This is a genomic window from Neorhizobium sp. DAR64862/K0K3, assembly GCF_050500185.1.
Taxonomy (GTDB): Bacteria; Pseudomonadota; Alphaproteobacteria; order Rhizobiales; family Rhizobiaceae; genus Neorhizobium; species Neorhizobium soli.
Map to the genome: position 1 here is coordinate 3,094,969 of NZ_CP191449.1, position 56,235 is coordinate 3,151,203.

Sequence of the window (56,235 nt, forward strand, 5' to 3'; positions counted from 1 at the left end):
CGTGATAGAGATCGTGGACCACCTGGTCGGCATCGTTGACCGGGATACCCTCTTGCGCAAACATTTCTGCGGTGGTGGATTTCCCCATGCCGATGGAGCCGGTGAGGCCGATAACGATCATCCGTGAATATCCATATCTGCGATGACAAGATCCCGCAGCGTCTGATCGACGACAGGGCGGAGGCCGAACCATTTCTCGAAACCCGGCACGGCCTGATGCAGAAGCATGCCGAGACCATCCACGGTCACGAAGCCCTGCTCCTCCGCCTGTTTCAGAATGTCCGTTTGCAGCGGGATATAAACGATATCGGTAACGACTGCGTTCGTGAGCATGGTCGAGAAGTCGAACTGCGGTATCGGCGCGCCGTCCATGCCGAGCGATGTTGTATTCACAAAGAGACCTGCGCCGGACATGACCTCGCCCAGTGCTTCCATCGCATGCGCGTGCACGTTTTGTCCGAACCGGTCGGCAAGTTCCTGCGCACGCGCCACGGTCCGGTTGACGACGTGAATTTCTCCGACGCCCTGATCCCTGACGGCTTGAATGATAGCTCGGCTGGCACCGCCGGCACCGAGAATGACGGCGCGATCGACATTTCCCCAACCGGGCGACTGTTCGTCGAGGTTGGCGGTAAAACCGTAGACATCGGAGTTCGAGGCGTGAAGAACACCTTCCTCCATCCACAGCGTGTTGGCGGCACCGAGTTCTTCGGCGATCGCATCTGGACGATCAGCGAGCGCAAAAGCCATTTCCTTGTGGGGAATGGTGACATTGCCGCCGCGATAGCCTGATGATCCGTCTTTAAGCTTGCTGACGAAAGCTGGAAAATCCTCAGGTGCCACCGCTTCACGTGTGTAGCGGCCAGAAATACCGAACTTAGCCAGCCAATGACCGTGGATGATCGGCGAACGCGAGTGCTTGATCGGCCACCCCGTTACGAAAGCGTTAACCAAAAGTGTTTCACGTGAATCAGCCATCGATCGCTCCGATAGCGCGTAAAGTGTCGAGAAGCGGCAGCATGGGGAGGCCGAGAACGGTGAAGTAATCTCCATCGATCCGCGAGAATAGCTGAATGCCCTCACCTTCCAACTGGTAGGCGCCGACGCTTCCGAACACCGTTTCGCCCACCCTATCCAGATAGCGATCCACGAATATCTCGCTGAGCGGTCTGACGGTAAGATCGGCGTGTGCAACATGCTCCCAAAGGGTTTCGCCATCGCGCACAAGAGCGACGGCGCTGTTCAGCCTATGCGTCCTGTCCGACAGAGAGAGCAGGCTTTCGCGCGCCTCTTCCCGTGATTTCGGCTTGTGATAAACGCGATGATCGAGCGACATGGTCTGATCCGACCCGATGACGATGGCGGAAGGATAGTGTCTGCTGACATCGAGCGCCTTGGCCTTTGCCAAGGTCAGCGCGACGATATCTGGGCTGGCGCCCACCAGTCCCGCCTCGATCTGACGTTCATCGATATCGGCGGCCCGGCTTTCGAAACTCAGCCCCGCATTTTCCATCAACATGCGTCTGAACTTGCTGGATGAGGCCAGTATGAGTGGCCTGGAGTGAGACATTGTCACGGCAGATCTCCGGATGGAATTAGTGCCGGATTACCGTAGCTTCGGGCGGAGCGCAACGATGGCCGCCGCCGTCTCCTCGATCGACCGACGGGTGACGTCGATGACCGGCCAGCCGTGGCGCGAGCAGAGCGCTCGTGCATATTTCAGTTCCTCGTTAATCGTTGCCCGATCCGTATAATGACCGCGATCGAAATTTTGCGTGGTTCCGAGTTCGCGGTGTTCGCGCACCTGTGAAATGCGGTCCGTCGTCGCGACCAGCCCGACGATCAGGGGCCGGGTTGCAGACAGAAGTGCGTGCGGAAGGTCGACGCCCGGCACGATCGGGATATTGGCCGTCTTGATTCCGCGGTTGGCGAGATAGATGCTGGTCGGCGTCTTCGAGGTGCGGCTGATCCCGACCAGTACGACATCGGCCTCGTCGTACCCTTCGGGCATCTGGCCATCGTCATGATCCATGGTGAAGTTCAGCGCTTCGATGCGGGCGAAATATTCCGCGTTGAGCGCATGCTGCGCGCCGACGCGGTATTTAGACGGTGCTCCGAGATAGGTCTGGAATGTCGCCATAACCGGTTCCAGCACGTTGACGCACGGTGTTCCTATCTGACGGCAGCGGTCGTCCAGCAGTTTCGCAAGCTCGCGATCAACGATCGTATAGAGGACGATCCCCGGTTCACGATCGATCGCCTCCAGCACGGCGAGAACCTGCTTGCGGTTTCGCACCAGCGGATAGACGTGCTCGACGGCGAGCGAGGTCTGGAACTGGGCTGCCGCCGCGCGTCCTGTCGAGATCAGGGTCTCGCCGGTGGAGTCAGATATGAGGTGGAGATGGAAGAAGTTTTTTCTGTTCTCCACGTTGTTCTTCGTCCTCTGTTGATAACCGGGGAGAGACTGACCGCCTTTCGAGGGCCGAGCCAGACCCCTGGGATAACCTCCGAGTTGTCCACAATCGCGTATTTCGAGGAAGCCGTTTCAGGCCCCCTGTTCAAAGCGGGGATAACCGGATGAACCTATCGCTGGATTCACAAGATATCCACAAGAGAGCTTCACCAAGCGCCAGGCACAAGCAATTGATATCCCTGATCGAAATATGGTTATCCAGAAGCTCTGCCAAGAATGCCCGGAAGTTTTCCTTTTCAACGGTACGGAGCGGCAGATCGTCGCGTCTTCTGTGCAGGAGTTTTAATCCTTGCTACTCACCGACTCTAAGAAATAGAAGATCTTAAGAATCTTATTTTCTTTATTTGGAGAACCCATTGGCCGGTCCGACCAGGAAGATCGTTGAGGTGCTGAACGGCAGGACGATCACCCCACCGCCGATATGGCTTATGAGGCAGGCAGGTCGATATCTGCCCGAGTACCGCGAAGTCCGTGCGGCAGCCGGTTCGTTTCTCGATCTCTGTTATACGCCGGATCTGGCTGTCGAAGTGACGCTTCAGCCTATCCGGCGCTACCAGTTCGACGCAGCCATCCTGTTTTCCGATATCCTCGTCATTCCCGATGCCTTGAAGCGCAATGTTCGCTTCGTGCAGGGAGAGGGTCCAAGGATGGATCCGATCGACGAAGCAGGGATTGCAGCGCTCGATGGCAGTACGATGCTTTCCCACCTTGCACCGGTGCTGGAGACGGTTCGGAGGCTTCGGCTGGAGCTACCCCCTGAAACTGCCCTGATCGGCTTCTGCGGGGCTCCCTGGACCGTTGCGACCTATATGATCGCCGGTCAGGGAACACCGGACCAAGCGCCGGCACGTCTGTTCGCCTACCGCTACCCCGAGGCCTTTGAAAAACTGCTGGCTCTGCTGGCGGAGATGTCTGCCGAATATCTGATCGGTCAGATCGATGCGGGCGCAGATGTCGTGCAGATCTTCGATTCCTGGGCCGGCGTGCTCGGGGAGAAGGAATTCGAGGAATTCTCGATCAAGCCCGTGCGGCGGATCATCGATATCATCAAGGCAGCGCGACCTGACGCGAAGGTGATTGCTTTCGCCAAGGGTGCAGGCATGAACCTCAAACACTACCGGGCCCGGACGGGCGCAGATGCAATCGGGCTCGATTGGTCGGTGCCGATGTCGTTTGCGCAGGAGCTGCAGAAGGACGGGCCCGTCCAGGGCAATCTCGATCCAATGCGCGTGGTGGCGGGCGGAAAGTCCCTCGACGACGGGATCGATGCTATCCTCCAGGGGCTTGGACAGGGACCGCTGATCTTCAATCTCGGCCACGGCATCACACCGCAGGCGGATCCGCAGACCGTTGCGCATCTTGTAAAACGGGTCAGAGGATCGGGCGTATGACGCCGGACGACCGCACCGGTGCCGGAAATGGCCGGCGTGTCGCGTTCCGGGCGGCGACGGCGCTTTCGGTTTTCGTCGTCGTGCTGTTTTTTATCTACTGGCTGCGGCCGGATGATTTCCTGCTCTACATCAAGGCCTTTCACGTCATCGCCGTGATTTCCTGGATGGCCGGGCTCCTCTACCTTCCCAGGCTTTTCATCTATCACACCGATGCCGAACCCGGCTCCGCCCAGTCGGAAACCTTCAAAGTGATGGAGGGGCGGCTCTTGAAAATCATCATGAACCCGGCGATGATGATCAGCTGGGCGCTTGGGCTTTATCTCGCCTGGGCGGTCTACGGTTTCCAGGGCGGATGGCTTCATGCCAAGATCCTGTTTGTCCTGCTGCTCACCATGGCGCATATGCGGTTCAGTGCTGCAGTTCGGGCTTTTGCCATAGATGGGCCGCGAAAAACCGCTAGTTACTGGCGGCTGATGAACGAGATCCCGACGGTTTTGATGATTGCCATCGTAATAATGGTCATCGTTAAGCCATTTTGATGGTGTCTTGAGCTTTTTCTTAACTCCGCCTGCCCCTCCCCCTTGCAGGCGTGCTCGTGAACAGCTATTTTCCCAGCCATCTCATCTCGTGGCATGTGTGTAATCGTCTGTCCTACCCCGGTGTCTTCCGCGGTAGCGAATTTCACCGACACGCCTGTTTCCCCAAAAAATTCTGAATATGGTCCCCTCTTCATGGCTGAAATGAAGCTTCAAGAACTCAAGAGCAAATCGCCGACCGATTTGCTGACATTCGCCGAATCGCTGGAGGTGGAAAACGCCAGCACCATGCGCAAGCAGGAATTGATGTTTGCGATTCTCAAGATCCTGGCCAGCCAGGATGTCGAGATCATCGGCGAAGGTGTCGTTGAAGTTCTGCAGGATGGCTTCGGATTTCTCCGTTCGGCCAATGCCAATTACCTGCCTGGCCCCGATGATATCTACATCTCTCCCTCGCAGATTCGCCGCTTTTCGCTGAAGACCGGCGACACCGTCGAGGGACCGATCCGCGGGCCGAAGGAAGGCGAGCGCTATTTCGCGCTGCTAAAGGTCAACACGATCAACTTCGACGACCCGGAAAAAATCCGCCACAAGGTGCATTTCGACAATCTGACGCCGCTCTACCCGAATGAGCGCTTCAAGATGGAACTCGACGTTCCGACGTCGAAGGACAATTCGGCGCGCGTGATCGATCTCGTCGCACCGCTCGGCAAGGGCCAGCGCGGCCTGATCGTCGCGCCGCCGCGCACGGGTAAGACCGTTCTCTTGCAGAACATCGCGCATTCGATCACGGCTAACCACCCCGAGTGCTATCTCATCGTTCTCCTGATCGACGAGCGGCCGGAAGAAGTGACGGACATGCAGCGCTCGGTGAAGGGCGAAGTTGTTTCCTCGACCTTCGACGAACCCGCCATCCGCCACGTTCAGGTGGCTGAAATGGTCATCGAGAAGGCGAAACGTCTGGTCGAACACGGGCGCGATGTCGTCATTCTGCTCGACTCCATCACCCGTCTTGGCCGCGCCTACAACACGGTCGTTCCGTCATCCGGCAAGGTTCTGACCGGTGGTGTGGATGCCAACGCCCTGCAGCGCCCGAAGCGCTTCTTCGGTGCCGCCCGTAATATTGAAGAAGGCGGATCGCTGACCATCATCGCTACGGCGCTGATCGATACGGGCAGCCGTATGGACGAAGTCATCTTCGAAGAGTTCAAGGGTACCGGCAACTCGGAAATCGTGCTCGACCGCAAGGTTGCAGACAAGCGCATCTTCCCGGCCATGGATATTCTGAAATCCGGCACGCGCAAGGAAGACCTCCTCGTCCAGCGCCAGGACCTGCAGAAGATCTTTGTTCTCCGTCGCATTCTCGCGCCGATGGGAACGACCGATGCAATCGAGTTCCTGATCGACAAGCTGAAGCAGACCAAGAGCAACAGCGACTTCTTCGACTCGATGAACACCTGATCCTTAGCCGGATTCACTGTTACCGAGAGGCGCCCGTCGTAAAGACGGGCGCTTTCGAGTTTCTGGGACACAGTCCGAAAGCCGCACCATGAACCCTGATACGATCTTTGCCCTTTCGAGTGGAGCACCGCCCGCAGGTCTCGCCGTTATCAGGCTAAGCGGCAACCAAGCCTTCACCGCGGCTGAGACGCTTGCTGGTCGTTTAGCGACAGACCGTAAAGCATCGCTCAGAACGATTCGCGGCCGAAACGGCGCGATCATCGATCAGGGACTGGTGGTCGGCTTCCCGGGGCCAAACTCGTTTACGGGAGAAGACTGCGTCGAACTGCATGTGCATGGCAGCCGCGCCGTTGTTGCAGCTCTCGTCCTAGAGCTCGAGCAAATCGACGGACTGAGGTTGGCAGAGGCGGGCGAGTTTTCAAGGCGAGCGTTTGAGAACGGCAAGCTGGATCTGGTCGAGATTGAAGGTCTTGCGGATCTCATCTCTGCCGAAACGGAAATGCAGCGCCGTCTTGCGGTCGAGCAAAGCTTTGGCGGACAGTCAGCGCTCTATATCGACTGGGCTGAGCGGCTGACGCGGTCGCGTGCTCTGATCGAGGCCGAGCTGGATTTCGCTGACGAGGACGACGTGCCCGGTTCCGTATCGGAGCGGGTCTGGAGCGAGGTGGGCCAGATTTATCTGGAACTTCTCCAGCATCTGGAAACCGCAAAGTCTGGCGAGATCATCCGGGATGGCTACAAGATCGTCATCGCCGGGCCTCCGAATGCGGGCAAAAGCAGCCTTTTGAACGCGCTTGCGAACCGGGATGTGGCGATTGTGACGGAACGTGCAGGAACGACCCGGGATATCCTGCATGTCGATCTCGACATGTCGGGTTATCTCGTCCGTTTCTTCGATACGGCTGGCCTGCGGGAAAGCGACGACATTGTTGAAGTCGAAGGGATCCGTCGGGCCCGTGTTGCGATCGAGCAAGCCGACATGATCCTCTCTCTCAACGAGATCGATTCGCCGGCGTTACAAAACCATGAGTTTAGTCACGCTAACGTTCTGACTGTCGGAACGAAGCTGGATGCGCACGCACCTTCGGACGAATTCGACCTTTGCATCTCCACAAGGACCGGCGACGGGCTCGAGCTCCTCAGGGAGACCATCCTCCGAAAGATCACAGCGCTGTGGACCGGTACGCTGGTTCCGAACAGAGCTCGCCAGGTCGACGCACTGAAAGATGCTTCCAATTTTATCGCAGAGGCGTTAAACGGCACGGAACTTGACTTGAGAGCCGAGAGCCTCCGAGCAGCCGCATCCGCCTTGGGGCGCATTACGGGCCGGGTCGATGTCGAGCAGTTGCTGGATGTTATCTTCTCGCAGTTCTGTATCGGAAAATGATTCACGTGAAACACTCGGCCGACGTGGGACAATGAATATGGACCAAAATTTCGATGTCATCGTCATTGGTGGTGGTCACGCGGGTTGCGAGGCCGCGAGCGCTGCAGCGCGGATGGGCGCGAGGACGGCCCTGATCACACACAAACGCGAAACGATTGGTGTCATGTCCTGCAATCCCGCGATTGGCGGGCTGGGCAAAGGTCACCTCGTGCGCGAGGTCGATGCGCTTGACGGTCTGATGGGCCGCGTCGCAGACGTTTCCGGAATCCAGTTCCGTTTGCTCAACCGGAAAAAGGGTCCCGCCGTTCGTGGTCCCCGTACGCAAGCCGACCGACGCCTTTACCGTGAAGCGATGCAGCAGGAAATCTTCAATCACCTGAACCTGACTGTCATCGAGGGTGATGCATTCGACCTCATCAAAGAAACTGGTCGAGTGTCATCTGTCATCCTGAAGGATGGCCGTCGATTCGGATGCGGAACGGCTGTACTCACGACCGGTACGTTCCTGCGCGGGCTTATTCATATCGGGCAGGAAAAGATACCGGCCGGTCGGGTGGGTGAGGAGCCATCGCTCGGGCTGTCAGCGACGCTTCTCGGCCTTGGCGTCGCCCTGGGGCGCCTGAAAACCGGCACACCGGCACGGCTTGATGGGCGGACCATCGCCTGGGACAAGCTCGACAAGCAGGAAGCCGATGAGCAGCCAGTTCCATTCTCGTTCATGACCGATAAAATCGTAACGCCACAGATCAGCTGTGGAGTGACCCGCACGAACGAGGCGACCCATCGGATCATCTCCGACAACATCCACCGGTCCGCAATGTATTCCGGCCAGATCGAGGGCGTGGGCCCGCGTTATTGTCCGTCGATCGAAGACAAGATCGTGCGGTTCGGTGAGCGCGACGGGCACCAGATCTTCCTGGAGCCCGAAGGGCTTGATGATCCAACTGTTTACCCAAACGGAATATCCACGTCCCTGCCCGCATCAGTCCAGGAAGCTTTCATCCGCACTATCCTGGGCCTTGAGCAGGTCGAGATTATTCAGCCCGGCTATGCGATCGAGTATGACTATGTTGATCCGCGGGAATTGACACCCACGCTGGAAGTCAAGAAATTGCCGGGGCTGTTCCTGGCTGGCCAGATCAACGGCACCACGGGTTACGAGGAAGCTGCCGCGCAAGGAATGGTCGCCGGCCTTTCAGCAGCGATCACGGCTTCGGGAGGCCAGCCGGAGCCGTTCAGTCGTGCCGAATCCTATATCGGTGTCATGGTCGATGACCTCACGTCGAAGGGCGTGACGGAACCTTATCGGATGTTTACATCACGTGCAGAATACCGCCTTTCGCTACGAGCCGACAATGCCGATATCAGGCTCACTCAGAAGGGCATCGAACTGGGCTGCGTGGGCGCTGATCGTGCAGCGAAGTTCGCGGCCTACTCCAAAGCAGTCGACGACACCCGTGCGATGCTGAAATCCCTCTCGCTGACGCCTAGCCAGGGTGCAGCTCACGGATTGTCCCTCAATCAGGACGGCCAGCGGCGTACGGCGTACGAGCTGCTCGCCTACCCCAACCAATCGATGGCTGGGCTGGCCGGTGTCTGGGGAGAACTCCGTGGGGTCAATCCAAAGGTAGCGGAAGCTCTCGAGATCGAATCCACCTACTCTGTCTACATGAATAGACAGGCTGCAGATATTGGCTCAATGATCCGCGATGAGTCAAAAACCATCCCCGTGTCCTTCGATTATTCTACAGTGCCCGGTCTCTCAAACGAGCTACGAATAAAGCTCGCGAAGCATCAGCCCAGCAATATGGCGCAGGCCGCGAAAGTTGACGGTATGACGCCGGCAGCGTTGGCACTTATTCTTGCGCTTGTAAAAAAAGAAGCCGCGGTCTCGGATCGCGTAAAACGAGTCTCGGCATGATGTTGAACGGCAGAAGTGTTTCACGTGAAACGCAGGAGAGGCTTGAGCACTTTGCCACGCTCTTCTCCAAGTGGGCGAAAACAATCAACCTTGTCGCTCCCTCGACCCTGAACGAGATTTGGCAGCGCCATATCGCCGATAGCGCGCAAATCTTTCAACTATCCCCGGAGCCATCAAAATGGATCGATCTTGGCTCGGGCGGTGGCTTTCCGGGCGTCGTGACCGCGATATTGCTCGCCGAGCTTGAAGATGGTTGGGTTCACTTGGTCGAAAGCAACCATAAAAAGGCTGCTTTCCTCCGCGTCGCCCTGAACGAAACCGGAGCTCGGGGTTCGGTTCATCCGCTCCGGATTGAGCAGGCGACACATGACTTGCCTGGATGCCAGCGCGTTTCCGCTCGCGCTCTGGCTGATCTCAACCAACTTCTATCCTATTCCTCCGATTGGATGGTCGAAACGGAAGCCAGAGGCTTCTTCCACAAAGGCCGGGATTATCGCCGTGAAGTCAGCGAAGCCCGTAGTCGCTGGGATTTCGATCTGCTAGAACACCAAAGCGTTGTCGAGCAGGACTCGGTTATTCTTGAGATCAGCAACCTCCGACGCAAGGACCCGTAAAGTCAGGTGCGATATGTTCGAAAAGAACCGTATTATTACCATCGCTAATCAAAAAGGCGGCGTCGGTAAGACGACGACAGCGATCAACCTGGCAACGGCGCTCGCCGCAATCGGCGAAAACGTCCTCATCATCGACCTTGATCCTCAGGGAAACGCCAGCACTGGCCTCGGTATTAACCGCAAGGATCGCGTTCATTCGTCTTATGACGTGCTGATGGGTGAAAGCGATATTGGTGAAACTGCCGTTCCGACTGCTGTTCCGAACCTGTCCATCGTTCCCTCCACCATGGATCTTCTCGGTTTCGAGATGGAGATTTCGCAGGCCACGGACCGCGCTTTCCGGTTAAAGCGGGCGCTGGATACTGATGTCGCGCGTGCATATTCTTATATCCTCGTCGACTGCCCACCCTCTTTCAATCTCCTGACGATGAATGCGATGGCGGCAGCGCATTCGGTGCTCGTACCTCTGCAGTGCGAGTTCTTTGCGCTCGAGGGTTTGAGCCAGCTCTTGGAAACGGTTGACCAAGTCCGCCGGACGGTCAATCCGCTGCTCGATATCCAGGGCATCGTTCTGACGATGTTCGATGCGCGCAACAATCTGGCCCAACAGGTCGTCAGCGACGTCAGGACATATCTCGGCGATAAGGTGTACCACACACTGATCCCGCGCAACGTTCGGGTATCCGAAGCGCCTTCATATGGTAAGCCGGCTATTCTTTATGATCTGAAATGCGCCGGGAGCCAGGCCTACCTTCAGCTCGCCTCCGAGGTGATCCAGCGGGAACGTCGGCGCAAGGCGGCTTGAAACCCTTCTTTGATTACACGAAATAACAGGTGACAGGATGAACGAAGATCCCTCGAAAAGGCGGCTGGGCCGCGGGCTTGCTGCGCTTATCGGTGAGATGGATCAGCCTGTGCAGGTCAATGCACCTGCGAAAAACGTCAATCCAGACCGTATGGTGCCGATCGAGCATGTTTCGCGCAGTCCGAAAAACCCCAGGCGCCATTTCGATGAGGCGGAGCTGCAGGATCTCGCCAGCTCGATCAGGCAGCATGGCATTGTCCAGCCGGTCGTTGTTCGGACAGTCGACGGTCGCCTTGAGATCATTGCCGGTGAGCGCCGGTGGCGTGCAGCGCAACTGGCGGGACTGACTGAGATCCCGGTCATCGTCCGCGACGTAGACGATCGGACCGCACTTGAAATCGCAATCGTTGAAAACGTTCAGCGGTCCGACCTCAATCCGCTCGAAGAGGCACTCGGTTACGAGCAGTTGATTGCCGAACATGGCTATACCCAGAACGATCTGGGTGAAATCATCGGCAAGAGCCGCAGTCATGTCGCAAACAGCCTTCGCCTTCTGAAATTGCCGGACCCGGTTCGCGACATGCTGTCTGCCGGAAGCCTTTCGGCTGGTCACGCGCGTGCCTTGATCACCACGTCCGATCCCTCGTCCCTCGCGCGCACGATCGTGTCCAAAGGCATGTCGGTGCGCGACGCAGAGCGGCTTGCGCAAAACGATATCAAGTCCCAGGGCATGCCCCAGCTTGAAACCAAGTCGGTCGAAAAAGATTCCGATACGCTGGCCTTGGAGCGCACGTTGACCGATGCTCTCGGACTGGATGTGAAGATCAATCACCGCGGCGGCAGCGGCCAGGTTCGGATCAACTACCGCAATCTCGAGCAGCTTGAAGAGGTTTGCCGGTTGCTGGAGCGGCGCGGTTAGCGTCTTCCCAGATCGTCTTCAGCGATATCGCGACGACTGTATCGCGATTGCCATCAGGCTGTGGAAGGCGATGCTGGGCTCGAGACTTTGTCTTTGCCGGGACTGAAGGACGGCCGCCTGCAGGCGCTCGGTTTCGCGGGCAAGTGCCGCCGCGGTCCAGGATCGCAGCGCCTTTTCGATAATCGGCTTGCGCTTGAAATGGATATGGCGGCCGAGCGTCATCATGACCTGTGCGGCCTGCAGCTTCTTGTCGTCCATTTCCGCCCGCATCACATCCAGCAACTGGAACTGTCTGAGGCAGGATTGCAGGATCAGAAAGATCGGCGTCTTGGATACCAACACCTTCTGAAAAGCGCGCTGAAGAGACGCTACGTCCCCGGAGAGAATGGCGTCGACGGCCTCGTCCGCGGAGACGCTGCTCGCATCGCCGATGATTTCATCGACGTGATCTTCGGTAACAGTCCCCGCACCGCGACAATAGAGCGCCAGCTTCTTCACCTCATTGCGGGATGCGATTCGATCGCCGCCGAGAAGCTCCATCAGGCGCTGGCGGGCAGCGCCGCTGATGGTGAGGCCTTCGGCCGACAGTTCCGTATCGATCAGGCCAGCAAGCGCGCGTGCATCGTCCGCATAGCAGGGAATGACGGCGATGGAGCGGACCGGCTCCACCACCTTGCGAAGGCCGCTGCCCTTCTTCAGGTCACCAGCCTCGATGATTAAGATATTGGCGGGAGGCTCATCCTTGGCGAGCGCCTGCATGGCATCCATCAGCGGCTTCTCGTTCATTGCGCCACGGAGCCAGACGAGCTTGGCGCCTCCGAAAAGGCCGAGTGAGTTGACCTCATCAAGCAGACGGCCGGGATCGCCCTGGAGATCGGATACATCCAGCTTGAGCATCGCGAATGGGTCGTCCTGCGCGACACCGGTCTTGGCTGCGATCTGCGCAGCCCGCTCGGAAACGAGCCCGCGATCTGGCCCATAGATGACGAAGATCTTGTAGAGGCCGACCGACTTGTCAAGAAACCGGTCGAACTCGTGGGATTTTATTTCTGCCATACGGGAGGCGACTGGGGCTCGCGGGCAAGGGCAATGGCGATTTCACCACGCAGGAACTCGGCTGTCTCGCGGGCAGCACGGTTTTCAGCGTCGCGGATTGCGCGCAATTTTGCAAAGCTCTGTCCCGGGACATCGATCAAGGCGACAACTTCGCGCTTGGCCGATTTCAGGATCTTGCTGTCGCTGATACGGGTCAGCGTATAGGTGACATCCACCTGAACGCGGCCGGCAACAGGGATGTTGCTGACAGACACGGTGTCATCGTCGCTGGTAAGGTCTAGAATGCTCGAGGCGGAGCTCGTGGCCGTCATCTTTACTTCGTAGAGCGGATGCGCGGTCTCGCCTGTACCATGACCGGTGAGGAAGACGAGATTGTTGCGGATCACCTGCTCGATACGGGTTTTCGGATCCGCAAACTCCACGGATGCCAGCTTCTGCCCGGTGCCTTCCTGTTGGGAATACAGAGGCCGTGCCTGGCATCCCGCCAGAAGGGCAAGGCCGACGACGCCAAGTGCGATGCCAAAGCGGCGGAATGAACGATCAGGCAACAATGTTCACGATCCTCTGTGGGACGACGATGATCTTCTTCGGTGGCTTGCCATCGAGAGCGGCTTTTACCACGTCGAGTGCGAGGGCTGCAGCCTCGACGGCAGTTTGATCCGCGTCGCGCGCGATTGTCAATTCGGCGCGCTTCTTGCCGTTGATCTGGACCGGCATCGTGACGTCGTTTTCGACGACGAGAGCCTGGTCGAACTGTGGCCAGGCGGTTCTCGATACCATCTCGCCATTGCCGAGCACAGCCCAACATTCCTCGGCCAGATGCGGCGTCATTGGCGCGACGATCTGGATCAGGATTTCCGAGGCGTTGCGAACAGCGGCACGGTAAGCGGCGTCGCCCTTGCCGGCTGCGACATCGGTGAGCGGCGCTGCAAGCGCGTTGACCAGTTCGTAGATGCGAGCCACGGCCTTGTTGAAGGACAGCTTGTCGAGATCGCCCTGCACGGCCTGCAGCGTCTTGTGAGCAAGCTGCGAGATTGCCAGTCCATCGCCATCCTTAGCCGGAGTCGGATCGACCGTCTTCAGGTTGTCGGCGGCTTCCGAGATCAGGCGCCAGAGGCGCTGGGTGAAGCGGTAGGCACCTTCGACGCCAGCTTCCGACCAGATCACGTCGCGATCCGGCGGGCTATCGGAGAGAACGAAGAAGCGGGCCGTATCGGCGCCGTAGGATGCGATGATGTCATCGGGATCGACGACATTCTTCTTCGACTTCGACATCTTTTCGATCGAGCCGATGGTGACATCAGCACCACCAGCCAAAAGCGTCGCGCTGCGTTTGCCGTCGACTTCCTCGATGCGAATATCGGCAGGAGCAACCCATTCACCGTTCTGGCCAGAACCGCCGAGACGGTAGGTCTCATGAACGACCATGCCCTGCGTGAACAGGCCCTTGAAGGGTTCCTTCACGGCCACATGGCCGGTCTCGCGCATAGCGCGGGTGAAGAAGCGCGAATAGAGCAGATGCAGGATCGCGTGCTCAATGCCGCCGATATACTGATCGACAGGCAACCAGCGATCGGCAACGGCAGGGTTTGTCGGCTCGTTCAGCCACGGGGCTGTAAAGCGGGTGAAATACCAGCTGGAATCGACGAACGTATCCATCGTGTCCGTCTCGCGACGGGCATCGTGGCCGCATTTCGGGCAGCTGACATGGCGCCAGGTCGGGTGGCGATCGAGCGGGTTGCCCGGCAGGTCGAAGGTGACGTCGTCGGGCAACTGTACCGGCAGGTCCTTCTTCGGCACCGGCACGACGCCGCAGACTTCGCAATGGATGACAGGGATTGGGCAACCCCAGTAGCGCTGGCGGGAAATACCCCAGTCGCGCAGGCGGAAGTTCACCTTGCGCTCGCCCTGCGGTGCATTTCCCAGTGTCTGTTCGGACAGCTTGTCGGCAATGATCTGAAACGCCTCATCCGTGGACTTGCCGTCCAGGAAGCGGGAGTTGATCATCACGCCGTCATCGACGAAAGCGGTATCGCCGATCTCGAACGTGGCGGCATCACCATCTTCGGGCATCACGACGGCAACGACCGGCAGATCGTATTTGCGGGCGAAATCCAGGTCGCGCTGGTCGCCGGCCGGGCAGCCAAAGATGGCGCCCGTGCCGTATTCCATCAGCACAAAGTTCGCGACATAGACCGGCAGTTCCCACGAAGGATCGAGCGGATGGCGGACGCGGACGCCGGTGTCTATGCCCTTTTTCTCGGCCGTTTCCAGCGCAGCAAGGGATGTCCCCTGACGGCGGCATTCCTCGGCGAAGGCTTCGATCTCGGGGTTGTTCGCAGCCGCGGCCTTCGCCAGCGGATGATCGGCAGCGATGGCGAGGAACGAGGCGCCGAACAGCGTGTCCGGACGGGTCGTATAGACCGTCACGTCCTTATCGACGCCCGCAGGTGCGGTGTCCGTCACGATTTCCCAGCGCAGGCTCATGCCTTCGGAGCGGCCGATCCAGTTCTTCTGCATCAGCCGGACCTTTTCAGGCCACTGATCGAGGTTATCCAATTCGTCGAGCAGATCCTGGCTGAAATCGGTGATCTTGAAGAACCACTGCACCAGCTCGCGCTGATCTACCAGAGCGCCGGAGCGCCAGCCGCGACCGTCGATCACCTGCTCGTTGGCCAGAACCGTCTGGTCGACCGGATCCCAGTTGACCTTGGATTGCTTCCGATAGACCAGGCCCTTTTCCATCATGTCGAGGAACAGGTGCTGCTGCTGCTGGTAATATTCCACGTCGCAAGTGGCGAACTCGCGTGACCAGTCCAGCGAAAGGCCCATTGCCTTCAGCTGCTTCTTCATGGATTCGATGTTCTGATAGGTCCAGGCCTTCGGGTGGGTCTTGTTGTCACGCGCGGCGTTTTCGGCCGGCATGCCGAACGCGTCCCAGCCCATGGGATGCAGAACGTTGAAGCCGCGGGCGCGCTTGTAGCGGGCAACAACGTCACCCATCGCATAATTGCGCACGTGGCCCATGTGAATGCGGCCGGACGGATAGGGGAACATCTCGAGGACGTAATACTTTTCCCGCGGATCGGCATTGTCGGTTTCGAAAACCTTCGCCTCGTTCCAGGTCTGCTGCCAACGGGGTTCGGCATCGCGCGGGTTGTAACGTTCAGTCGCCATCTGGATGATATTCCGGGAAATCAGGATATAGGAGTCGGGCAGACCTTCACCATGAATGGCCGCAAGCGTCAAGTTTTTGAGGCCTGCCGCGTGCCAAACTTTGATGGGACATGCCCTTGGCAGAGCCTCATATGGGCTTTAATCGCTTGCATCACAAGAATAGCGAAAGGTCACGGACAATGAGCGTCGAACAACGGCTCCAGGAAGTCAGGACAAGGATCGGCAAGGCGGAAGAGACGGCCAATCGCTCCGCGGGCTCCGTCTCGCTTGTCGCTGTCTCCAAGACATTCGATGCGGACGACATCCGGCCGGTGATCGCCGTCGGCCAGCGTGTGTTCGGGGAAAACCGGGTGCAGGAGAGCCAGGGCAAGTGGCCGGAGCTGAAGGCGGAAACGCCCGGCATCGTGCTTCATCTGATCGGTCCGCTGCAGTCCAACAAGGCGGCCGATGCGGTGGCTCTGTTCGACGTGATCGAAACGGTGGACCGCGAGAAGATTGCGAGAGCGCTGGCCGTGGAAATGGGCAAGCAGGGCAAGTCGCCAAAGCTCTATGTGCAGGTGAATACCGGGCTCGAACCGCAAAAGGCCGGCATCGAGCCGAAAGAGACGGTGGTGTTCGTCGAGCTTTGCCGCAACGAACTGGGGCTCGCTGTGGAAGGGCTGATGTGCATTCCGCCGGCGGATGAAAATCCGGGACCGCATTTTGCGCTTCTGGCCAAGCTCGCCAAAGAATGCGGCGTGGAGAAGCTTTCCATGGGCATGTCCGGCGATTTCGAGACGGCGGTGGAATTCGGCGCCACCAGCGTTCGCGTCGGTTCGGCGATCTTCGGCACGCGCTGAAGTCTAACCCGTTGGTCGGGCTTCCCGGCCGATCATCCCTCCCCTACACTCGCACGATCAGGCTATGCGGTTGTGTTGGGAGGTACAGATGCAAAGCCAATATTTCGACGTTTACAGCAGCTGGGAAAACAATCCCGAGGCCTTCTGGAAGTCCGCGTCAAAGGCGATCGACTGGTTCAGGGAACCGGACGCGGTCTTTGATGCCAATGCCGGTGTCTATGGCCGATGGTTCGTGGGAGGTGAAACCAACACCTGCTACAATTGCCTCGACCGTCATGTCGCGGCTGGCAACGGCGATCGGCTGGCTTTTATCCACGACAGCGCGATGACCGGTGCGCAACGGTCCTTCACCTATGCCGAGGTTCTGGCGGAGGTGAAGGCGATTGCGACTGTGATGCGCGATCTCGGCGTCGGTTACGGCGACCGGGTCGTCATCTACATGCCGATGGTGCCGGAAGCGATCTTCTCGATGCTCGCCTGCGCGCGGATCGGCGCTGTGCATTCCGTCGTGTTCGGCGGTTTCGCGGCCCAGGAACTGGCAGCACGGCTGAACGATTCACAGGCGAAACTGGTGATCTCGGCGAGCTGCGGACTGGAGCCCGGTCGGGTCGTCGCCTACAAGCCGCTTCTCGACAAGGCAATCGAGCTCGCGGCCGTCAAGCCCGAGCATTGTCTCATCGTGCAGCGGCCGGAACTCATAGCGCAGCTCAGGCCCGAAAAGGGTGAGCTCGATTTTGCTGATGTGGTCGGCAAGGCGCGCGGCCGGGATATCGACTGCGTGGCGGTCAAAGCCACCGATCCGCTCTACATTCTCTACACATCCGGTACGACGGGAAAGCCGAAGGGCGTGGTGCGAGACAATGGCGGGTACATGGTGGCGCTCGCCTGGAGCATGCCGAACATTTTCGGGATAAAGCCGGGCGACGTGTTCTGGACCGCGTCTGATATCGGTTGGGTGGTCGGTCATTCCTATATCGTCTACGCGCCGCTGCTTGCCGGCTGTACCAGCGTCATCTTCGAGGGCAAACCAGTGGGGACGCCGCATGCGGGGACCTTCTGGCGGGTCATCGCCGACCATGACGTCAAGGTCTTCTTTACCGCGCCGACGGCGTTCCGGGCGATCCGGCGGGAGGACCCGGACGGCGAGCTTATCGGGCGTTACGATCTCCAGGGTTTGAGAGCCCTGTTTCTGGCTGGCGAAAGGGCCGATCCGGAAACGCTCAAATGGGCGGAGCAGAAGCTGAAAGTTCCCGTCATCGACCACTGGTGGCAGACCGAGACCGGCTGGCCAATCGCCGCCAATCCGATGGGTCTCGGGCTGATGCCGTTCAAGCACGGATCTCCGACACGACCGATGCCCGGCTACGCCATCGATGTTCTCGACGATTCCGGAGTGCCCGTGCCGGCGGGCACGCTCGGCAATCTCGCCATCCGGCTGCCGCTGCCGCCCGGATGCCTGCCGACCTTCTGGAGCGCAGATGAGCGTTTCCGCGAGACCTGTCTCAGCACCTTCCCCGGGTACTATACGACCGCGGATGCAGGCGTGATCGACGAGGACGGCTATGTCTTCGTGATGGCCCGCACCGACGACATCATCAACTGCGCCGGGCATCGTCTCTCGACCGGTTCGATGGAAGAGGTCTGCGCGAAACATCCTGATGTGGCGGAATGCGCCGTGATCGGCATCAGCGATACGGTGAAGGGGCAGATCCCCTGCGGCTTCCTTGTCCTGAAGCACAATGTTTCACGGGAAACGGAGAAGATCTCGTCGGAAGTCGCAGAAATGGTGCGCTCGCAGATCGGCCCGGTTGCGGCGTTCAAGACGGTCATGATCGTGCCGAAGCTTCCCAAGACACGCTCGGGCAAAATCCTGCGGGGAACGATGCAGAAGATCGCGGACGGGATGCCCTGGACCATGCCTGCTACTATCGAGGATCCGGGCGCACTGGATGCGGTGACAGACGCGCTTGCCGCCAAGGGCTATGGAGGGGGCGGGCCGGCTGTGGCGCGCACAGGCGACACGTAGGCTGGCGACTGAGGGCCCAAATAGCCCCGGGCGGTGGCCCAGGGCTTTCTTAAATTCGTATCGCGAAGATCGCGGCTTAGAAGCGGCCGTCGTCTTCCTCGTCGTCTTCCTTGCGGGTCGACTTGAGGGAGGAAAGCTTGGCGAACACGGCGTTCGCATCGATTTCCTTCTCTTTTTCTTCCTCGCGTTCGCTGCGGAAACCGCTGAAGCCGATGTTTTCTGCTTCTGCCGCCGGCTGCAGCGATGCACCCAGTTCGGCAGCGGTTGGCAGCGGACGACCCTTCGAGGCCTTCTCGACTTCAAGATCGAGATCGATCTGGCTGCAGAGGCCGAGCGTGACCGGGTCCATCGGCGCGAGGTTTGCGGCGTTCCAGTGGGTGCGCTCGCGGATCTGCTCGATGGTCGACTTGGTGGTGCCGACGAGGCGCGAAATCTGCGCGTCCTTCAGTTCCGCGTGATTGCGCACCAGCCAGAGAATGGCGTTGGGGCGATCCTGGCGCTTGGAGACCGGCGTGTAACGCGGGCCGCGGCGCTTGGATTCTGGAACGCGAACCTTCGGCTCGGAAAGCTTGAGCTTGTGATTGATGTCTTTCTCAGCGCGTTCGATCTCGTCGCGCGACAGCTGGCCGGTGGCGATCGGGTCGAGGCCCTTGATACCCTGCGCTGCTTCGCCGTCTGCAATCGCCTTCACCTCAAGCGGGTGAAGTTTGCAGAACTGGGCGATCTGGTCGAACGAAAGCGCGGTGTTGTCGACGAGCCAGACGGCTGTCGCTTTCGGCATGAGCAGTGTTTGAGCCATAGATATAGTTCCTCTGTCCGTCCGCGCCGGTGTCGCGGGCGTGGGTATCAACCACAATTTCCGGGAATTTATTGCCCTATATTCGATTTGCGTCGGAATTGCAAATCGTCCAGCACCTTACCCTTTGTCTAATTGCGGCCCATGTTCCAAGTGTTAGATATGGGTCAAAGCAGGGAGGAGCACATGTCCGAAAAAATCTATCCGGTCGAAAAAGCCACCAAGGCAAAGGCGCTCATCGACAAGGACAAGTATGACAAGTGGTATGAGGAAAGCATTGAAAACCCGGACAAGTTCTGGGGCAAGCACGGCAAGCGGATCGACTGGTTCAAGCCTTTCACCAAGGTGAAAAATACCTCGTTCAAGGGAAAGGTCTCGATCAAATGGTTCGAGGACGGCCAGACCAACGTTTCCTATAATTGCATCGATCGACACCTGAAGACGCATGGCGAGCGCACTGCGATCATCTGGGAAGGCGACAACCCGTATATCGACAAGAAGATCACCTACAATCAGCTCTACGACCAGGTGTGCCGCATGGCGAACGTGCTGAAGAAGCACGGCGTCAAGAAGGGCGACCGGGTGACGATCTACATGCCGATGATCCCGGAGGCGGCCTATGCGATGCTGGCCTGTGCCCGCATCGGCGCGGTCCATTCGGTCGTGTTCGGCGGATTTTCGCCGGAAGCGCTGGCCGGCCGCATCATCGACTGCCAGTCGACATTCGTGATCACCTGCGACGAGGGCGTGCGCGGCGGAAAACCGGTGCCGCTCAAGGAAAATACCGATACTGCCATCCGCATCGCGGCCAAGCAGTATGTCACGGTCAACAAGGTCCTGGTGGTCCGCCGTACCGGCGGCAAGACGAACTGGGCGCCCGGCCGCGACCTCTGGTATCACCAGGAAATCGCCACCGTGAAGGAGCATTGCGAACCGGTGAAGATGAAGGCGGAAGACCCGCTGTTCATCCTCTACACGTCCGGTTCCACCGGCAAGCCGAAAGGCGTTCTACACACGACCGGCGGCTATCTCGTCTATGCGGCGATGACGCATGAATACACGTTCGATTACCATGACGGGGATATCTACTGGTGCACGGCCGATGTGGGCTGGGTGACCGGGCATTCGTACCTGGTCTACGGGCCGCTCGCGAACTGCGCGACAACGCTGATGTTCGAAGGCGTGCCGAATTTCCCCGATCAGGGCCGGTTTTGGGAAATCGTCGACAAGCACAAGGTCAACATCTTCTACACGGCGCCGACAGCCATCCGTTCGCTGATGGGGGCCGGTGACGAGTTCGTGACGCGGTCGTCGCGGGCCAGCCTGCGCTTGCTTGGAACGGTCGGCGAGCCGATCAATCCGGAGGCCTGGAACTGGTATCACGAAGTGGTCGGCAACAAGCGCTGCCCGATCGTCGATACCTGGTGGCAAACGGAAACCGGCGGCCACATGATCACGCCTTTGCCGGGTGCCACAGCGCTCAAGCCGGGTTCGGCCACGAAACCCTTCTTCGGCGTGCAGCCGCAGCTGGTGGATAACGAAGGCAATGTTCTCGAAGGGGCTGCAGACGGCAATCTCTGCATCATCGACAGCTGGCCGGGCCAGATGCGCACGCTGTACGGCGATCATGACCGTTTCGTCGAGGCGTATTTCACCACCTACAAGGGGAAGTACTTCACCGGCGACGGCTGCCGGCGTGACGAGGACGGCTATTACTGGATCACCGGCCGCGTCGACGACGTGCTCAACGTCTCCGGCCATCGTCTCGGCACGGCGGAAGTGGAATCGGCGCTGGTGTCGCACAATCTCGTGTCGGAGGCAGCCGTGGTCGGCTATCCGCACAACATCAAGGGCCAAGGCATCTATTGCTACGTGACGCTGATGGCCGGCAACGAGGGCACGGAAGAGCTTCGCCAGCAACTGGTAAAGCATGTGCGCCAGGAGATCGGCCCGATCGCGGCACCGGACAAGATCCAGTTCTCGCCGGGCCTGCCCAAGACCAGATCCGGCAAGATCATGCGACGTATTCTGCGCAAGATTGCCGAGGATGATTTCGGTGCGCTTGGCGATACGTCGACACTCGCCGATCCAGGCGTGGTGGACGATCTGATCGCCAACCGGCAGAACAGGTCGGATTGATCCGATCACACGCGTGGGGATGTCAGCGATGGCATCCCACGCATTTCAACGAATATCTGCGTATTAGTCCAAGCGGCCAATACAGGCTCAGTCATCACACACTGGCACCATCTTGCGGCCGCCGTCATAGGGTTGAACCAGTCCTGCCAGAAGCAGGTCCGAGCTGGCGCTGCGGCCATCTGGCAGGACGACGTCAGCGACGATGCGGCCGAAATACTTGTCTCCGGAAATGTTGACGAGCTGGATCGTGCCGGACGCCTGCGTCAATGCTTCCAGCGCCTGTCGCGCGTCGCCACCGGCCTGCCGGACGGAATGGCACTTCGACTTCAGCTCCGGCGCATCGATGCCGCGGATGCGGACATAGACTTCCACCGTCTGCTGCGGCCAAGGACGGGCCGCGACCAGAATCGTATCGCCATCGATGACGCGCAGAATCTCGGCAGCAACCGGTCCGGAGATTTCTTCGCGCGCTGTCGCCTCAGCCGCAGGGGCTCCGAGGAGAACAGCAATGAGCACGAGATATCTGACCATGAAAGGAATAAATTCCGATCATTGACTGAAGTCAATAGGAATATTTGCTTACGGCTCGGTAGCTTAAAAATCGATGGCGCGGCCGTTGATTTCCCAGTCGCCGAACCGGGAGGGATCGGCGCCGCCGCGGCCGCCGAATTCTTCTGGCGTGTCCGTCTTTGCTGCTGCCTGCCGGCGCTCCTCGGCTTCCTTCAGCGCGCGCTGGGCAGCGGGCGAGAGTGGTTTGCTCGGCGCTGCGGTCTCGATCTGCGTTTCGCTGTTGTCGTTGTCGGGCGTCTGCATTTCATTCACCGGATGGTTTATTGAAAGTCTGAGCGAATTCACCACATTATAGGGCGTTCTCAAGGTTTCGAAAAGCCTAGACGGTCGAATTGGCAACGGGAGATATGACGATGAATGTGATGCGCACCGCCATGCTTCTGGCCTTCATGACGGCCTTGTTCATGGGCATCGGCTTTCTGATCGGAGGCAAGGGCGGGATGATGATCGCGCTTGTGATCGCGGCCGGCATGAACCTGTTTTCCTACTGGAACTCCGACAAGATGGTGCTTTCGGCCTATCATGCGCAGGAAGTGAATGCGCAGTCGGCGCCGGAATTTTACCTGATGGTGCAATCTCTCGCGGCCAATGCGGGCCTGCCGATGCCGAAGGTCTATATTTATGACAACCCGCAGCCGAATGCGTTCGCGACCGGCCGCAATCCGGAAAACGCAGCCGTTGCCGCCTCGACCGGTCTGTTGCAAAGCCTGACGCATGACGAAGTGGCTGGCGTCATGGCGCATGAGCTCGCGCATGTGCAAAACCGCGACACGCTGATCATGACGATCACAGCGACACTTGCTGGTGCGATTTCCATGCTTGGCAACTTCGCGTTTCTGTTCGGTGGCAATCGCGGAAACAACAGCAATCCGCTCGGTTTTATCGGCGTGATCGTTGCCATGGTCGTTGCGCCCTTTGCGGCGATGCTGGTGCAGATGGCGATCAGCCGGACCCGCGAATATTCGGCCGACCGTCGTGGCGCCGAGATCTGCGGCAAGCCGTTGGCGCTGGCCTCCGCACTCTCCAAGATCGCCGGCACGGCGCGGCAGGTTCCGAATTATGAGGCGGAGCGCAACCCGGCGACGGCGCATATGTTCATCATCAACCCGCTTTCGGGCGAGCGGATGGATAACCTGTTCTCGACCCATCCGAATACGGACAACCGGATCGCAGCTCTTCAGCAGATGGCCGGTGAGTTCCGGGGGGACATCGGCGGCGGTGGCTCGACGGGGCAGTCTTCGGCTGCTAGACCGCAGCGAAGCGCGCGCTCCGTTCCGAATTCCGGCTCCGACAGCCGGTGGGGCCGCAGTTCGAACGAACCGCCCAAGGGTCCATGGTCTTGAACGATAAGAAAAACAACAAGCCTTCCAGATCAACTGGCGCGCGGGAAAAGCCGACATCCCATGCGCCAGGCTCTCGCCCAGACGCCGGACCGGCAAAGCCTGGGCTCGAGGTCCGCATGACGGCTGCAAAGCTTTTGTCCGCGGCCATCGACAAGAAGATTTCGCTCGATGGTATGCTCGACCTTTCGCATGGCAACCCGGCCTACAAGGCGCTGGGAGATGCCGACCGGGCCCTGACGCGCGCCATCCTGACCACGGCCCTTCGCCATCTTTCGCGGCTCGAAGCGGCGATTTCGTCCATGATCGATACCCCACTGCCGCATGGGGCAAAATCACTGCATCATGTTCTGGTGGTCGCCGCAGCGCAGATCCTGCATCTCGACGTTCCCTCGCATGCGGCAGTCGACTTGGCAGTCGAGCAGGCCAATCGCGATCCGCGCAACCGTCGCTTCGCCAAGCTGGTGAATGCCGTTCTGCGGCGGATGGTGCGCGAAAAGGAAGAGATCCTCGCCGCCACCGCTTCGGTGTCGCCGGTGCCGGACTGGTTCCGCAAGCGTCTGGTTGCCGCCTACGGCGAGACCGAGGCCGACAAGATTGCCGAAGCGCAGCTGACGCCGGCCGCCATCGATCTGACGGTAAAGAGCGATGCCAAGGGCTGGGCGGAAAAGCTCGGCGGCAAGCTTCTGCCAACAGGCAGCATCCGCCTGCAGGTTTTCCAGGGATCGGTGACGGCTCTCGAGGGCTTCGAGGACGGTGAATGGTGGGTGCAGGACGTTGCCGCATCCATTCCGGCACAGTTGTTCGGTGACCTCACGGGCAAGCGCATCGCGGATCTCTGTGCGGCGCCTGGCGGCAAGACGGCGCAGCTGGTCGTTGCCGGCGCGCACGTGATTGCCGTCGAGCAATCCGCCAACCGTCTGGCGCGGCTGAAGGAAAACCTGGCGCGGCTCGGTCTCGAGGCGGAGCTCTCGAGCGGCGATCTGTTCGAATTCAAGCCGGACGAGTTGCTCGATGGCGTGCTGCTCGATGCACCCTGCTCGTCCACCGGCACCACCCGCCGCCATCCCGATGTGCTCTGGACCAAGGGACCCGAGGATATCGGCAAGCTTGCCGTACTGCAGGAGCGTATGCTGCGGCATGCGGTGACGCTGGTAAAACCGGGCGGGCTCATCGTGTTTTCGAACTGCTCGCTTGATCCGCTGGAGGGCGAAAAGCTGGTGGCGAAGGTTCTGGCGGATACGCCGACACTGGAACGCCAGCCGGTCAGCGCCAGCGATTGGCCGGGTCTGGAATCCGCGATTTCAGATCTCGGTGAATTCCGCACCACGCCGGCCATGCTGCCGGGGGATGAGACCTTTGCCGGTGGCATGGATGGCTTCTTCGCGAGCGTGCTCCGCGTCAGGTAAGTCTTTATTCACTATAACCTTACATAGTTTCGGTTGATCCATAATCGATTCCGGGCGCTCGGGGAGAGCATCCGGCCCTGCGGAGAATATCTCAAGTGACGATGCGGCTTGCCGATCGCCGAAGGATTCTTGCCTTCGGCATGCGGGAGATCTGGCGACGCATGTGTCGCCGGTCCGCCGGCATGCGCCTTGCTCTGACACCGCTGCCGGTGCCGGACAGGTTGATCGTGGCGCCAACCGACCTGCGATCGATCGATCCATTCATTGCCGAAGAAATTCTCGAAGGGCGCTATCCGCTGGCCGGCCGGGTTCTCGAAACCTATGGTCACTCGCCGTTCCAGGTCGAGCTTCCGTCCAAGGCGTTCGCCGAGCGGCTGCATTCGTTTGCCTGGCTGCGGCATGTTCGCGCCAACAAGACCGAAGAAGCCTGCGACCACGCCCGTGACGTGGTGGCGGACTGGATCACGCTGCATGGCCGCCGCCAGAGGGGCATCGGCTGGGAACCGAGCGTCGTGGCCGAGCGGGTGGTCGCATGGCTGTCCCACTCGACCGTCCTCTTGCAGGGCGCGGAGGCCGGCTTCTACCGCCGCTTCATGAAGAGCCTGGCGTTTCAGGTGCGCTACCTGCGCAAGATCGCCGGCTGCATTCCCGCCGACGAGACCCGGCTTCGTATCCGCATCGCGCTTGCCATGGCGTCGGTTTCCATGCCCACACGGGCGGCCTTCATCCGCCGCGAAGGTGCGCGGCTCGATCGTGAGCTGGAATTCCAGATCCTGGCCGATGGCGGCCATCTCTCGCGCAATCCGCGCTCGATGCTGGATGCGCTGCTCGACCTTCTGCCCTTGCGGCAGACCTATATCAATCTCGGTCACGATCTGCCGCAAAAGCTCATCCCGACGATCGACCGGATCTATCCGGCGCTACGCTTCTTCCGCCACCAGGATGGTGATCTGGCGCTGTTCAACGGTGCGACGGCGACACCGGCAAGCGAACTGATGTCGGTGCTGCGTTACGACGAAAGCGGCGGCAAGCCGTTCAAGGCGCTGCCGCATATGAACTATCACCGGCTGACGGCCGAGGACACGACGCTGATCGTCGATACCGGCTGGTCGGAGCCGGAATTCTCGCGCACGGCGCATGCCGGTTGCCTCGCCTTCGAGCTCTCGTCGGGCCGCAACAGGTTTATCGTCAATTCAGGCTCACCGAAATTTTCCGGGCGCGGCCACCGCAAGATGGCGCGCTCGACGGCGGCGCATTCGACGCTGACGCTGTCGGAGACGTCATCGAGCCGGATCGCCAAGTCGAAGCTTGCCGGGCCCATCCTGCTTCCCGGCGTCTCCGACGTCACGATCGACCGACGCGACGATGCGCATGGGAACGACTGGCTGCGGGCGACCCATGACGGGTATCTCAAGGAGTTCGGCTATCTCTACCATCGCGAGATTGGCCTCAACACGACCGGCAACAAGATCAAGGGCCATGACCGGCTGTTCGTGCCTGATGGCGAAGAGCCGGGTGACGAAAGACTGGTGGCTGTGGTCCGCTTTCACATCCACCCGGCCATCCGGCTGGTGCGGCGCGACCCGGAAAGCGTCGTGATGCAGGCGAGTGACGGCGAGAAATGGCTGTTTTCAGCGCCGGGCCTCGAGGTCATGATCGACGAGGACATCTTCTTTGCGGATGTTTCCGGCCCTCGCCCGAGCCAGCAGCTGGCGATCGAATTTACCCTGCCCGAGGTCACCGAAATCCGCTGGATGCTGCGTCGGGCCGACTAGCCCTGGTTGGAATAGGGTTTCCCTGAAGGGGTAGCTGTGCTAACCGGCGGCCAATCCCTTTCAGCCCTTTCGTGGCACCCTCTTTCAGGAGAGACCGATGGCCGTCGCATCCAAGAAAATCCCAGCGCCCGACCGCGTCAAGATCCGCACAGCGCTTCTTTCCGTTTCCGACAAGGCCGGCATCATCGAGCTCGCGAAAGCGCTGACCGAGCAGGGTGTAAAGCTTCTGTCCACCGGTGGCACGCACAAGGCGATCGCCGCCGCGGGTCTTGCCGTCACCGACGTCTCCGAAGTCACGGGCTTTCCTGAGATCATGGACGGTCGCGTCAAGACGCTGCATCCGACGGTGCATGGCGGCCTTCTCGCTATCCGCGACGACGAGGAGCATGTCGCGGCGATGAAAAAGCACGGCATCGAGAGCATCGATCTTTCGGTCATCAATCTCTATCCGTTCGAGGAAGTGCGCGCAGCAGGCGGCGACTATCCGACGACGGTCGAGAATATCGATATCGGCGGCCCGGCGATGATCAGGGCGTCTGCCAAGAACCATGCCTACGTCACGATCGTCACCGATCCCTCCGACTACCCTGCCCTGATCGAGGCGCTGCAGGCCAATGGCGGCGAGACGGACTATGCATTCCGCCAGAAGCTTGCCGCCAAGGCCTATGCCCGCACCGCAGCCTATGACACGGCGATCTCCAACTGGTTCGCCGAAGCGCTCGAGATCGAGACGCCGAGCTATCGGACGATCGGCGGCGTGCTGAAGGAAGCCATGCGCTACGGCGAGAACCCGCACCAGAGCGCCGGCTTCTACGTGACCGGCGAGAACCGCCCCGGCGTTGCCACGGCGACACTGCTGCAGGGCAAGCAGCTCTCCTACAACAACATCAACGATACCGACGGCGCTTTCGAGCTGATCGGCGAATTTGCGGCCAACCAGGGCCCGGCCTGCGCCATCATCAAGCACGCCAACCCTTGCGGCGTCGCAACCGGCTCGACGCTGAAGGACGCCTATCTGCGGGCGCTTGCCTGCGACAGCACGTCTGCCTTTGGCGGCATCATCGCGCTCAACCAGCTGCTCGACGGCGAGACGGCGGAAGAGATCGTCAAGCTGTTTACCGAAGTGATCATCGCGCCCGAGGTTTCCGACGAGGCGAAGGCGATCATCGCTTCCAAGAAGAACCTGCGCCTGCTGGTGACCGGCGGCCTGCCGGACCCGCGTTCGCGCGGCATCACGGCAAAGACCGTTGCCGGTGGCCTGCTGGTGCAGAGCCGCGACAGCGGTGTCATCGAGGATGTGGATCTGAAGGTCGTCAGCAAGCGTTCACCGACGCCGACCGAGCTTGAAGACATGAAGTTCGCCTACAAGGTGGCAAAGCACGTCAAGTCCAACGCCATCGTCTATGCCAAGGACGGCCAGACGGCCGGCATCGGCGCCGGCCAGATGAGCCGGATCGATTCCGCCCGCATCGCCGGCCTCAAGGCCGAAGATGCGGCGAAGGCGATGGGCTGGGCCGAGCCGATGACGAAGGGATCAGCGGTCGCATCGGAAGCCTTCTTCCCGTTCGCCGACGGTCTGCTGTCGGCCATCGCTGCCGGCGCCACCGCTGTCATCCAGCCCGGCGGATCGATGCGCGATGCGGAAGTGATTGCGGCCGCCGACGAGCATGGCGTGGCGATGGTATTTACCGGCATGCGTCACTTCCGGCACTAGTCCAGGCTAAGAACTTTCTATCCGGCCGTTCTGTCGGCCGGATAGGGCACGGTCAGAAGCAGGATCAGGCCGGTGCCGAGAAAGATTGTCAGCGTCGCCATGCCGAGATGGGCCGAGCCCGTTGCATAGGTGACGATGGAAAACGACAGCGTGGCGAGGAAGCTCGTAGCGCGTCCCGACAGCGCGTAGATCCCGAAATAGCGGCCGGCCTCCGACACATCGATGCTGCGGGCAAGGTATGACCGCGACGAGGCCTGGACCGGGCCGAAGGCGGCACCGATCAGAAGCCCGAACAGAATGTAGGCCTTTTCCGCCGCGGTGCCGAACATACCGCCTGAATCCTCCATGGAAAGCGGCATCAGGCCGAAGAAGACCTCACCCGGGCTGGTGGAAACGATGCCGAGCGTTGCGATCAACAGCAGGACTAGACTTGTAACCACGACAGTCTTTGATCCGAGCACGCGGTCGAGGACCCCGGCGGCGATACAACCGAAGATCGCCACGACATTCAGGATGATGCCGTAGATGCCGATCTCAATGGTCGCCCAGCCGAACATTGCGGCCGCAAACGTGCCGCCGAGAATGATCAGGCCGTTGACGCCATCCTGATAGAGCATGCGGGCAATCAGGAAACGGATGATGCCGGGGCGATGCTTAAGTTCACGCAGCGTGCCTGCAAGTTCGCTGAAGCCGGAGCCGACGGCCTTTGCGAGAGGCAGCCCTTTCGGGGCATCCGGCGTGAAGAAGAACATCGGCAGGATGAACAGAAGATACCAGATCGCCGCGATCGGGCCGGTGATGCGGGCGTCCTCGCCGAGCGTCGGATCAAGACCGAACAGCGGCGGAATGCCGATCAGCGTCAGGCCCGTTTCCGGATTGGCTGCAAGCAGCGCAACGACCGCGATCAGCACGGTCATGCCGCCGAGATAACCCAGTCCCCAGGCGATATTCGAAACCTTGCCGATATCGGTCTTGGATACGAGGCGCGGCATCATGGAATCGTTGAAGACGATCGAAAATTCGGCCGCGATAGAGGCAAGGATGATGCAGGTAACCGGCAGGGTAAGCGGCAAGCCGGGAGCGGCCTGCCACAGCAGGAGGAGGCTTGCGATCTTGATGAGTGCAAAGCTTGCGATCCATGGCTTTCTGGCCCCCGACTGATCGGCGATCGATCCCAGGATCGGAGACAGGATGGCGATGACGACGGAGGATGCCGTCGCCATGTTGCTCCAGGTGGTCTGGGCGGAGATCGGGTCGTCGGTGAGGCGCGCGACGAAATACGGGCCGAAGATGAAGGTGATGACAACCGTGAAGAACGGCTGTGCCGCCCAGTCGAACAGCATCCAGCCCCAGATGCCGCGCCGGCCTGTTTTAGCCGGCGCCTCGTCAAGTCCTGTCTCGGCCACCTTGTTTTCCCCGAAGCCCCTGCCCTCAAGCCGACCGTGCGTGCGCCAGATCTCCCAGCAGGCCGGCGGCGACGGAGATCTTAGAGAGCGTCAGATCGCCGCTTTCGCTGAGGCTCATCAGTTCGGCGCCGATGCGGTTGACGCGCAGTCGATCGCCAGCGATCCAGGCCTCCACCGGCTTCTTGTCCTTGCGGTGCTCGGTCAAGACGGCAATGACGATGTCCCGGCGGGCCGAGGCAAGCTGTTGCAGGCTGCGTGACAGCGCCAGGCTTTCGTAATGGTCGCTTGTGCCGATCCGCTCGCCGGCCACAATCAGCCGGTTGACGCGGAACGTCTCGGTGACGGCGAAATAGCTCTCGATAGCGCGCGCCATGCTTTCGCCCGTCCGGTCGGCAATCCGCATGATCTCCGGCACGATGACGAGTGCCGATAGCAGGCGTATCTCTTTCACCAGACCGGACGGCGCACCTTCGGCCTCCAGTTCTGCGGCAAGCGGGCCCGTTTCGGCGATGATATCGTCGGTCACGGTGGCGCGCAGCCCCTTGATGGCGGCCCTGAGCCTGGCGATGGCGTCTGTCAGCTCCGTCGTGCCGATCTGCGTCTGGAGCGCGAGATAGGTGCCGATGCCGATGATGCGGGTAACCTGGGCATAGAGATCATTCTGAACCCGGCCGGAGATCTTGCCATCCAGCTGGTCGATTTCGGCCCAGATATTCTCCAGGTCGAAGCCGTCGCGAACGAGGAAGAGTGCCTTCACCACATTGGCCGAGGTTGCCCCCGTCATGTCGCTCATCATGTGGATAAAGCCCGGCCCGCCGCGGTTGATGGCTTCGTTTGCCAGCGCCGTCGCGACGATCTCGCGGTGCAGTCGGTGGCCGGCAATATCGGCGGCATAGGCCTTCTGCATCTTCGCCGGGAAATAGGCTTTCAGCACGGAAGCAAAATACGGGTCGTCGGGAATGGTGCTGTCGATCAGGGCGTCGAACAGGACGATCTTCGAGTAGGAGACGAGCACGCCGATCTCGGGTCGTGTCAGCGGTCGACCGCTGGCATAGCGCTCGGCAAGCTCGGCATCGTCGGGCAGAGTCTCGACCTTGCGGTTCAGCCGCCCTTCGCTTTCGAGCACCGACATCAGGCGGGCGAGCTGCTCGCGATTGGCGGCACCCTTCCGCTCGACGAGCGAAATCGCCAGCGGCTGCAGGTAGTTGTTGCGCAAGACGAGATGCCCCACGTCTTCCGTCATGGATGCGAGCAGCGTGTTGCGCTTGGCCCGGGTCAGACGGCCGTCCTGCATGGCCGGGTTGAGTGCGATCTTGATATTGACCTCGACGTCGGACGAATTGACGCCTGCGGAATTGTCGATCGCATCGGAATTGCAGCGCCCGCCGGCCAGCGAATAGGCGATGCGGCCCTTCTGGGTGACGCCGAGATTGGCGCCCTCGCCGATGACGCTGGCACCGACTTCCGCGGCCGTGATGCGGATCGGATCATTGGCGCGGTCGCCCACTTCGGTATCGGTTTCGGACGCGGCCTTGATATAGGTTCCGATGCCGCCGAACCAGAGAAGATCGACCGGGCTTTTCAGGATCGCCGTCAGGATCTCGAAGGGCGAGGCCGTCAACTTGTCGAGCCCGATCGCCGCTGCCGCCTGTTTGGTCAGCTTCACGGATTTTTCGGTGCGCGAAATGATCATCGCACCTTCAGAGAGTGTCGAGCGGTCGTAATCCTGCCAGCTGGAGCGGGCAAGGGCGAACATGCGGCTGCGCTCGGCGAAGGATTTTTCGATATCCGGATCCGGATCGATAAAGATGTCGCGGTGGTCGAAGGCGGCGATCAGCCGGATTTTTTCCGACAGCAACATGCCGTTGCCGAACACGTCGCCCGACATGTCGCCGACGCCGGCGACCGAGAACGGCGTCGTCTGGATGTCGATGTCCTTTTCGCGGAATAGCCGCTTGACCGCTTCCCAGGCGCCACGGGCGGTGATGCCCATCTTCTTGTGGTCGTAGCCGGCCGAGCCGCCCGATGCGAAGGCGTCATCCAGCCAGAAGCCGGCTTCCTGCGCCAGACCGTTGGCGGTGTCGGAGAAGGTTGCCGTGCCCTTGTCGGCCGCGACGACAAAGTAAGGGTCGTCCCCGTCGATGCGCAGCGTGTTTTCGGGCGGGACCACCTCTCCGTCGATGATGTTGTCGGTGACGGACAGAAGCGTGCGGATATAGGTCTTGTAGGCTTCCTTGCCGGCGTTGAAGAAGGCGTCGCGCGCGGCGGCGGGCGGAAGCATCTTCGGGAAGAAGCCGCCCTTTGCGCCGACGGGAACGATGACGGCGTTCTTCACCTGCTGCGCCTTCACGAGGCCCAGCACTTCGGTGCGATAATCCTCGCCGCGATCCGACCAGCGGATGCCGCCTCTAGCGACCTTGCCGAAGCGCAGGTGAACACCTTCGACTTCGGTGCCGTAGACAAAGATTTCGCGGTACGGGCGCGGCTCCGGCAGGCCGTCGAGTAAATCAGGATCGAGCTTGAACGCCAGCATCGGCTTTGCGCCGCCGTTCTCGTCCACCTGGAAATAGTTGGTGCGAAGCGTTGCGTCGATCGCGTTGACGAAGCGGCGCAGCGTGCGGTCCTCGTCGAGGTTCGGTACGTTGCCGAGCGCCTGCTCGATCGTCTCGTGCAGCTCGGTCAGCTTCCTGATGCGGGCTTTTTCGGCAATCTTCGGATCGAACCCGTCGCGGAACAGGCGGAAGACGGAGGCGGAAATTTCCGGATACTTGTTGAGCGTATCGGCGATGTAGGTCTGCGAGTAGACGATGCCGGCCTGGCGCAGATAGCGGGCATAGGCGCGCAGCACGGTCACTTCGCGGGCGGAAAGACCGGCAAGCAGGACCAGGCGGTTGAAGCCGTCATTGTCGATCAATCCCTCGAAGGCTTTGAGGAACGCGTCTTCAAGCCGCTGTCCCTCGCGCGCAAGATCGATCTCACGGGCACCGTCGAGCTGCAGTTCCATGTCGTGCAGGACGATGAGGTCCGCCTGCGGGCCGGCGTGGATTTCGAATGTCTGCTCGCTGACCACGTGAAAGCCGAGATTTTCGAGAAGCGGCACGCGGCGCGACAGGGAAAGATGCTGGTCGCGGTGGAAGATCTTTAGCGAAACGGTATTGGCATCGTCACCGGGGCGCCGGTAGAAGTCGATGCGGATTGTTTCACCCGCCGCGCAGGCGGCAATATCGGGAAGGTCGGCAAAGGTCTCTTCCGGCGAGAACGCTTCCTGGAAAGCGCGGGTGACGGACAGGCGGGGTCCGTCTTCCGCAAGCAACGCGAACCTGTCCTCCCAAGGCGTGGCGATGAGGCGCACGGCCTCCTCAAGCTTTGCCTGCGCGACACGCGGCGTCTTGCCGCCGCTGCGGCCGATGATCATGTGGACACGGGCGACGCGGGCTTCCGGGAAGGCCGGGTAATAGGCCGAGACGTGGCCGTCGAAGATCTCGCAGAGATATGCGCCGACCTTTTCGCGGACGATCGAATTATAATCCTCGCGCGGCACGTAGACGATGACCGAAACGAAACGGTCGAAATGGTCGATACGCGGCAGCACGCGCACGCGCGGCCTCTCGCTCAGCTCCATGATCTGTTCGCAGAAGCTCGAGAGCACGTCGAGATCGATCTGGAAGAGATCGTCGCGCGGGTAGGATTCCAGCGTGTTTTCGAGCATGCGGCCCGAATGGCTTTCCGGATCGAACCCGAAATTCTTTTCAATACGGGCGATCTTTGCGCGCAGCAGCGGCACGTCGCGGACGGACTGGGTATAGGCAGTGGAGGTGAACAGGCCGACGATGCGCAGTTCGCCGACCACATTGCCCTTCTCATCGAAGCGCTTCACCCCGACGTAATCCATATAGGCGCGACGGTGCACGACGGATTTGACGTTGGCCTTGGCGACGATGAGGAAATCCGGGCCGTCGAGAAATTCGAGGATCTCGGGCGTGGTCGTGACCTGATCCTTGCCCTGTCGCAGCACGAGCACATCCGGATCGGACAGGATGCCGAGGCCCCTGCCCTTGCCGCGCTCCACCTTGGCATCGGCGCCCTTGCCCGAATAGGTGTATTCGCGCATTCCGAGGAAGGTGAAATTGTCGTTCCTGAGCCAGTCGAGAAAAGCATACGCCTCGTCGGCATCGGCCTTCTTGCCTTTTTTAGCGTTGACGAGTTGGGCCTGGGCGTCTTTGAGAACGCCGAGCATCGCGGACCAGCCGGTGATGGCCTGGTGCACCTGGTTAAGAACAAAGCGGATTCGCTCGACCAGCCCTTCGGCTTGCTCGTCGTTGAGCTGGGGCACATGGATCTGGATCAGGCTGACATGATGGGCCGGGTCGCCGGGTCGCTCGCTCGAGTGAAGCGTCGGCTGCTTGCCCGGTTCGATGACCAGGATCGGATGGACGGCCATCGTGAGGTCGCGATAGGCCGTCGTCACTTCACCCATGACCGAATCGAACAGAAACGGCATGTTGCGATCAATCACCGTAATGATCGAAACCGGCATTCCATCGGGCTCGACACCATCAAGGGTTTCGATTGTGATGTCGGCCTTGATTCGCGTCCAGGCTTTCAGCCGTCTTGCGGCATGTCCCGCGCACAGGGCGAGCATTTCTGGCGTGTAGTTTTCGAGATCGTCACTGCTGGCGCGGCTGAAGATCAGGAAGGGATCGAGATGGTCCTCCATGCCGGAAGCGGCCGCAATCCTGCCAGCCTTCTCGATCTGCTTGTCCCGCTTCGGGTTTTGCCGGCCTGCCATCTGTCTCTCCCTAAATTTTTTCTCAACGTGCGATAAAACGCAGCCAATGTCATTATGCTTTGCCGCGGTGTCTCACGGGTGCTTGCGGCTGGAATTTGTCATAGGCGTGTCACGTCTTGTTGACATGCCGACACAGAGATCCGATCAACGGTTCGATAACGTCGAAAGCAAGCATCATGCAGGGTAATTCAGGCGCGGTCATCGTCATTTCCAGCCATGTGATCCGTGGCTCGGTCGGTAACCGGGCCGCCGTCTTCGCGCTCGAGACCCTGGGATATCCCGTCTGGGCCATGCCGACCGTCGTGCTGCCCTGGCATCCAGGGCACGGTCCTTCGACGCGCCTGACGTTTCCCGAATCGGATTTCGACAAGGCTATAGACGATCTCATCCGGGCGCCATGGCTCGGCGAAGTGAAGGCGGTGCTGACCGGGTATTTCGGAAATGCCGCGCAGCCGCGCGCCGTGGCACGACTGATCGAGGCGCTGCGGAAAAACAACCCGGACCTTATCTATGTCTGCGATCCCGTGATGGGCGATCTCGGCGGGCTCTATATCCCGCAGCCGACAGCCGAAGCGATCCGCGACGAGCTTCTGCCGCTTGCCACCATCGCCACGCCGAACCGATACGAGCTTGCCTGGCTCTCGGGTGCACCGCTCGATGACAACAATGCGATCATGGAGGCGGCAATCGCGCTCGGGCCGCCGCGGATGCTGGTGACCTCGGCGGTGCCGATGATGACCGGCAGTACCGGCAATCTCTATCTCACCGGCAATCATGCGCTGCTGGCTGAACACCGGCTGATCGACCACGCCCCGAACGGGCTCGGAGACCTACTCTCAGCGGTTTTTCTCGCCCGCGTCATGTCCGGCATGGATGAAGAGAAAGCCCTGCAGACAACGACTGCCAGCGTGTTCGAAGTGCTGGCGCGTTCGGTAAAGCGCGGGGCCAACGAGCTGACCCTGGAAATGGATGCCGCCAGCCTCTCGACGCCGATGGCGATGGTCCAGATGCGTCGGCTCGTGCATCCCCTTAAGAGGCGCAAGCCGTAAGCTCAAAGAGCATGCCCATCCACACAATGGCCGTTGATTCTCGTCTGGCTGCACGATAATCGTGAGCCATGAGCGAATTTCCAGAAAAACTGCTTTCGGGCTACCGTAACTTCATGAGTGGTCGCTATAGCGACGAGCGGGAGCGCTATCGCGCGCTTGCCGATACCGGCCAGAAGCCGCATACGCTCCTGGTTGCCTGTTGCGACAGCCGCGCGGCGCCCGAGACGATCTTCGACTGCGGTCCGGGAGAACTCTTCGTGGTTCGCAACGTTGCCAACATGGTGCCGCGCTACGAGCCCGACAGCCAGTTTCACGGGACATCGGCTGCGGTTGAATACGCGGTGCAGGTGCTCGAGATCCGCAATATCGTTGTCATGGGCCACGGCCGCTGCGGCGGTATCCAGGCAGCGCTCGACGCTTCCATGAAGCCGCTGTCGGAGGGGGATTTCATCGGCAAGTGGATGGGTTTGGTCAGGCCTGCGGCCACGCAGATCCAGAGCAACGACCTGATGACCCAGAGCGAGCGTCAGACAGCGCTCGAACGGGTGTCGATCCGCAATTCGATCGCCAATCTGCAGACCTTCCCCTTCGTCCGCAATCTCACGGAAAAGGGAGAACTCGACATTCACGGCGCCTGGTTCGATATCTCGACCGGCGAGTTGTGGGTGATGAACGAGAAGGGCGATTTCACCCGGCCAGACATCAGTGTACCGGCGATCGAGGCCGAGCAGAGCCCGGCCTGATCATTTCAACCGTGTAACGGCTCAGCCGCCGTCGATCTGGGCGCCCATATAGGCGATCGCCTGCTGGTAGACGGTTGCCGCGTTCCAGCCTTGGATGGCGACGAAATTCGGCTCGCCCTGCTGGTAACCGGCGCCTGTACGCCAGCCATGACCCTTGAGGAAGTTGGCGGTCGATGCCAGGGCATCGGCGCGCGAACGGACCATGTCGATATGGCCGTCACCGTCGCCATCGGCGCCGTAGCGGATGACGTTGAGCGGCAGGAACTGGGTCTGGCCGATTTCGCCATGCGCTGCACCCTTTGCAGTGGTGCTGAGATCACCGCGGGCAACGAGCTGCAGGGCAGCGTAAAGCTGTTCGGTAAAGTATGCCGAACGGCGGCAGTCATAGGAAAGCGTTGCGACGGCTGACAGCGTATGCTGGTCGCCCATGTAATTGCCGAAACCGGTTTCCATGCCCCAGATCGCCAGGATCGGACCGGCCGGAACGCCGTAGCGGCGCTCAATCGACGCAAACAGCGCTGCGTTGGATTTCTTCATGGACTTGCCGCGCGAGATGATCGTTGCGCCACCGCGCTTTTTCATGAACTCGTCGAAGGAAAGCTTGAAGCTTTTCTGGCCGCGGTCGGCGCGAATGGTCGGGCGGTTGTAGACGACGTTGGCAAAGGCGCGGTCGAGAACTGCAGGGCTGATACCCTTGGACGGTGCCTGCTGCTTGAAATCGGCGACCCAGCGGTCGAAACCGGCTCCATCATTGCCGCAGGCGGCGGCAAAGGCCGGGGCTGCGGTCGCAAGCGTTGCTGCTGCGATCAATCCTGCCAGAATAGTCTTCATCATGCGGTCAAACCCGTCGAAAGTCCGGATTGCTTGGCCGAAAGCTTCCGGAAGAATTGCGCTATATTCGGCCTTATGACCCCAGTGGCGGATAATCGCAATTCATCTTCCCATGAATAGTTCGTGAAGAGAGACGAATCGAAAAAACCCCGTCATTTCTGACGGGGCTTTCTAAGCGGATTTGCTTAATAAAGTACGTTACTTATCAAGCAGCAACCTTGCGTGGCTTGATGAGACCGCGATTGACCAGAAGTTCGGCGATCTGGATCGCGTTCAGCGCGGCACCCTTGCGCAGGTTGTCGGAGACGACCCAGATGTTGAGTCCGTTTTCGACGGTTGCGTCTTCGCGGATACGCGAAATGTAGGTCGCATCTTCACCGGCGCATTCGAGAGGCGTGATGTAACCGCCGTCTTCGTGCTTGTCGATGACCAGGCAACCCGGCGCTTCGCGCAGAATATCGCGGGCCTGATCGGCCGTGATCTCGTTTTCGAACTCGATGTTGACGGATTCGGAGTGGCCGATAAAGACCGGAACGCGAACGGCCGTGCAGGTAACGCGGATCTTCGGGTCGAGCATCTTCTTGGTCTCGGCCAGAACCTTCCACTCTTCCTTCGTGTAGCCGTCTTCCATGAAGCTATCTATATGCGGGATGACGTTGAAGGCGATGCGCTTGGTGAACTTCTTCGATTCGACCGGATCAGCGACGAACACGGCGCGGGTCTGGGTGAAGAGTTCGTCCATGCCTTCCTTGCCGGCACCGGACACCGACTGGTAGGTGGAAACGACGACGCGCTTGATCTTGGCAAAGTCATGCAGCGGCTTCAGCGCGACGACGAGCTGGGCCGTCGAGCAGTTCGGATTGGCAATGATGTTCTTCTTGGAGAAACCGACGATGGCGTCGGGGTTCACTTCCGGAACGATCAGCGGCACTTCCGAATCGTAGCGCCAGGCGGACGAGTTGTCGATGACGACGCAGCCCTGCGCACCGATCTTCGGCGACCACTTCTTGGAGGCATCGCCGCCGGCGGACATCAGGCAGATGTCGGTATCGGAGAAATCGTAGTTCTCGAGGTTGGAAACCTTGAGCGTCTTGTCGCCGAAGGAAACTTCCGTTCCCTGGCTGCGGGCGGAGGCGAGTGCGACGACTTCATCAGCCGGAAAACCACGTTCCGCGAGAATGTTCAGCATTTCCCTGCCGACATTGCCGGTTGCACCGGCGACTGCGATCTTGAAACCCATTTCTTTGCTCTCTTTCTGTCTCTCCTCGGTTTTCTGAGGGGGAAGCCCGTGTCGCGCGCGACGCGGTGTTCCTTGTCCCCGGCCGTACCGGGGAGAGAGCGGTGGCCAGAGACGTCAGACGATAATTTTCGTCGTCGTTTTGGCCGTGGTTTTGTCGGAAACCGAAAGGGCAACATCCAGCCGCCCGGCAGATACTGCCAGGTCATAGCACGCAGCAAAGCGAAAGTCGCGGCGAAGCATGGACACTCCTTTTCCAAAGCTGCTCATAAAAGATTTTGCCGCAGAGTCAAGGTTGATGCGATCGGACCTCGGCGCCGTTATCACGTTTCTGTCATTGCACTGTCATGGCATGGGGCTATCCCCGAACCTCTATGCGACGCAACGACGGGGGTTTTCCATGCGTATGCTTCTTGCTGCCTTTGCAGCCACCACAATTCTTTCCGGCGGCGTGCAAGCCGCCCACGCCGCGAACGTCTTTCCGCTTGATCGGGCGACGATCCTGACCGGCTCTCCATTCGATTTCAAGGTCGAGTTCAGCTCGGTCGTGAAGCCTGAGGACGTCAAGATCACCGTCAACGGCCAGGACTACAAGTCTCTGTTCGGCAAGGATGTCGAGTTCGTTGCAGAAGAGAAGAACAAGGACAAGGTTCTCGGTTCCGCCGTCGTGCTGCGCGCACTGACGATCGCGAATGCCGGCGACTACAAGGTTGAAGTCTCTGCTGGTCCGGAAACCAAGAGCGTGACCTGGAACGTTTATGGCACCGCGGCGCAGCCAAAGGCCAAGAACGTGATCTTCCTGATCGGTGACGGTCTTTCCGTGGCGCATCGCACCGCTGCCCGCATCATGGCCAAGGGCATGACCGAGGGCAAGGCGAACGGTCGTCTCGCAATGGACGACATCCCGCCGGCAGCCTTTGTCGGGACGTCCGCGACGGACGCTGTCGCCACCGACAGCGCCAACACGATGTCGGCCTATATGACCGGCCACAAGACAGCCGTGAACGCAATCGGCGTCTATGCCGATCGCACGCCTGACTCGATGGACGATCCGAAGGTTGAAACATACGCGGAAGCGGTCCGCCGCCAGACGAAGAAGTCGATCGGCATCGTCACGACCGCAGAAGTTCAGGACGCAACACCCGCAGCCGTCGTCGCCCATACCCGCAAGCGCGGCGACAAGGCGGAGATCAACGGCATGCTGTTCGACGTCAAGCCGGACGTCCTGCTCGGCGGCGGTTCCGCCTACTTCCTGCCCCAGGCGACGCCTGGATCCAAGCGCAAGGACGACAAGGACTATATCGCCCTGTTCAAGGACGCCGGCTACATGCTTGCGACCAGCAAGGCTGAACTGGCAAGGGCATCCGGCACCAATACGGGTAAGATCCTCGGCCTGTTCCACACCGGCAACATGGACACGACGCTTGACCGCGAATTCCTGAAAAAGGGCACGACCGCGAAGTTCCCGGACCAGCCGGGCCTCGTCGACATGACTAAGGTCGCCCTCGACACGCTGTCGAAGAACCCGGACGGCTTCTTCCTGATGGTCGAAGCTGCCAATATCGACAAGATGTCCCATCCGCTGGACTGGGACCGCGCCGTCGTCGATACGATCGAATTCGACAAGGCAATCGCCGCAGCCCGCGAATTTGCCGACAAGAACCCCGACACGCTGATCATCGTCACCGGCGATCATACCCACGGTGTTTCGATCATCGGTACGGTCAACGATGAAAAGCCGGGCGACGACATGCGCGAAAAGGTCGGGACCTATGCCGAGGCAGGCTTCCCGAACTATATGGACGAGAACAAGGACGGTTATCCTGACAAGGTCGATGTTACCAAGCGCCTGTTCCTGAACGCCAATAACGGCCCTGATCATTACGAGACATTCCGTCCGAAGCTCGACAATCCCTTCGTTCCGGCCATCCAGAACGAAAAGAAGGAATATGTCGCCAACGAAGCCTACAAGGATGTCCCTGGTGCCGTTCTCGTGACCGGCATCATTCCGAAAAGCGCCGACAGTGGCGTCCATGCGGTTGACGACGTCGTGCTTCAGGCTGCCGGCCCGGGTTCGGAAGGCTTCCGCGGCTATATGGAGCAGAGCGACGTCTACAAGGTTCTCGCGGAAACTTTCGCGCTGGGCGCCAAGCAGACCAACTGATCAGACCTATTGGGCCTGAACGACCAAAGAGGGGCATGTCCTGAGGCGTGCCCCTATCTACTTCAGATATCGCGGGACTTGAAGATATGCCTCAGCTGCAGGATGATGACGGCGCTCGTCAAGGGAAAGTGATTATGGGAGCGCTCGAGATGGTCGACCGTCGCCAGATGCTCAAGACCTCGCTTGGCATCATTGCCGGCCTGCCGCTGCTGATATCAGGCGCAACCGCCCGCGCAGGAAACGGGCTTTCCTTCGACGAACTCTACGGCAAGGTCAGCGTTCTCGGACTGGAATTTTCCGACAAGGTCAAGCGGCTGAACGGCCAGGAGATCGCCATGCGCGGTTTCATGGCGCCACCGCTGAAGGCGGAAGCCTCGTTCTTTGTTCTGACCGAAGTGCCGATGTCGATCTGCCCGTTCTGCTCCACCGATGCGGACTGGCCAGACAATATCGTCGTTGTCTATCTCGATGAGAAGCAGACATTCACCCAGCCAAGCCAGACGATCGAGGTGCGCGGCACGCTCGAGATGGGCTCGTGGACCGATCCGGACACCGGCTTCGTGAGCCTGCTGCGGATCCGACAGGCGGAATACGGTACGGTCTGACGACATGATGCCTCTGAAGGTGCAATCTCTCGCCGTCTCGTTTCCCGGTCTGGCGACACCGGTTCTTTCCATCGCGAACCTTGAGATCTCCGCCGGTAGCCGCGTTGCGCTGACGGGCGGGTCGGGATCGGGCAAGAGCACGCTTCTCAATATCATTGCGGGGCTGGAGCGTGTCGGTAGCGGCCATGTGGTCTGGGGCGGGCAGGATATCGCCAAACTGTCGGAAGGCCGGCGAGACCGCTGGCGGGCCGAAAATGTGGGCCTCGTGATGCAGGATTTCCATCTCTTTGCGGGTCTTTCGGCGCTGGATAACGTGCTGCTGCCGGCACGGCTTTCGCGGGTCTCGACCCCGAATCTGGTGAAAAGAGCGCATGAGCTGATCGAGACCGTGGGGTTGAAGCGACCCGGTCAGTCCGTCGAGACCATGTCGCGCGGCGAGAAGCAGCGGGTGGCGATCGCCCGGGCGCTGCTGCGCAAGCCGGGTATCATCATTGCCGACGAGCCGACGGCAAGCCTCGATCTCGAAAACGGCGAGGCGGTGGGGGATCTGCTTCTGTCCGTCGCGGCCGGTGCCGGCAGCACGCTTGTTGTGGCGACGCACGACCAACGCATGATCGAACGCCTCGACCGGCGCATCGTGCTCAGGGGCGGGTGCATCGTCGGCGATGATGTTGTCGGGAAGGTGCCGGTATGATCCGTTTTATCATCGCCGACCTGCGGCGTCTCTGGCTGGGCTGCGCCGTCGTGGTGCTTCTGGTTGCCTTAGCTACGGCGCTCGGGGTTGCCGTGACCCTGCAGGAACGGTCGCTGCGGCTCGGCAGTGCGCGTGCCGCCGACAAGTTCGATCTGGTGATCGGCGCCTCCGGCAGCGAAACGCAGCTGATCCTCTCGTCGATCTTCCTGCAGCCGGCACCCTTGCCGCTGGTCGATGGAGAAGTGCTGGCAAAACTTGCCGCCGATCCGCGCGTCGCCTGGGCAGCTCCCGTCGGTTTCGGCGATTCCTTTGCCGGCTATCCGATCGTGGGAACGACGACGAGGCTTGTGACCAGCACGACGCCGGGCTTTGGCGAGGGGCGCTTGTTTGCCGCGGAAGGCGAAGCGGTTCTCGGCGCTTCAGTCACTCTTACGGTCGGCGCCGTCGTCAAGCCGATGCATGGAACAGCCGAAACCGGTGGTCCAACCCATACGGAGATCGCATACAAGGTCGTCGGCAAGCTCAAACCGACCGGCACGCCATGGGACCGCGCCATTCTCGTGCCGATCCAGGCCGTATGGCACGTTCATGGTTTAGGCGCTGAGCATGAGCACGAGGACGCAAGCACGGAGCCTGCGGCAGCTGTCGCCTCTACCACCCATGACGAAGACCATCATCACGGCGGCATCGATCCGGATGCGCCGCTCGTCGAGGATTTCGGGGCTGATACCCCCGGCCTTCCAGCGATTCTGGTCAAACCGAAGTCGATTGCCGATGCCTATCGCCTGCGTCAGGCCTATCGCGGCAATGGCACGGTGGCGGTCTTTCCCGGCGAGGTGCTGACCGGCCTTTATGCGACGCTTGGCGATGCGAAAATGGTGTTGAGCGCGGTCGCTGCGGGATCGCAGGCTCTTGTCGCGGCGGCACTGGTGCTGGTGACGGTCATCCATGTGGGGCAACGGCGCCGGCAGATCGGCGCGCTGCGCGCGTTCGGGGCACCGCGCGGCGCCGTGTTCCTCATCGTGTGGCTGGAGCTTCTTCTCCTGGTTGCGCTTGGCATCGGGCTCGGCTTCGTCTGCGGGCTACTGGGGGCGCAGTTCGGCGCCCATCTGTTTACCGCGAAAAGCGGGGTCATCCTGCCGGTCGGGTTCACGAGAGACGACGTACGTCTGGCACTTTTTCTGCTGGGCTTTGCAGCGGTCCTTTCGGCCGTGCCGGCACTTCTTGCCTATCGGCAGTCGCCCGCCCAGGCGCTTCGCTCCTGACCATTCCGAGCTACGTCATTAGACGAAAGTCATAAGCCGAAAGCATGTCTCATCCGGCGTGCCAAATTCTGTCACTCTGCAACGATTGCGCTAACCTGTCTGGCCGAGGAGGAGAATGGCCGGACAGGAAGGCACGGAGTTCATCTTGTTGGGAGGACGACAATGGCACACGTCGCAACGGCAGCCCGGACGAAGGCTAGCCCCATGACGCGCGAGGAAAAGAAGGTCATCTTCGCCTCGTCGCTGGGTACCATTTTCGAATGGTATGATTTCTATCTCTACGGAACGCTTGCCGTCATCATCGGCCGGCAGTTCTTTTCGGCGTTTCCGCCCGCCACGCAGGCCATCTTTGCACTGCTGGCCTTTGCTGCAGGCTTTCTCGTCCGCCCCTTCGGCGCACTGGTCTTCGGACGGCTCGGCGATCTTGTCGGACGCAAATATACCTTCCTTGTCACGATCGTGATCATGGGCCTATCGACATTCTTTGTCGGTCTTCTGCCGAGCTACGAGCAGATTGGTGCAACGGCGCCCATCCTTCTCATCGCGCTGCGCATGTTGCAGGGCCTGGCGCTTGGTGGCGAATACGGTGGTGCTGCTGTCTACGTGGCGGAGCACGCCCCGCCCGGTCGCCGCGGATTTTACACGGCCTGGATTCAGACGACGGCGACGCTTGGCCTGTTGCTGTCGCTCGCCGTCATCGTGACGCTGCGCGTCAACATGGGTGAAGAAGCCTTTGCCACAAGCTATCCGGTCATATTCGGTCTGCTGGGCGGCTGGCGCATTCCGTTCCTCGGATCGGCACTGCTGCTTGCGGTCTCCATCTACATCCGCTTGCAGATGAACGAGTCCCCCGTCTTCCAGAAGATGAAGGAAGAGGGCACCCGTTCGAAGGCACCGCTGACGGAAGCCTTCGGCACCTGGAAGAACGGCAAGATCGTGCTGATAGCACTGTTCGGCCTTGTCGTCGGCCAGGCCGTCGTCTGGTATACCGGCCAGTTCTACGCGCTGTTCTTCCTGCAGAGCATCCTGAAAGTCGACCTTCTGACGGCGAACGTACTGATTGCCTGGTCGCTTCTTCTCGGCACACCATTCTTCCTCGTCTTCGGTGCGCTGTCTGACCGCGTGGGCCGCAAATGGGTCATTCTGGCAGGCTGCGCGCTCGCAGCGGTCACGTACTTCCCGCTGTTCCACGCATTGACCAATACCGCCAATCCGACCTACGCGGCAGCGATCAAAAACGTCCAGATCCAGGTTTCGGCGGATCCGGCGACATGCGGATCCCTGTTCGACCCGGTTGGTATCAGAACCTTCACGCAGCCCTGCGACGTCGCGCGACGCACGCTGTCGCAGCAGGCGTTTACCTACACGCTGGTGCCAGCAGCCGCCGGTGCGCCAACCACGGTCAGCGTGGCGGGCACGGACGTTCCCGTTGCCAATGTGACGTTGCCGGACGGCAAGACCGAAACCTTCGCCCAGCGTCTCGGCCCGGCCAGCGTGGCAGCCGGCTACCCTGCCGCCAACGATGCTGCCAAGGTGCGTGTGGATGGCTTCTTCGCGGTGTTCGGCAATGCCCAGGCTTTGACTGTCATCGCCATTCTCTGGGTCATGGTCGTCTATGTGACGATCGTCTACGGCCCGATCGCCGCGGCGCTGGTGGAGTTTTTCCCGACACGCATCCGCTATACCGCCATGTCGCTGCCGTATCACATCGGCAATGGCTGGTTCGGCGGGCTCCTGCCGGCCACCTCCTTCGCGATCGTTGCCTCGACCGGTGATATCTATGCCGGGCTCTGGTACCCGGTCGGCTTTGCCGTTCTCACGATCATCATCGGCGCGGTCTTCGTGAAGGACCGGCGCAATATCGATCTTAACGAGTGATCAGTCATCAAAAAGAAGGGCCCGGCGGAGACGTCGGGCCCTTCGTCGTTTCAGGGAAGTGGTCCCCTCGCGGGATGCCTCAGGCCGAAAGACCGGCAAATTCCTTGAGGATGGCGTCGCCCATGTCGCCGGTGCCGACCTGGCGGCAGCCGTCAGCCATGATGTCGCCGGTGCGGATGCCCTGGTCGAGTACCGTGGCGATCGCCTTTTCCAGGTTGTCGGCTTCGGTGATCATGTTGAACGAATAACGCAGGCACATGGCAAAGGACGCGATCATGGCGATCGGGTTGGCAATGCCCTTGCCGGCAATATCCGGTGCCGAACCATGGACCGGCTCATAAAGCGCCTTGCGCTTGCCGGTCTTGCCATCGGGGGCGCCGAGGGACGCGGACGGCAGCATGCCGAGCGAACCCGTCAGCATGGCCGCAACGTCGGACAGCATGTCGCCGAACAGGTTGTCGGTGACGATGACGTCAAACTGTTTCGGGGCGCGAACCAGCTGCATGCCGCCGGCATCGGCCAGCATGTGGTCCAGCTTCACATCGGAATATTTCGCCTTGTGGATTTCGGTGACGACCTGGTTCCACAGCACGCCGGATTTCATCACGTTGCGCTTTTCCATGGAGCACACGGCATTCTTGCGGGTGCGCGCCAGTTCGAAGGCAACGCCTGCGATGCGTTCGATCTCGTAGGTGTCGTAGATCTGGGTATCGATGCCGCGCTTCTGGCCGTTGCCGAGATCGATGATTTCCTTCGGCTCACCGAAATAGACGCCGCCGGTCAGTTCGCGGATGATCAGGATGTCGAGCCCGTCCACCAGTTCGGGTTTCAGCGAAGAGGCGGCGGCAAGCGCCGGATAGCAGATGGCCGGGCGCAGATTTGCGAAAAGCTCCATATCCTTGCGCAGGCGCAGCAGGCCGGCTTCCGGGCGCACCTCATAGGGCACACTATCCCATTTCGGACCGCCGACGGCGCCGAACAGGACGGCATCGGCCGCCATCGCTTTTTCCATATCCGCGTCGGAAATGGCGGCGCCATGCGCATCATAGGCGCAGCCGCCGACCAGACCTTCGTCGGTGACGAAATCGGCACTCATGGCGTCGTTCATATGGGCGATGATCTTGCGCACTTCGCCCATGGCCTCTGGACCGATGCCATCACCGGGAAGCAGGAAAAGGTGTTTTGCCATTGTGCAGATGTCCTTGATTGTTCAGGCGGCGGTTGGGCAGCTGTTTCAGGAAGCGCCGGCACCGATGCGGGCGGTCACTTCGATCTCGATTTTCATTTCAGGGGTGGTGAGGCCGCAGACGATCATGGTCGCTGCCGGCCGGATCTCGGCGAATGCCGATCCGACCACCTCGACCACGGCATCGTAATCGGCCATGTCCACGAGATAATAGCGCACGCGGACCACGTCCTTCAGGCTGCTGCCGGCTTCGCCAAGGGCTTTTGCGATGGTGGCGAGCGCGTTTCGGGTCTGGTCGGCGACATCGTCAGGCATCACCATCAGGGCATAGTCATAGCCCGTCGTGCCCGAGACATAGACCATGTCACGATCGACCACTGCGCGGGAATAACCTATCCGCGCTTCGAAGGGTGATCCGGAGGAGATATGCGTGACCATCTGATAACCCTCAGAGCCAGGGGCGTTCCGTGCTGTTCTTGTCCTCGAAACTCGAGATCACAGCGTCGCTCTTTAGTGTCGAAGCGATATCGTCCAGGCCTTCAAGAAGGATCTGGCGGCGACCGGGATCGATATCGAAATGCAGCGAGCCGCCATCCGGGCCGGTGATCTTCTGCGCTTCGAGATCGATCGAAATGACGGCATTGGAGCCACGATCCGCATCATCGAGCAGCTTTTCGAGATCTTCCGGAGACACGATGATCGGCAGGATGCCGTTCTTGAAACAGTTATTGTAGAAAATATCGGCAAAGCTGGTCGAGATCACGCAGCGGATGCCGAAATCGAGAAGCGCCCAAGGCGCGTGCTCACGCGACGAGCCGCAGCCGAAATTGTCGCCAGCCACCAGGATCTTGGAATTGCGATAGGCCGGCTTGTTCAAGATGAAATCCGGGTTTTCTGACCCATCCTGATTGTAGCGGGATTCCGCAAACAATCCCTTGCCGAGACCGGTTCGCTTGATCGTCTTCAGGTAGTCCTTGGGAATGATCATGTCGGTGTCGATGTTGACGACCGGAAGCGGCGCTGCGACGCCGGTGAGCTGCGTGAACTTGTCCATGATCTGCCTCCAAGGGAGTTGTCGTGAAGGCCAGATAAAGCAATTTGCCGCCAATTTGAAGGGCATTATGCCTTCAACCGGTACTCCGCTGCGCCATAGCGCGCAGGCGGAGCGAACATGATGACGCTAGAGGTCGATGATGGTACCGCGGCCGTCGTTCCACACACGGATATCGCGGCTGGCCGGCTTTGGTCCGAACGATTTCGCTCGCACGGGTACAGGGTTCAACCTGGTCGAGATCGCCCTACCAATTGAAAGAAGGACGAGAATGCCGGCAAATGCGACGGTCAGAGACGCTGTAAACAGCGCCGCCATGGCAAGCACCGCAATAGCTGAGACGACGACGAAAAATGCACGAATGTTTTGCATGGATCATACCTTTCAACGTCTCAAATGTGGGACCGGCCGGCCCCCCTTACAAGTGGTTTCATGACCTCCTGTCTTGCCGAGGGCCAAAAAGCTTGTCACAACCACGTTATGACTTTTCCCAATGATTACATGGTCCCGAAGCGATGGCCGCTTTGATCCGGCGCTCGCTCCTGAGCGTTCCCGCAAGCAACACCCGTGCGCTTTCGAAAATCCCGCAGCTCGACTGCGACGGCGTGATTTTCGATCTGGAGGATTCCGTGGCATTCGCGCAGAAAGCGGAAGCGCGGGATAACCTCCGCAGAAGCTTTGCCGAGCTGAATTCCGATGGTCTCGAGACGGCTATCCGGATCAATCCGCTCACAAGCGAATTCGGTCCTGCGGATCTCGAGCTCATCGTCGAACTTCTGCCGGATGCGGTGGTCATTCCCAAGGTTGAGCATGCGGACGACGTCCGGGTGATCGCCGAGCGCCTTTCTCAGGCGGGCGTGCCGGAGAGGGTCTCTATCTGGGCGATGATCGAAACGCCGCTCGGCGTCCTCAACGCCGCCGAAATCTCGAGCGTGGGCGGACGGATCAAATGCCTCGTCGTGGGGCTCAACGATCTTCGCAAGGCAACGGGTGTTTTGCCGCAACCGGGGCGGGCCAATCTCATACCCTGGCTGATGCAGGTCGTGCTGGCGGGCAGGGCCTATGGTGTCGATGTGATCGACAGCGTCTTTAACGATTTCAAGGACGAAGCCGCGTTCGAAGCCGAGTGCGCCCAGGGCCGCGCCATGGGATTTTCCGGCAAGATGCTGATTCATCCGGCGCAGATCGACGCGGCCAACCGTCATTTCGGTCCAGACGAAGATGCCCTTGGGGAGGCACGCGCCATCATCGAGGCCTTCCGTCAGCCGGGAGCCGAAACGCTCAACGTCATCAACCTCGACGGCCGCATGGTCGAGCGTCTGCATCTCGAAGATGCGGAAAAGCTCGTGGCCAGCGCGGCGGTCATCGCCAACAGAAAGAGAAAGCCATGAAAGTATATCGTTTCATCACCGGTCCTGACGATGCCGCCTTTTGTCACCGGGTGACGGCGGCGCTGAACAAGGGCTGGGAACTCTCCGGTTCGCCAAGCTACGCCTTCAACGGCAAGACGGGCGAGATGCATTGCGGCCAAGCCGTGATGAAGACCGTCGAAGGCAAGGAATACAGCCCCGAGATGAAGCTCGGCGAGCAGTAAAAAGCTAGGCCGAGGTGTGTCTGCCAGCGCTGGATCAGCGCTGGCTTGCTTCCTCGGCGCTCGCCTCGATGCGCTCCATGTCGTCGTCACTCAGGCCGAAGTGATGGCCGATCTCGTGAATGAGGACGTGGGTGATGATATCGCCCAGCGTTTCCTCGTTCTCTGCCCAGTAATCGAGGATTGGCCGGCGATAAAGCCGGATGCGATTCGGCAGTTCGCCGGTTTCCACCGTAAACCGCTCGGAAATGCCACGTCCTTCGAACAGGCCCAAGAGGTCGAACGGCGTTTCGAGCGCCATGTCTTCAAAAACGTCGTCGTCCGGAAACTCCTCGACCTCAATGGTGAGGTTCGTCGTGAGTTTGCGGAATTCGTCCGGAAGGTGGCTGTAGGCTTCTAATGCCAGCGACTCGAACGTGCTGATCGTCGGCGCATGGCGATCCTGCCAATCATCGGTCTGGTCAATGCGGGCCATGGGATCTCCTTCCAACTCAGGCACATATAATACCTGAAGCAGCTATTTCGAGAAAAGAATCATTGCGATAGCTTTTAGAGGAAAAGATTCCTGATCGGGAGCTGTTGACTCTTTGCCACGTGTCTGGAATCCATAAGAACATAAAGCGAACATTATCGATGGAGTTAACGCCATGGCCAAAGGTGCCTGGGCGCGGGAGAGACTTTTGCCCTGCGCAAGCCGATCTCGGAGACGGAAAGCGGTTGGCGAGCTTGCTCCTGATGCTCGCGTCTGGTCTGGATTGGAACCCGCATGACCGCCTGTTTTCGATTCCCTCTGGCGCATGGACAGAGGCGTATTCTGACACTCGTGTTCCCGCGTCTGTCAACCGACAGAATCGCGCGCCGCCGCTGGGGTATGGACTGGCGGTCTTCCCGCCATCACGATCATCCACCGATCGTCTTTGCCGGGCGCCACGCCGACAGGATGTGCCTGACAGCGCTCGACGCCGCAGCCGAACGCCTTAACCTGAAGCTGGGACAGGGCGTTTCAGAAGCGCGAGCGATCTTTCCTGAGCTCGACGTGATGGACGAAGACGATGATGCCGACGCGGCGCTTCTGATGGCGCTCTCCGACTGGTGCGACCGATATACGCCACTGGTGACGCTAGAAGGGCGAAACGGACTCTCTCTGGATATCACGGGCTGTGCGGATTACGGTGGCGGAGAGCAGGTCTTGCTCGGCAATGCCTCCCGCAGACTCCGTCAGATGGGTTTCGACGTCAAAGGGACACTCGCATCTTTGCCGGGCGTGTGGAGCGATTCTGCTTCTGCCGCGGACGGAACCTGTGGCGGCGCGTTGTTTCGATCGAGTGACATCCGAGCCTTTCCAGAGATATCGCAGCGACACAGCAGCCGGTTAGGCATCACTGCCTCCGATCACGGATCGTTGATAAGGGGGTTATGATATGTCAATTACCGGGCTGGATTCTTTCTTGACATCGCTTGTCCTCTTTTGCAAAAAGTCTGTATCGAGGTCAATGTTCTCCAGGTCGATCCAAAATGCTGGTTTGCAGTTGCAATTACATCACCGAAAGGGAGATCAAGGATACGATCATCCAACTCCTCACTGAGGACTGTTGGCAGCTGATCGTTCCCGTCAAGGTCTACCATGCGATGGAAAAACGCGGCCGCTGCTGCGGTTGCTTTCCCAATGTCGTTGATCTGATCATCAAGACCACTGAGGAATATCACGCCCAGCGGCACTCGACGGAAGCTGACGTGATCGTCTATATGTCGCGCTTGAAACAACTCCACGAAGAAAACAGGAGAGCGGACATTGAAAGGCGACTTACAGGTCATCGAGCGGCTTAACGAGGCACTTTTCCTCGAACTTGGCGCTGTGAACCAATACTGGCTGCACTATCGTCTCCTGCATGATTGGGGTTTTACCAAGCTTGCCAAGAAGGAGCGGGCCGAATCCATCGAAGAGATGCAGCATGCCGATCGTCTGATCGACCGCATCATCTTTCTCGAGGGTCATCCGAACCTTCAGACGCTGGCACCGCTTCGCATCGGTCAGAACGTCAAGGAAGTTCTAGAGGCCGATCTGGCTGGTGAATACGATGCCCGCACCGCCTACAAGGCGTCGCGTGATATCTGTCACGCCGCCGGAGACTATGTCTCCATGAAGCTTTTCGAACAGCTGCTGATGGATGAAGAGGGTCATATCGACTTCCTGGAAACGCAGCTCGAACTTCTCTCGAAGATCGGCGAAGAGAGATACGGCCAGCTCAACGCGGAATCAGCCGACTCCGCTGAGTAAAGCTCAAATCATCGACATTCTATCGCTCAAGCCCGGTGGAAGTTGCTTTCACTGGGCTTTGCTTTATCCGACCAGCGCTAATCGGACGTGCAATCAGCCCGCCGGCGAGAGGTGGGCAAATTCCGCGACGACCCGGTCATAGACCGAGCGCTTGAACGGCACGATCAGGCCGGGCAGATCCTGCATCGGCTTCCATTCCCAGGCATCGAATTCAGCCGTATGGCCGCCCGGCGGCGGGTTGATGGCGATCTCGCTTTCATCGCCGTCAAAGCGGAAGGCAAACCAGCGCTGCGTCTGGCCGCGATACTTTCCCTTCAGTCCGATACCGATCAGGTGTTCCGGAAGATCGTAATTGATCCACTCGCCGGCTTCGGCAAGCAGCGTGACGGAACGCATGCCCGTTTCTTCGTAGAGTTCACGATAGGCGGCGGGCAGGGGATCTTCGCCCTTGTCGATCCCGCCCTGCGGCATCTGCCACAGTTGCGGAGACCCGTCGAATTCGCTGTTGCCGGCAGCAATGCGGCGTCCGGCCCAAACGAGGCCCTCGCTGTTGAGCACCATGACCCCGACGCAGGGACGATAGGGAAGATCGTCCGCTTTCACCGGTTTCTTGTGATCCTTGGCCATATCATTCCCCTTGCTTCAAGGTGCCACGCTCTCGCGGGCAAGCGTCGATACACCGACGATTTCAACACCGCGTTGCGAGGCTTCGTCGGCCCATTTGCGGATCGCCGCGATGCTCTCGTCGAAGGCGGAGGCGATGCCGATTGCCGTTCCCTTGCGTTGGGCTATCCGCTCCAGTTCGTCAAGTTTCTTGAGGATCGCGTCGGATTGAAGCTGACCGTCCAGGGTCAGGTCACCGAAGGCGTGCGGCAGTTGCATCGCCTTTGCCAGCACCTCCGTCTTCGACTGGGCCGAGGTGCCGTCATCGAGGAACAGCAGGCCGCGGGAGGCCATGTCGCGCAGGACAGGCTCAAGCGCCTTGACGTCGGAGAGATAGCGGCCGCCCTGGTAGTTCATGATCCCCGTATAGTTGGTGATCTCGCCCATCGCCACATGCAGTCGCTCAAGGTTCTTTGCCGCCGGATCCTTGACGAGAAGCGTGCCGGGTCCGGGGTCGTTGGCCGGGTAGTCGTAAGGCTCGAACGGGACCTGGATGAGGATTTCATGGCCCGCGCGGCGCGCTTCCTGCATCCAGCGCTGCAGACTGTTGCCGCTTGCGGCAAGGCCGAGCGTCACGCCTGATGGCAGTTGCTGGATGGCGCGCTGGGTGCCTGTCTGGCTGAGACCGAGGCCGCCGACGACGATTGCGATCCTTGTGCCGCGGGCACCGGACCAGGGACGTGCATACTGGTCCATCGGCCGCATGCCGTCTTCCCCGAGGATCGGCAGTTTGCCGTATTCGGTGTCCTCAAGAAGGGCGTCGTTCGGCTCAGCGGCAAATCGCGGATCCTGGCCTATCCTCTGAGCATTGATGAGAACGGGGCCGTTTCCATCCCGTTCACGCGGCGTGTATTTCGTCACGACCGAGCCATCCGCCATCCGGTTCTGCTCGATCGTCGCTCCGGAATTTGGATTGGACCGCGGCATGCCGTTGGGGTTGGAACTTTCGGAAGAACCTGCGTTGTCGGGAGGCGTCTTTGGGGAAGACGCTGCGGAAGAGTTCGGATCGTTCGCGGCGATACGTTCAAGCTGAGGATCGTTTCGCATCGCGTAGACCGACAAGCCGACGATGGCGATGAGGCCGATGCCCCCGAAAATGGCAAGCGTCGACAGTCGACGAGCCTTTTGTCGCTTCGGCGGCCGGTTTTGACCGAGCGGTGCATGGAGATCGCTGCCCAAGGGATATGCCCGCGTCTGCGCTGCCGAAATGAACGCAGTCGGGCGGCTGCGATGAAACAGCCGCCTGACCCGTTTGTTTGATTAGTTCTTCACGGCTGCCGCAGCCTTGTCGGGGCTTGCCGGGAAGGACGGGTCTGTCTTTGTCCCATGCAGCAGGTCCATGGCATAGTTCAGCTGCAGGTCGTCCTTGGTTTCCGGTGGAACATAGGCCGCCGAACCGGAGCCCTCATCGGTCTCAGCCGCACCCTGGATATGGCCCTTGAGGCTGGATTCGCCTTCGGCGCGGACCTTGCCCTGGAGTTCCGGCGGCAGCGGCTGCTCGACCTTGATGTCGGGCGTAATGCCCGTTCCCTGGATCGACTTGCCCGATGGCGTGTAATAGAGCGCCGTCGTCAGACGCAGTGCACCGGATTCACCGAGCGGAATGATCGTCTGGACGGAGCCCTTGCCGAACGAGCGGGTCCCGACAACGGTTGCGCGCTTCAGGTCCTGCAGAGCGCCGGCGACGATTTCAGATGCGGAAGCCGAGCCGCCGTTGACCAGCACGACCACCGGCTTGCCATCGGTCAGGTCGCCAGGGCCGGCATTGAAGCGGCGTGTCTCATCCGCATTGCGGCCACGGGTGGAAACGACTTCACCGCGTTCCAGGAACGCGTCGGAGACGTTGATCGCCTGGTCCAGCAGACCGCCCGGGTTCAGGCGCAGGTCAAGCACGAAGCCCTTCAGCTTGTCGGCAGGCACGTCAGCCTTGATCTTCTTGATCGCCTTTTCGAGATCGTCATAGGTCTTCTCGGTAAACGAGATGACGCGCACATAGCCGATGTCGCCAGCTTCGACGCGCGATTTGACGGCGCGCACGGCGATGATGTCGCGCATGACGGTGATGTCGAGTGGCTTGTCGGCACCCTGACGGATGACGGTCAGCTTGATTGGCGTATTGACGGCGCCGCGCATCTTTTCGACCGCGTCTTCAAGCTTCAGGCCGCGAACCGCCTGGCCATCGATTTCGGTAATGAAGTCGCCGGCAAGAATTCCAGCCTTGGAGGCAGGCGTGTCGTCGATCGGTGTGATGACCTTGACGAGCTCGTTCTCCATCGTCACTTCGATGCCGAGACCACCGAATTCACCGCGCGTCTGGGTGCGCATGTCTTCGGCATCTTTGGAATTCATGAAGCTCGAATGCGGATCAAGCGAGCTCAGCATGCCGTTGATGGCATTTTCGACCAGCTTGTTTTCATCCGGAGGCGTCACGTACTGGGCGCGAACGCGCTCGAACACGTCGCCGAAGATCGACAGTTCCTTATAGGTGGAAGCCCCGGCGGCCTGGGCCGGGACACCGGCTGAATAAATGACGCTCATCGCGGTCGCACCCAACAGTGCTCCGACGATGACAAGAGAAGCCCTACGAATCATTTCGCGCCCTTCCAGTTTCTTTGCTGGCCCACCACGGTTTAGAATCAACCGGAGTGCCGTCTTTTCGGAATTCAATGTAAAGCGTCGGGCGATCCGTTTCCAGCGCCAACGCAGTCGCACTTGCTACTCTTTTCTCACCCATGGCAGCGATCGGTTCGCCAGCAAAGACAAACTTGCCCTGCCGCGCGTTCACGATATCCATTCCTGCCAGAACAACATGATAGCCGTCGCCGGCGTTCAGGATGATCATCTGGCCATAGCTCCGGAATGCACCGGCAAACACGACCAGCCCATCGGCCGGTGCCGTCACCACTGCGCCGGGGTTGGAGGCCACGGTCATACCGCGTGCCGGGTGTCCCGTTCCGTCTGCATCGCCGAACGCACGCAATATTTCGCCGGCAACTGGAAGCTCCAGTTTTTGCCTGAGGCTTGAAAACGCGTATGCGGGCGCAATGCGGTTTTTGTCGGGCACGCCGCTTTCGGCCAATTGCCGGGCTTTCTCGCGTTCCTCTTCGGACATCTGCCGCCGACGCTCTTCCTCGGCACGGGCCAGATCCATGCCTTCGCGCACGGATGCGATCTGTCCCTCAAGCCCCTGAATAAGATCCTGAAGCGAGGTGGCGCGGCCGACAAGTTCTTGAGAACGCGCGCGTTCTGCGGCGAGCTGTCTTTCGTTCTCGGCGTTCAGCTTGGCGTTTTCAGCCAGCAGCAGGTTCATCCGCCGTTCTTCCTCGACGCCTGCCGTGATGGTTTGCGAAACGGTTTCCTTTTCCTTGGCCGCCTCTGCCTGAAGGCTCGCGAGATTTTGAAGATCCGTGACCAGCCTTTCGGCCTCCGCCCGCATGCCGGGCACGACGGCGCCGAGCAGGATGGCGCTTCTGACGGAACCCAGCGCATCATCGGGCGACACCAGCAGCGCCGGCGGCGGGCTACGGCCCATGCGTTCCAGAGCACCCAGCACCTCGGCGAGGATCGAGCGACGCCCCCTCAGGGCCACGCGGATCTTGTCTTCCTGCACTTTCAGCGAGGCGAGCTTGTCTTCGCTCACCTGGATCTTCGACTGCAGGTCCTTGCGGCGTGCGGCTGAATCGATCAGGGCCTGGCGCATATCCGCAGACGTCTTCTTGATGCCGGAAATGCTGTGCTCGATCTGAGCGACCTTTTCCGACGAGAGACTCATGCTTTTGGCCAGCACTTCCAGCTCGCCGCGGGTCTCGTTGCGTCTCTTTTGAAGATCGGCTGTCGGATCCGCCAAGGCTTCGGCCGCGGGCGGGGAGGGTTGTGCCGCAGGCGGTGCCGCTTCCTGTGCCAAGGCAATCCAATGAAACGGGGGCAGGCGGAGAGGCGCGAAGGCAAGCGCCGATGCCATCGCTGGCAGCGCAAGGCCCAGGGCTATGGCTCTCCTGATCGTCATTGCGTTCTCGAATCTGCAGCGGACCTGCGAAGGCTAGGCTGATTCGCCGGGGCCAGCCATAAACAACATCGTGTTTCGCAACATCGGCCCGGAAGGTAAACGAAGTCTAAACGCGGTGGTAGGGATGGCCTGAAAGGATGGTGACGGCGCGATACAGCTGTTCGGCGATGAGAATGCGGACCAGCTGATGCGGCCATGTCATAGAGCCGAGATTGAGGACGACATCAGCGCGTGCCCGAAGATCCGGGTCCAGCCCGTCGGCGCCGCCGATCGAGAGCATCATGTCGCGCTTGCCGCCGTCCTTGTACTTGTCGATCAGACCGGCAAAGGCTTCGCTATCGAGCGCCTTGCCGCGTTCATCGAGCAGAACGAGGATGGCACCATCGGGAAGGGCCTTCTCGAGTGCGGCGGCCTCCTCGCGCTTTCGCGTTTCTGCATTGGAAGCACGGCT

At 60.2% G+C, this 56,235-nt stretch carries 52 protein-coding genes (2 of these 52 cut by a window edge); 27 read left to right on the top strand and 25 right to left on the bottom strand.

Going from position 1 to position 56,235, the window contains the following annotated elements:
• The 4 genes in view from coaE to ACQY1L_RS15040 are tightly spaced (at most 36 nt apart) and all read right to left on the bottom strand, a layout consistent with a single transcriptional unit that may run on beyond the window.
• Positions 1 to 121, bottom strand: partial view of a dephospho-CoA kinase gene (coaE, locus tag ACQY1L_RS15025; protein ID WP_430241527.1) — the 5' portion only. It extends 488 nt beyond the left edge of the window; 121 of the gene's 609 nt are visible here — the first part of the coding sequence; it begins with the start codon at positions 119 to 121; the stop codon falls past the left edge of the window.
• Positions 118 to 978, bottom strand: coding sequence for a shikimate dehydrogenase (locus ACQY1L_RS15030; protein WP_325265624.1), 861 nt, complete (start codon positions 976 to 978; stop codon positions 118 to 120). The genes coaE and ACQY1L_RS15030 overlap by 4 nt, the downstream gene beginning before the upstream one ends.
• Positions 971 to 1,570: a Maf-like protein gene (locus tag ACQY1L_RS15035; RefSeq protein WP_430243988.1), complete on the bottom strand. Its 600-nt coding sequence runs from the start codon at positions 1,568 to 1,570 to the stop codon at positions 971 to 973. Before ACQY1L_RS15035 ends, ACQY1L_RS15030 begins: the two co-directional genes overlap by 8 nt.
• 36 nt (positions 1,571 to 1,606) lie before the next feature.
• Positions 1,607 to 2,428, bottom strand: coding sequence for a pyruvate, water dikinase regulatory protein (locus tag ACQY1L_RS15040; protein ID WP_062462887.1), 822 nt, complete (start codon positions 2,426 to 2,428; stop codon positions 1,607 to 1,609).
• Between the two features lie 401 nt (positions 2,429 to 2,829).
• Between ACQY1L_RS15040 and hemE the strand changes: the two genes are divergently transcribed.
• From hemE to ACQY1L_RS15080, 8 genes are all read left to right on the top strand, one after another.
• Positions 2,830 to 3,864: a uroporphyrinogen decarboxylase gene (hemE, locus tag ACQY1L_RS15045; protein WP_430241529.1), complete on the top strand. Its 1,035-nt coding sequence runs from the start codon at positions 2,830 to 2,832 to the stop codon at positions 3,862 to 3,864.
• Positions 3,861 to 4,403, top strand: a complete 543-nt coding sequence (hemJ, locus tag ACQY1L_RS15050) for a protoporphyrinogen oxidase HemJ (RefSeq protein WP_430241531.1) — start codon at positions 3,861 to 3,863, stop codon at positions 4,401 to 4,403. The genes hemE and hemJ overlap by 4 nt, the downstream gene beginning before the upstream one ends.
• A 192-nt stretch (positions 4,404 to 4,595) precedes the next feature.
• Complete coding sequence (gene rho / locus ACQY1L_RS15055; RefSeq protein ID WP_092665173.1) at positions 4,596 to 5,861, top strand: transcription termination factor Rho; 1,266 nt, start codon at positions 4,596 to 4,598, stop codon at positions 5,859 to 5,861.
• A gap of 88 nt (positions 5,862 to 5,949) precedes the next feature.
• Positions 5,950 to 7,248 carry a tRNA uridine-5-carboxymethylaminomethyl(34) synthesis GTPase MnmE gene (gene mnmE, locus ACQY1L_RS15060; RefSeq protein WP_430241533.1) on the top strand — a complete coding sequence of 433 codons (1,299 nt, stop codon included), beginning with the start codon at positions 5,950 to 5,952 and terminating at the stop codon, positions 7,246 to 7,248.
• 37 nt (positions 7,249 to 7,285) lie between these two features.
• On the top strand, positions 7,286 to 9,169 hold the full coding sequence (gene mnmG, locus ACQY1L_RS15065; RefSeq protein ID WP_430261882.1) for a tRNA uridine-5-carboxymethylaminomethyl(34) synthesis enzyme MnmG: 1,884 nt from the start codon (positions 7,286 to 7,288) through the stop codon (positions 9,167 to 9,169).
• Complete coding sequence (gene rsmG, locus ACQY1L_RS15070) at positions 9,166 to 9,783, top strand: 16S rRNA (guanine(527)-N(7))-methyltransferase RsmG (RefSeq protein ID WP_325265618.1); 618 nt, start codon at positions 9,166 to 9,168, stop codon at positions 9,781 to 9,783. The genes mnmG and rsmG overlap by 4 nt, the downstream gene beginning before the upstream one ends.
• Positions 9,784 to 9,796: 13 nt before the next feature.
• Complete coding sequence (locus ACQY1L_RS15075) at positions 9,797 to 10,588, top strand: ParA family protein (RefSeq protein ID WP_092665164.1); 792 nt, start codon at positions 9,797 to 9,799, stop codon at positions 10,586 to 10,588.
• Positions 10,589 to 10,625: 37 nt separating this feature from the next.
• The gene (locus ACQY1L_RS15080) at positions 10,626 to 11,507 is read left to right on the top strand and encodes a ParB/RepB/Spo0J family partition protein (RefSeq protein WP_174197310.1); all 882 of its coding nucleotides are present in this window, start codon (positions 10,626 to 10,628) and stop codon (positions 11,505 to 11,507) included.
• 18 nt (positions 11,508 to 11,525) lie between these two features.
• On the opposite strand, the gene holA is transcribed toward ACQY1L_RS15080, so the two are convergent.
• From holA to leuS, 3 genes are read right to left on the bottom strand one after another with little or no spacing between them, the layout of a single operon-like run.
• Positions 11,526 to 12,563, bottom strand: coding sequence for a DNA polymerase III subunit delta (holA, locus tag ACQY1L_RS15085; RefSeq protein WP_430241537.1), 1,038 nt, complete (start codon positions 12,561 to 12,563; stop codon positions 11,526 to 11,528).
• The gene (locus tag ACQY1L_RS15090) at positions 12,551 to 13,111 is read right to left on the bottom strand and encodes a hypothetical protein (protein ID WP_430241539.1); all 561 of its coding nucleotides are present in this window, start codon (positions 13,109 to 13,111) and stop codon (positions 12,551 to 12,553) included. The genes holA and ACQY1L_RS15090 overlap by 13 nt, the downstream gene beginning before the upstream one ends.
• Positions 13,104 to 15,740, bottom strand: coding sequence for a leucine--tRNA ligase (gene leuS / locus ACQY1L_RS15095; protein ID WP_430241541.1), 2,637 nt, complete (start codon positions 15,738 to 15,740; stop codon positions 13,104 to 13,106). Before leuS ends, ACQY1L_RS15090 begins: the two co-directional genes overlap by 8 nt.
• 179 nt (positions 15,741 to 15,919) lie before the next feature.
• Between leuS and ACQY1L_RS15100 the strand changes: the two genes are divergently transcribed.
• Positions 15,920 to 16,579, top strand: a complete 660-nt coding sequence (locus ACQY1L_RS15100; protein ID WP_430241543.1) for a YggS family pyridoxal phosphate-dependent enzyme — start codon at positions 15,920 to 15,922, stop codon at positions 16,577 to 16,579.
• Positions 16,580 to 16,667: 88 nt separating this feature from the next.
• Positions 16,668 to 18,605: an AMP-binding protein gene (locus ACQY1L_RS15105; protein ID WP_430261884.1), complete on the top strand. Its 1,938-nt coding sequence runs from the start codon at positions 16,668 to 16,670 to the stop codon at positions 18,603 to 18,605.
• A gap of 76 nt (positions 18,606 to 18,681) precedes the next feature.
• On the opposite strand, the gene ACQY1L_RS15110 is transcribed toward ACQY1L_RS15105, so the two are convergent.
• On the bottom strand, positions 18,682 to 19,404 hold the full coding sequence (locus ACQY1L_RS15110; protein WP_430241547.1) for a DUF1013 domain-containing protein: 723 nt from the start codon (positions 19,402 to 19,404) through the stop codon (positions 18,682 to 18,684).
• Between the two features lie 183 nt (positions 19,405 to 19,587).
• Between ACQY1L_RS15110 and acs the strand changes: the two genes are divergently transcribed.
• Entirely contained in the window at positions 19,588 to 21,540 is a 1,953-nt protein-coding gene (acs, locus tag ACQY1L_RS15115) for an acetate--CoA ligase (RefSeq protein ID WP_062577075.1), read from the top strand.
• A gap of 87 nt (positions 21,541 to 21,627) precedes the next feature.
• Here the strand turns inward: acs and ACQY1L_RS15120 are convergent, their stop codons facing one another.
• Positions 21,628 to 22,071 carry a thermonuclease family protein gene (locus ACQY1L_RS15120; protein WP_430241549.1) on the bottom strand — a complete coding sequence of 148 codons (444 nt, stop codon included), beginning with the start codon at positions 22,069 to 22,071 and terminating at the stop codon, positions 21,628 to 21,630.
• A gap of 63 nt (positions 22,072 to 22,134) precedes the next feature.
• Positions 22,135 to 22,353, bottom strand: a complete 219-nt coding sequence (locus ACQY1L_RS15125; RefSeq protein WP_325265612.1) for a DUF1674 domain-containing protein — start codon at positions 22,351 to 22,353, stop codon at positions 22,135 to 22,137.
• Positions 22,354 to 22,463: 110 nt separating this feature from the next.
• Between ACQY1L_RS15125 and htpX the strand changes: the two genes are divergently transcribed.
• The 4 genes from htpX (at position 22,464) to purH (ending at position 28,348) form a co-directional block, all read left to right on the top strand.
• Positions 22,464 to 23,453, top strand: coding sequence for a zinc metalloprotease HtpX (htpX, locus tag ACQY1L_RS15130; protein WP_430241551.1), 990 nt, complete (start codon positions 22,464 to 22,466; stop codon positions 23,451 to 23,453).
• Entirely contained in the window at positions 23,444 to 24,859 is a 1,416-nt protein-coding gene (locus ACQY1L_RS15135; RefSeq protein WP_430241553.1) for an RsmB/NOP family class I SAM-dependent RNA methyltransferase, read from the top strand. The genes htpX and ACQY1L_RS15135 overlap by 10 nt, the downstream gene beginning before the upstream one ends.
• Before the next feature lie 101 nt (positions 24,860 to 24,960).
• Positions 24,961 to 26,634, top strand: a complete 1,674-nt coding sequence (locus tag ACQY1L_RS15140) for a heparinase II/III family protein (RefSeq protein WP_430243989.1) — start codon at positions 24,961 to 24,963, stop codon at positions 26,632 to 26,634.
• Between the two features lie 97 nt (positions 26,635 to 26,731).
• Entirely contained in the window at positions 26,732 to 28,348 is a 1,617-nt protein-coding gene (gene purH, locus ACQY1L_RS15145; protein WP_430241555.1) for a bifunctional phosphoribosylaminoimidazolecarboxamide formyltransferase/IMP cyclohydrolase, read from the top strand.
• Between the two features lie 17 nt (positions 28,349 to 28,365).
• Here purH and ACQY1L_RS15150 read toward each other — a convergent pair whose 3' ends face one another.
• Both ACQY1L_RS15150 and ACQY1L_RS15155 read right to left on the bottom strand, forming a co-directional pair.
• Positions 28,366 to 29,691: an MFS transporter gene (locus ACQY1L_RS15150; RefSeq protein WP_430243991.1), complete on the bottom strand. Its 1,326-nt coding sequence runs from the start codon at positions 29,689 to 29,691 to the stop codon at positions 28,366 to 28,368.
• 88 nt (positions 29,692 to 29,779) lie between these two features.
• Positions 29,780 to 34,543 carry an NAD-glutamate dehydrogenase gene (locus ACQY1L_RS15155; RefSeq protein ID WP_430241557.1) on the bottom strand — a complete coding sequence of 1,588 codons (4,764 nt, stop codon included), beginning with the start codon at positions 34,541 to 34,543 and terminating at the stop codon, positions 29,780 to 29,782.
• Between the two features lie 176 nt (positions 34,544 to 34,719).
• On the opposite strand from ACQY1L_RS15155, the gene pdxY reads away from it, so the two are divergent.
• Positions 34,720 to 35,592, top strand: a complete 873-nt coding sequence (pdxY, locus tag ACQY1L_RS15160; RefSeq protein WP_174197299.1) for a pyridoxal kinase PdxY — start codon at positions 34,720 to 34,722, stop codon at positions 35,590 to 35,592.
• 68 nt (positions 35,593 to 35,660) lie between these two features.
• Positions 35,661 to 36,335: a carbonic anhydrase gene (locus tag ACQY1L_RS15165; protein WP_062462828.1), complete on the top strand. Its 675-nt coding sequence runs from the start codon at positions 35,661 to 35,663 to the stop codon at positions 36,333 to 36,335.
• Between the two features lie 21 nt (positions 36,336 to 36,356).
• Here ACQY1L_RS15165 and ACQY1L_RS15170 read toward each other — a convergent pair whose 3' ends face one another.
• The 3 genes from ACQY1L_RS15170 to ACQY1L_RS15180 all read right to left on the bottom strand — a co-directional run bounded on the left by ACQY1L_RS15170 (position 36,357) and on the right by ACQY1L_RS15180 (position 38,646).
• Entirely contained in the window at positions 36,357 to 37,169 is an 813-nt protein-coding gene (locus ACQY1L_RS15170) for a lytic murein transglycosylase (RefSeq protein ID WP_062462825.1), read from the bottom strand.
• Between the two features lie 202 nt (positions 37,170 to 37,371).
• Positions 37,372 to 38,406: an aspartate-semialdehyde dehydrogenase gene (locus ACQY1L_RS15175; RefSeq protein ID WP_062577062.1), complete on the bottom strand. Its 1,035-nt coding sequence runs from the start codon at positions 38,404 to 38,406 to the stop codon at positions 37,372 to 37,374.
• Positions 38,407 to 38,520: 114 nt separating this feature from the next.
• Positions 38,521 to 38,646, bottom strand: coding sequence for a hypothetical protein (locus ACQY1L_RS15180; protein WP_274604908.1), 126 nt, complete (start codon positions 38,644 to 38,646; stop codon positions 38,521 to 38,523).
• A 157-nt stretch (positions 38,647 to 38,803) separates the two neighbouring features.
• Here ACQY1L_RS15180 and ACQY1L_RS15185 point away from each other — a divergent pair, with 157 nt between their 5' ends.
• The 5 genes from ACQY1L_RS15185 (at position 38,804) to ACQY1L_RS15205 (ending at position 45,009) form a co-directional block, all read left to right on the top strand.
• Positions 38,804 to 40,567: an alkaline phosphatase gene (locus ACQY1L_RS15185; RefSeq protein WP_430241561.1), complete on the top strand. Its 1,764-nt coding sequence runs from the start codon at positions 38,804 to 38,806 to the stop codon at positions 40,565 to 40,567.
• A 167-nt stretch (positions 40,568 to 40,734) separates the two neighbouring features.
• Positions 40,735 to 41,172, top strand: a complete 438-nt coding sequence (locus ACQY1L_RS15190) for a hypothetical protein (RefSeq protein WP_430243992.1) — start codon at positions 40,735 to 40,737, stop codon at positions 41,170 to 41,172.
• A gap of 4 nt (positions 41,173 to 41,176) precedes the next feature.
• On the top strand, positions 41,177 to 41,866 hold the full coding sequence (locus ACQY1L_RS15195) for an ABC transporter ATP-binding protein (protein WP_430241563.1): 690 nt from the start codon (positions 41,177 to 41,179) through the stop codon (positions 41,864 to 41,866).
• The gene (locus tag ACQY1L_RS15200) at positions 41,863 to 43,131 is read left to right on the top strand and encodes an FtsX-like permease family protein (RefSeq protein ID WP_430241565.1); all 1,269 of its coding nucleotides are present in this window, start codon (positions 41,863 to 41,865) and stop codon (positions 43,129 to 43,131) included. Before ACQY1L_RS15195 ends, ACQY1L_RS15200 begins: the two co-directional genes overlap by 4 nt.
• A 162-nt stretch (positions 43,132 to 43,293) precedes the next feature.
• Positions 43,294 to 45,009, top strand: a complete 1,716-nt coding sequence (locus tag ACQY1L_RS15205; protein WP_430241568.1) for an MFS transporter — start codon at positions 43,294 to 43,296, stop codon at positions 45,007 to 45,009.
• A 79-nt stretch (positions 45,010 to 45,088) separates the two neighbouring features.
• On the opposite strand, the gene leuB is transcribed toward ACQY1L_RS15205, so the two are convergent.
• From leuB to ACQY1L_RS15225, 4 genes are all read right to left on the bottom strand, one after another.
• Positions 45,089 to 46,198 (bottom strand): 3-isopropylmalate dehydrogenase, encoded by a 1,110-nt coding sequence (leuB, locus tag ACQY1L_RS15210; RefSeq protein WP_092665118.1) that lies wholly within the window; start codon positions 46,196 to 46,198, stop codon positions 45,089 to 45,091.
• Between the two features lie 45 nt (positions 46,199 to 46,243).
• Entirely contained in the window at positions 46,244 to 46,633 is a 390-nt protein-coding gene (locus ACQY1L_RS15215) for a RidA family protein (protein WP_430241570.1), read from the bottom strand.
• Between the two features lie 10 nt (positions 46,634 to 46,643).
• Positions 46,644 to 47,249, bottom strand: a complete 606-nt coding sequence (gene leuD, locus ACQY1L_RS15220; protein WP_062462796.1) for a 3-isopropylmalate dehydratase small subunit — start codon at positions 47,247 to 47,249, stop codon at positions 46,644 to 46,646.
• A 126-nt stretch (positions 47,250 to 47,375) separates the two neighbouring features.
• The gene (locus tag ACQY1L_RS15225; RefSeq protein ID WP_430241572.1) at positions 47,376 to 47,618 is read right to left on the bottom strand and encodes a hypothetical protein; all 243 of its coding nucleotides are present in this window, start codon (positions 47,616 to 47,618) and stop codon (positions 47,376 to 47,378) included.
• A 143-nt stretch (positions 47,619 to 47,761) separates the two neighbouring features.
• Here ACQY1L_RS15225 and ACQY1L_RS15230 point away from each other — a divergent pair, with 143 nt between their 5' ends.
• Both ACQY1L_RS15230 and ACQY1L_RS15235 read left to right on the top strand, forming a co-directional pair.
• Complete coding sequence (locus ACQY1L_RS15230) at positions 47,762 to 48,637, top strand: HpcH/HpaI aldolase/citrate lyase family protein (protein WP_430241574.1); 876 nt, start codon at positions 47,762 to 47,764, stop codon at positions 48,635 to 48,637.
• Positions 48,634 to 48,840 carry a DUF1737 domain-containing protein gene (locus ACQY1L_RS15235; protein ID WP_184655584.1) on the top strand — a complete coding sequence of 69 codons (207 nt, stop codon included), beginning with the start codon at positions 48,634 to 48,636 and terminating at the stop codon, positions 48,838 to 48,840. The genes ACQY1L_RS15230 and ACQY1L_RS15235 overlap by 4 nt, the downstream gene beginning before the upstream one ends.
• 34 nt (positions 48,841 to 48,874) lie before the next feature.
• On the opposite strand, the gene ACQY1L_RS15240 is transcribed toward ACQY1L_RS15235, so the two are convergent.
• Positions 48,875 to 49,312 carry a metallopeptidase family protein gene (locus tag ACQY1L_RS15240; protein ID WP_062462782.1) on the bottom strand — a complete coding sequence of 146 codons (438 nt, stop codon included), beginning with the start codon at positions 49,310 to 49,312 and terminating at the stop codon, positions 48,875 to 48,877.
• Between the two features lie 291 nt (positions 49,313 to 49,603).
• On the opposite strand from ACQY1L_RS15240, the gene ACQY1L_RS15245 reads away from it, so the two are divergent.
• The 3 genes from ACQY1L_RS15245 (at position 49,604) to bfr (ending at position 51,115) form a co-directional block, all read left to right on the top strand.
• Positions 49,604 to 50,257 (top strand): hypothetical protein, encoded by a 654-nt coding sequence (locus tag ACQY1L_RS15245; protein ID WP_430261886.1) that lies wholly within the window; start codon positions 49,604 to 49,606, stop codon positions 50,255 to 50,257.
• Positions 50,258 to 50,352: 95 nt separating this feature from the next.
• On the top strand, positions 50,353 to 50,664 hold the full coding sequence (locus tag ACQY1L_RS15250; RefSeq protein WP_062462776.1) for a (2Fe-2S)-binding protein: 312 nt from the start codon (positions 50,353 to 50,355) through the stop codon (positions 50,662 to 50,664).
• Positions 50,630 to 51,115, top strand: coding sequence for a bacterioferritin (bfr, locus tag ACQY1L_RS15255; RefSeq protein WP_062462773.1), 486 nt, complete (start codon positions 50,630 to 50,632; stop codon positions 51,113 to 51,115). Before ACQY1L_RS15250 ends, bfr begins: the two co-directional genes overlap by 35 nt.
• Before the next feature lie 93 nt (positions 51,116 to 51,208).
• On the opposite strand, the gene ACQY1L_RS15260 is transcribed toward bfr, so the two are convergent.
• The 5 genes from ACQY1L_RS15260 to rlmH form a co-directional block, all read right to left on the bottom strand.
• Complete coding sequence (locus ACQY1L_RS15260; protein WP_092665103.1) at positions 51,209 to 51,742, bottom strand: RNA pyrophosphohydrolase; 534 nt, start codon at positions 51,740 to 51,742, stop codon at positions 51,209 to 51,211.
• 15 nt (positions 51,743 to 51,757) lie between these two features.
• Positions 51,758 to 52,957, bottom strand: a complete 1,200-nt coding sequence (locus ACQY1L_RS15265) for a divergent polysaccharide deacetylase family protein (protein WP_430241578.1) — start codon at positions 52,955 to 52,957, stop codon at positions 51,758 to 51,760.
• An 81-nt stretch (positions 52,958 to 53,038) separates the two neighbouring features.
• On the bottom strand, positions 53,039 to 54,370 hold the full coding sequence (locus ACQY1L_RS15270; protein WP_192078880.1) for a S41 family peptidase: 1,332 nt from the start codon (positions 54,368 to 54,370) through the stop codon (positions 53,039 to 53,041).
• Positions 54,360 to 55,784: a murein hydrolase activator EnvC family protein gene (locus ACQY1L_RS15275; RefSeq protein WP_113109994.1), complete on the bottom strand. Its 1,425-nt coding sequence runs from the start codon at positions 55,782 to 55,784 to the stop codon at positions 54,360 to 54,362. The genes ACQY1L_RS15270 and ACQY1L_RS15275 overlap by 11 nt, the downstream gene beginning before the upstream one ends.
• A 106-nt stretch (positions 55,785 to 55,890) precedes the next feature.
• Positions 55,891 to 56,235, bottom strand: the 3' portion of a protein-coding gene (rlmH, locus tag ACQY1L_RS15280; protein WP_430241580.1) for a 23S rRNA (pseudouridine(1915)-N(3))-methyltransferase RlmH. 138 nt of this gene lie beyond the right edge of the window; the window shows 345 of its 483 coding nt (coding positions 139–483); its start codon lies beyond the right edge, outside the window; its stop codon occupies positions 55,891 to 55,893.

What these genes read in the sequence shown, in the direction of transcription:
- ACQY1L_RS15030 (WP_325265624.1), bottom strand. Translation starts at nt 978, where the DNA reads ATGGCTGATTCACGTGAAACACTTTTGGTTAACGCTTTCGTAACGGGG.
- ACQY1L_RS15035 (WP_430243988.1), bottom strand. Translation starts at nt 1,570, where the DNA reads ATGTCTCACTCCAGGCCACTCATACTGGCCTCATCCAGCAAGTTCAGA.
- hemJ (WP_430241531.1), top strand. Translation starts at nt 3,861, where the DNA reads ATGACGCCGGACGACCGCACCGGTGCCGGAAATGGCCGGCGTGTCGCG.
- rho (WP_092665173.1), top strand. Translation starts at nt 4,596, where the DNA reads ATGGCTGAAATGAAGCTTCAAGAACTCAAGAGCAAATCGCCGACCGAT.
- mnmE (WP_430241533.1), top strand. Translation starts at nt 5,950, where the DNA reads ATGAACCCTGATACGATCTTTGCCCTTTCGAGTGGAGCACCGCCCGCA.
- mnmG (WP_430261882.1), top strand. Translation starts at nt 7,286, where the DNA reads ATGGACCAAAATTTCGATGTCATCGTCATTGGTGGTGGTCACGCGGGT.
- rsmG (WP_325265618.1), top strand. Translation starts at nt 9,166, where the DNA reads ATGATGTTGAACGGCAGAAGTGTTTCACGTGAAACGCAGGAGAGGCTT.
- ACQY1L_RS15075 (WP_092665164.1), top strand. Translation starts at nt 9,797, where the DNA reads ATGTTCGAAAAGAACCGTATTATTACCATCGCTAATCAAAAAGGCGGC.
- ACQY1L_RS15080 (WP_174197310.1), top strand. Translation starts at nt 10,626, where the DNA reads ATGAACGAAGATCCCTCGAAAAGGCGGCTGGGCCGCGGGCTTGCTGCG.
- holA (WP_430241537.1), bottom strand. Translation starts at nt 12,563, where the DNA reads ATGGCAGAAATAAAATCCCACGAGTTCGACCGGTTTCTTGACAAGTCG.
- leuS (WP_430241541.1), bottom strand. Translation starts at nt 15,740, where the DNA reads ATGGCGACTGAACGTTACAACCCGCGCGATGCCGAACCCCGTTGGCAG.
- ACQY1L_RS15100 (WP_430241543.1), top strand. Translation starts at nt 15,920, where the DNA reads ATGAGCGTCGAACAACGGCTCCAGGAAGTCAGGACAAGGATCGGCAAG.
- ACQY1L_RS15105 (WP_430261884.1), top strand. Translation starts at nt 16,668, where the DNA reads ATGCAAAGCCAATATTTCGACGTTTACAGCAGCTGGGAAAACAATCCC.
- ACQY1L_RS15110 (WP_430241547.1), bottom strand. Translation starts at nt 19,404, where the DNA reads ATGGCTCAAACACTGCTCATGCCGAAAGCGACAGCCGTCTGGCTCGTC.
- acs (WP_062577075.1), top strand. Translation starts at nt 19,588, where the DNA reads ATGTCCGAAAAAATCTATCCGGTCGAAAAAGCCACCAAGGCAAAGGCG.
- ACQY1L_RS15120 (WP_430241549.1), bottom strand. Translation starts at nt 22,071, where the DNA reads ATGGTCAGATATCTCGTGCTCATTGCTGTTCTCCTCGGAGCCCCTGCG.
- ACQY1L_RS15125 (WP_325265612.1), bottom strand. Translation starts at nt 22,353, where the DNA reads ATGCAGACGCCCGACAACGACAACAGCGAAACGCAGATCGAGACCGCA.
- htpX (WP_430241551.1), top strand. Translation starts at nt 22,464, where the DNA reads ATGAATGTGATGCGCACCGCCATGCTTCTGGCCTTCATGACGGCCTTG.
- ACQY1L_RS15135 (WP_430241553.1), top strand. Translation starts at nt 23,444, where the DNA reads ATGGTCTTGAACGATAAGAAAAACAACAAGCCTTCCAGATCAACTGGC.
- ACQY1L_RS15140 (WP_430243989.1), top strand. Translation starts at nt 24,961, where the DNA reads ATGCGGCTTGCCGATCGCCGAAGGATTCTTGCCTTCGGCATGCGGGAG.
- purH (WP_430241555.1), top strand. Translation starts at nt 26,732, where the DNA reads ATGGCCGTCGCATCCAAGAAAATCCCAGCGCCCGACCGCGTCAAGATC.
- ACQY1L_RS15150 (WP_430243991.1), bottom strand. Translation starts at nt 29,691, where the DNA reads ATGCTGTTCGACTGGGCGGCACAGCCGTTCTTCACGGTTGTCATCACC.
- ACQY1L_RS15155 (WP_430241557.1), bottom strand. Translation starts at nt 34,543, where the DNA reads ATGGCAGGCCGGCAAAACCCGAAGCGGGACAAGCAGATCGAGAAGGCT.
- pdxY (WP_174197299.1), top strand. Translation starts at nt 34,720, where the DNA reads ATGCAGGGTAATTCAGGCGCGGTCATCGTCATTTCCAGCCATGTGATC.
- ACQY1L_RS15165 (WP_062462828.1), top strand. Translation starts at nt 35,661, where the DNA reads ATGAGCGAATTTCCAGAAAAACTGCTTTCGGGCTACCGTAACTTCATG.
- ACQY1L_RS15170 (WP_062462825.1), bottom strand. Translation starts at nt 37,169, where the DNA reads ATGATGAAGACTATTCTGGCAGGATTGATCGCAGCAGCAACGCTTGCG.
- ACQY1L_RS15175 (WP_062577062.1), bottom strand. Translation starts at nt 38,406, where the DNA reads ATGGGTTTCAAGATCGCAGTCGCCGGTGCAACCGGCAATGTCGGCAGG.
- ACQY1L_RS15180 (WP_274604908.1), bottom strand. Translation starts at nt 38,646, where the DNA reads ATGCTTCGCCGCGACTTTCGCTTTGCTGCGTGCTATGACCTGGCAGTA.
- ACQY1L_RS15185 (WP_430241561.1), top strand. Translation starts at nt 38,804, where the DNA reads ATGCGTATGCTTCTTGCTGCCTTTGCAGCCACCACAATTCTTTCCGGC.
- ACQY1L_RS15190 (WP_430243992.1), top strand. Translation starts at nt 40,735, where the DNA reads ATGCTCAAGACCTCGCTTGGCATCATTGCCGGCCTGCCGCTGCTGATA.
- ACQY1L_RS15195 (WP_430241563.1), top strand. Translation starts at nt 41,177, where the DNA reads ATGATGCCTCTGAAGGTGCAATCTCTCGCCGTCTCGTTTCCCGGTCTG.
- ACQY1L_RS15200 (WP_430241565.1), top strand. Translation starts at nt 41,863, where the DNA reads ATGATCCGTTTTATCATCGCCGACCTGCGGCGTCTCTGGCTGGGCTGC.
- ACQY1L_RS15205 (WP_430241568.1), top strand. Translation starts at nt 43,294, where the DNA reads ATGGCACACGTCGCAACGGCAGCCCGGACGAAGGCTAGCCCCATGACG.
- leuB (WP_092665118.1), bottom strand. Translation starts at nt 46,198, where the DNA reads ATGGCAAAACACCTTTTCCTGCTTCCCGGTGATGGCATCGGTCCAGAG.
- ACQY1L_RS15215 (WP_430241570.1), bottom strand. Translation starts at nt 46,633, where the DNA reads ATGGTCACGCATATCTCCTCCGGATCACCCTTCGAAGCGCGGATAGGT.
- leuD (WP_062462796.1), bottom strand. Translation starts at nt 47,249, where the DNA reads ATGGACAAGTTCACGCAGCTCACCGGCGTCGCAGCGCCGCTTCCGGTC.
- ACQY1L_RS15225 (WP_430241572.1), bottom strand. Translation starts at nt 47,618, where the DNA reads ATGCAAAACATTCGTGCATTTTTCGTCGTCGTCTCAGCTATTGCGGTG.
- ACQY1L_RS15230 (WP_430241574.1), top strand. Translation starts at nt 47,762, where the DNA reads ATGGCCGCTTTGATCCGGCGCTCGCTCCTGAGCGTTCCCGCAAGCAAC.
- ACQY1L_RS15235 (WP_184655584.1), top strand. Translation starts at nt 48,634, where the DNA reads ATGAAAGTATATCGTTTCATCACCGGTCCTGACGATGCCGCCTTTTGT.
- ACQY1L_RS15240 (WP_062462782.1), bottom strand. Translation starts at nt 49,312, where the DNA reads ATGGCCCGCATTGACCAGACCGATGATTGGCAGGATCGCCATGCGCCG.
- ACQY1L_RS15245 (WP_430261886.1), top strand. Translation starts at nt 49,604, where the DNA reads ATGACCGCCTGTTTTCGATTCCCTCTGGCGCATGGACAGAGGCGTATT.
- ACQY1L_RS15250 (WP_062462776.1), top strand. Translation starts at nt 50,353, where the DNA reads ATGCTGGTTTGCAGTTGCAATTACATCACCGAAAGGGAGATCAAGGAT.
- ACQY1L_RS15260 (WP_092665103.1), bottom strand. Translation starts at nt 51,742, where the DNA reads ATGGCCAAGGATCACAAGAAACCGGTGAAAGCGGACGATCTTCCCTAT.
- ACQY1L_RS15270 (WP_192078880.1), bottom strand. Translation starts at nt 54,370, where the DNA reads ATGATTCGTAGGGCTTCTCTTGTCATCGTCGGAGCACTGTTGGGTGCG.
- ACQY1L_RS15275 (WP_113109994.1), bottom strand. Translation starts at nt 55,784, where the DNA reads ATGACGATCAGGAGAGCCATAGCCCTGGGCCTTGCGCTGCCAGCGATG.